General features: G+C 58.7%; 32 protein-coding genes (1 of these 32 cut by a window edge). 23 read left to right on the top strand and 9 right to left on the bottom strand.

The window, feature by feature from the left end; translation table 11 throughout:
• Positions 1-137: 137 nt before the first annotated feature.
• The 9 genes from MU551_RS16385 to MU551_RS16345 all read left to right on the top strand — a co-directional run bounded on the left by MU551_RS16385 (position 138) and on the right by MU551_RS16345 (position 11,021).
• A complete protein-coding gene (locus tag MU551_RS16385) occupies positions 138-2,600 on the top strand; it encodes a glycoside hydrolase family 2 TIM barrel-domain containing protein (protein ID WP_247046354.1) in 2,463 nt (820 codons plus the stop codon).
• 641 nt (positions 2,601-3,241) lie between these two features.
• Positions 3,242-4,555 (top strand): ABC transporter substrate-binding protein, encoded by a 1,314-nt coding sequence (locus MU551_RS16380; protein WP_247046353.1) that lies wholly within the window; start codon positions 3,242-3,244, stop codon positions 4,553-4,555.
• A gap of 77 nt (positions 4,556-4,632) precedes the next feature.
• The gene (locus tag MU551_RS16375) at positions 4,633-5,592 is read left to right on the top strand and encodes a carbohydrate ABC transporter permease (RefSeq protein ID WP_247046352.1); all 960 of its coding nucleotides are present in this window, start codon (positions 4,633-4,635) and stop codon (positions 5,590-5,592) included.
• Positions 5,589-6,503 carry a carbohydrate ABC transporter permease gene (locus tag MU551_RS16370; protein ID WP_247046351.1) on the top strand — a complete coding sequence of 305 codons (915 nt, stop codon included), beginning with the start codon at positions 5,589-5,591 and terminating at the stop codon, positions 6,501-6,503. Before MU551_RS16375 ends, MU551_RS16370 begins: the two co-directional genes overlap by 4 nt.
• Before the next feature lie 90 nt (positions 6,504-6,593).
• Complete coding sequence (locus tag MU551_RS16365) at positions 6,594-8,075, top strand: arylsulfatase (protein ID WP_247046350.1); 1,482 nt, start codon at positions 6,594-6,596, stop codon at positions 8,073-8,075.
• A gap of 211 nt (positions 8,076-8,286) precedes the next feature.
• Positions 8,287-9,270: a formylglycine-generating enzyme family protein gene (locus MU551_RS16360; RefSeq protein WP_247046349.1), complete on the top strand. Its 984-nt coding sequence runs from the start codon at positions 8,287-8,289 to the stop codon at positions 9,268-9,270.
• A 1-nt stretch (position 9,271) separates the two neighbouring features.
• Entirely contained in the window at positions 9,272-9,676 is a 405-nt protein-coding gene (locus MU551_RS16355; RefSeq protein ID WP_247046347.1) for a YidH family protein, read from the top strand.
• Between the two features lie 4 nt (positions 9,677-9,680).
• Positions 9,681-10,019 carry a DUF202 domain-containing protein gene (locus MU551_RS16350; protein WP_247046345.1) on the top strand — a complete coding sequence of 113 codons (339 nt, stop codon included), beginning with the start codon at positions 9,681-9,683 and terminating at the stop codon, positions 10,017-10,019.
• Between the two features lie 756 nt (positions 10,020-10,775).
• Positions 10,776-11,021 carry a hypothetical protein gene (locus MU551_RS16345; RefSeq protein WP_247046343.1) on the top strand — a complete coding sequence of 82 codons (246 nt, stop codon included), beginning with the start codon at positions 10,776-10,778 and terminating at the stop codon, positions 11,019-11,021.
• A 278-nt stretch (positions 11,022-11,299) separates the two neighbouring features.
• On the opposite strand, the gene MU551_RS16340 is transcribed toward MU551_RS16345, so the two are convergent.
• Complete coding sequence (locus MU551_RS16340; protein WP_247046342.1) at positions 11,300-11,446, bottom strand: hypothetical protein; 147 nt, start codon at positions 11,444-11,446, stop codon at positions 11,300-11,302.
• A gap of 115 nt (positions 11,447-11,561) precedes the next feature.
• On the opposite strand from MU551_RS16340, the gene MU551_RS16335 reads away from it, so the two are divergent.
• The 3 genes from MU551_RS16335 to MU551_RS16325 all read left to right on the top strand — a co-directional run bounded on the left by MU551_RS16335 (position 11,562) and on the right by MU551_RS16325 (position 14,398).
• Positions 11,562-12,581: an acetylxylan esterase gene (locus MU551_RS16335; RefSeq protein ID WP_247046341.1), complete on the top strand. Its 1,020-nt coding sequence runs from the start codon at positions 11,562-11,564 to the stop codon at positions 12,579-12,581.
• A 552-nt stretch (positions 12,582-13,133) separates the two neighbouring features.
• The gene (locus MU551_RS16330; protein ID WP_247046340.1) at positions 13,134-13,724 is read left to right on the top strand and encodes an antibiotic biosynthesis monooxygenase; all 591 of its coding nucleotides are present in this window, start codon (positions 13,134-13,136) and stop codon (positions 13,722-13,724) included.
• A gap of 83 nt (positions 13,725-13,807) precedes the next feature.
• Entirely contained in the window at positions 13,808-14,398 is a 591-nt protein-coding gene (locus MU551_RS16325) for a TetR/AcrR family transcriptional regulator (RefSeq protein WP_247046339.1), read from the top strand.
• Between the two features lie 459 nt (positions 14,399-14,857).
• Here the strand turns inward: MU551_RS16325 and MU551_RS23650 are convergent, their stop codons facing one another.
• Positions 14,858-15,007: an aminotransferase class I/II-fold pyridoxal phosphate-dependent enzyme gene (locus MU551_RS23650; RefSeq protein ID WP_372489877.1), complete on the bottom strand. Its 150-nt coding sequence runs from the start codon at positions 15,005-15,007 to the stop codon at positions 14,858-14,860.
• Between the two features lie 978 nt (positions 15,008-15,985).
• Here MU551_RS23650 and MU551_RS16320 point away from each other — a divergent pair.
• The 5 genes from MU551_RS16320 (at position 15,986) to MU551_RS16300 (ending at position 22,894) form a co-directional block, all read left to right on the top strand.
• A complete protein-coding gene (locus MU551_RS16320) occupies positions 15,986-17,293 on the top strand; it encodes an ABC transporter substrate-binding protein (protein WP_247046338.1) in 1,308 nt (435 codons plus the stop codon).
• Positions 17,294-17,360: 67 nt separating this feature from the next.
• Complete coding sequence (locus MU551_RS16315; protein WP_247046337.1) at positions 17,361-18,320, top strand: carbohydrate ABC transporter permease; 960 nt, start codon at positions 17,361-17,363, stop codon at positions 18,318-18,320.
• The gene (locus tag MU551_RS16310) at positions 18,317-19,237 is read left to right on the top strand and encodes a carbohydrate ABC transporter permease (RefSeq protein WP_247046336.1); all 921 of its coding nucleotides are present in this window, start codon (positions 18,317-18,319) and stop codon (positions 19,235-19,237) included. Before MU551_RS16315 ends, MU551_RS16310 begins: the two co-directional genes overlap by 4 nt.
• A gap of 178 nt (positions 19,238-19,415) precedes the next feature.
• The gene (locus MU551_RS16305; RefSeq protein ID WP_247046335.1) at positions 19,416-20,753 is read left to right on the top strand and encodes a DUF4982 domain-containing protein; all 1,338 of its coding nucleotides are present in this window, start codon (positions 19,416-19,418) and stop codon (positions 20,751-20,753) included.
• Between the two features lie 50 nt (positions 20,754-20,803).
• Positions 20,804-22,894, top strand: coding sequence for a beta-galactosidase (locus MU551_RS16300; protein ID WP_247046334.1), 2,091 nt, complete (start codon positions 20,804-20,806; stop codon positions 22,892-22,894).
• A gap of 938 nt (positions 22,895-23,832) precedes the next feature.
• On the opposite strand, the gene MU551_RS16295 is transcribed toward MU551_RS16300, so the two are convergent.
• Positions 23,833-24,852, bottom strand: a complete 1,020-nt coding sequence (locus tag MU551_RS16295; RefSeq protein WP_247046333.1) for an acetylxylan esterase — start codon at positions 24,850-24,852, stop codon at positions 23,833-23,835.
• Positions 24,853-25,132: 280 nt separating this feature from the next.
• Here MU551_RS16295 and MU551_RS16290 point away from each other — a divergent pair, with 280 nt between their 5' ends.
• The 6 genes from MU551_RS16290 to MU551_RS16265 all read left to right on the top strand — a co-directional run bounded on the left by MU551_RS16290 (position 25,133) and on the right by MU551_RS16265 (position 36,037).
• Positions 25,133-28,240, top strand: a complete 3,108-nt coding sequence (locus tag MU551_RS16290; protein ID WP_443629603.1) for a family 78 glycoside hydrolase catalytic domain — start codon at positions 25,133-25,135, stop codon at positions 28,238-28,240.
• On the top strand, positions 28,237-29,421 hold the full coding sequence (locus tag MU551_RS16285; RefSeq protein ID WP_247046329.1) for a glycoside hydrolase family 43 protein: 1,185 nt from the start codon (positions 28,237-28,239) through the stop codon (positions 29,419-29,421). Before MU551_RS16290 ends, MU551_RS16285 begins: the two co-directional genes overlap by 4 nt.
• Positions 29,422-30,533: 1,112 nt before the next feature.
• On the top strand, positions 30,534-31,496 hold the full coding sequence (locus MU551_RS16280; protein ID WP_247046327.1) for a carbohydrate ABC transporter permease: 963 nt from the start codon (positions 30,534-30,536) through the stop codon (positions 31,494-31,496).
• On the top strand, positions 31,493-32,320 hold the full coding sequence (locus tag MU551_RS16275) for a carbohydrate ABC transporter permease (RefSeq protein WP_247046326.1): 828 nt from the start codon (positions 31,493-31,495) through the stop codon (positions 32,318-32,320). Before MU551_RS16280 ends, MU551_RS16275 begins: the two co-directional genes overlap by 4 nt.
• A 103-nt stretch (positions 32,321-32,423) precedes the next feature.
• Positions 32,424-33,701 carry an ABC transporter substrate-binding protein gene (locus MU551_RS16270; RefSeq protein ID WP_247046325.1) on the top strand — a complete coding sequence of 426 codons (1,278 nt, stop codon included), beginning with the start codon at positions 32,424-32,426 and terminating at the stop codon, positions 33,699-33,701.
• A 479-nt stretch (positions 33,702-34,180) separates the two neighbouring features.
• A complete protein-coding gene (locus MU551_RS16265; protein WP_247046324.1) occupies positions 34,181-36,037 on the top strand; it encodes a hypothetical protein in 1,857 nt (618 codons plus the stop codon).
• A gap of 290 nt (positions 36,038-36,327) precedes the next feature.
• On the opposite strand, the gene MU551_RS16260 is transcribed toward MU551_RS16265, so the two are convergent.
• The 6 genes from MU551_RS16260 to MU551_RS16240 form a co-directional block, all read right to left on the bottom strand.
• Positions 36,328-37,584 (bottom strand): MFS transporter, encoded by a 1,257-nt coding sequence (locus tag MU551_RS16260; protein ID WP_247046323.1) that lies wholly within the window; start codon positions 37,582-37,584, stop codon positions 36,328-36,330.
• A 98-nt stretch (positions 37,585-37,682) separates the two neighbouring features.
• A complete protein-coding gene (locus MU551_RS16255; protein ID WP_247046322.1) occupies positions 37,683-39,704 on the bottom strand; it encodes a beta-galactosidase in 2,022 nt (673 codons plus the stop codon).
• Between the two features lie 132 nt (positions 39,705-39,836).
• Positions 39,837-40,415, bottom strand: a complete 579-nt coding sequence (locus MU551_RS23760; RefSeq protein ID WP_504871031.1) for a LacI family DNA-binding transcriptional regulator — start codon at positions 40,413-40,415, stop codon at positions 39,837-39,839.
• 31 nt (positions 40,416-40,446) lie between these two features.
• Positions 40,447-41,589: a serine hydrolase domain-containing protein gene (locus MU551_RS16250; protein WP_247046321.1), complete on the bottom strand. Its 1,143-nt coding sequence runs from the start codon at positions 41,587-41,589 to the stop codon at positions 40,447-40,449.
• Between the two features lie 118 nt (positions 41,590-41,707).
• Entirely contained in the window at positions 41,708-42,751 is a 1,044-nt protein-coding gene (locus MU551_RS16245; RefSeq protein WP_247046320.1) for a family 43 glycosylhydrolase, read from the bottom strand.
• Between the two features lie 415 nt (positions 42,752-43,166).
• A protein-coding gene (locus MU551_RS16240; RefSeq protein WP_247046319.1) for a family 78 glycoside hydrolase catalytic domain crosses the window boundary here: on the bottom strand, positions 43,167-43,536 show its final stretch. The gene runs 2,204 nt beyond the window's last position; the window shows 370 of its 2,574 coding nt (coding positions 2,205-2,574); its start codon lies beyond the right edge, outside the window — the gene reads right to left on this strand; the stop codon is at positions 43,167-43,169.

Raw genomic sequence — 43,536 nt, 5'->3', positions numbered from 1 at the left:
TCCCTCCTAGCGGTCATCCCCCTGCTCATCGCTTTCTCCATCCTTCAGCGCTACTGGCGCTCCGACCTGACCGCAGGTGGAGTGAAGTAAGCTGCCGTCACCGCGAAGATAGCGATCTATAAATGAAGGAACTGTAGATGAAACGCATCCCGTTCAACCGAGAGTGGCAGTTCGGCCCTCTGGTTTCCGTCCATGAAGCCATCAAAGTGGCGCCACCAAGTGACAACCTCGTCGACCTCCCCCACGATGCAATGCTCGCCAGCGGCCGCACACCAGGTGGGACAGGCGGCGCGCCTTCCGGCTATTTCGACGGCGGCACCTGGACATACGAAAAACAGTTTGACGTACCAGCTGACTGGGCCTCCAAACGCATCACCTTCGAATTCGAGGGCGTCTACCGGGACGCCATGGTCTACCTCAACGGAGCTTTCGCTGGCCAGTGGAGCAACGGCTACTCCTCGTTCCACATCGAAGCGGACCCCTTCCTGAACTACGGTGAGACCAACACCATTCGCGTCGATGCTCGCTCCCATGAAGACTCGCGGTGGTATCCAGGCGGCGGGATCTACCGCCCGGTGCATCTGCTCATTGGTGAGCTCATGCACCTGACGCCCACAGGATTGCGGGTGTCCACCCCGGACGTTGACGACGAGCTCGCCACTGTCGTGGTCAGATCAACCGTCGCGAATAAAGGGCTAACCACCCGCACAGCCGAACTCTCGCTGGAAATCCATAACGACGCAGGCGAGGAGGTGGTCTCAGAGAAATCCAAAGTCACCCTCCTACCCAACGAGACTTTGACCTCGCATCAGCGGACGTATGTGCCGGAACCGTCGCTGTGGAGCCCGGACAGCCCTGCCCTCTACCACGCGACTGTCAGCATCACGGACGAGAACGGGCGCATAGACCGTGCATCAACGACGTTCGGCATCCGAAGTGTCACCGTTGACCCCGTCCGCGGGCTCAGGCTGAACGGCAAACCCACCAAGCTTCGAGGGGCTGCACTCCACCATGACCACGGTGTGCTCGGCGCCGCAGAGTTCGCCGACGCCGCTATGCGGCGCGTTCAGCGGATGAAGGCTGCGGGCTTCAACGCGATACGCTCAGCACACAACCCGATGAGCGTGGCGATGCTCGACGCCTGTGATCGGCTGGGAATGCTGGTGTTCGACGAGGCGTTCGACATGTGGTCGGTGTCCAAATCCACGGATGACTACTCCCGGTCGTTCCCCCAGTGGTGGGAGCGCGATATTGACGCGATGGTAGCGAAGGATTTCAATCATCCGAGCGTCATCATGTACTCCATCGGAAACGAAATTATCGAAGCGGGGACCCGGCATGGCGCCCGGTGGGGGCGATTGCTTGCAGAACGAACCCGTGAGCAGGACCCAACCCGGATCGTGACCCACGCCCTGCAGGGAATGTACATGGCAAGGGACAAGGTCCCGGAACTCCGCGCCGAGGTCAATCAGGACAGCTCCACCATTCGGGGACTCAATGATTATCTGGGCCAAGTGACTCACCTCATGAACCGGGTCATGGCCTCGGAACTCCTCGGTGAGCGGCTGCTGGAGCCGGCATCCGTGCTCGACATCGTCGGTTTAAATTATGGAGACGCGCGCTACGAAGTAGACAAGGACGAATTCCCCAATCGCATCTACTTCAACTCGGAATCATTTCCGACACACATTGACCGTCTGTGGAAGATGATTCTTGAGAGAAACAACGTACTCGGTGATTTCACCTGGACCGGGTGGGACTTCCTGGGGGAGGTCGGTACGGGCCGGCACGTGTACCCCGAGGATTCCCAGGAACACCGCGCCCCGTTCCCGTGGATAGCTGCCGTGTGCGGGGACATAGACCTCATCGGCCAGCGCAAGCCCATCTCCTACTACCGGGAAATCGTCTTTGGACTGACCGATGTCCCCTACGTCGGCGTACGAACTCCCCGCGATGACGGTTACGTCATCGAACCCAAAGCGTGGACCTGGTCAGATGTAGCACCGTCCTGGACCTGGGATGTCGACCCAGGAACTCCCATGCACGTGGAAGCCTATGCCTCGGGTGATGAAGTGCAGTTCGTCCTCAATGACGCTGTCGTGGCCACCGAAAAGGTCGGAGTCAACCGCGATTACCTCGTACAAACCATCGTCCCATTCGAACCCGGTGTCCTGGAAGTCGTTTCGTACCGCAACGGCGCCGAACTGGGTCGCCGGAAGCTAATAACGGCTAACGCACCGGCCAAACTGAGGCTTTCAGCCGACCGGGCCTCGATCACCGCCAACACTATCGACCTGCTGCACCTGGAGATCACGCTGGTGGACGAGGAAAACCGCCCCAATCCCAATATGGACGTGGAAGTAGCCGTGGCTGTCCAAGGGCCGGCGACACTGCAGGGATTAGGATCGGCCAATCCTGCAGCGCCCTGCGACTACCTTGGAAATGTCTCATTCACCTACCACGGCCAAGCCCTCGCGGTCGTTCGTGCCGGAGCCAAGCCAGGCGCCGTGACCATCACGGTCACAGCTGAAGGGTATGCGGACGCGACGTTAACCATTGATTCCTCTCCAACAGAAATCGAACTTCGGCCTGCTCGCTGACGCACTTCGAAAATCACAGGGGATAAGCCGGCCTGTCCGCGTTCTGGACAGACGCATCCGCGGCATTGGACGCACAGAACAAATGATTCAATTCCATAGCGGAGACCGCTACAAATCGGCGCCCCATCGATGCAGCGCGCATTTTGACACCACCATAGGCGGCAAGAGCGGTGACCAGCAGGTGCACATTTTGGATTCGTGACCCTGGCCGGATCTGCCAGCCCGCGGAGGGGCAGCCAGGCTCAGCTCATGTGGCGACGCCAAGCATCGCGCGTCTAAAAGCCGGTGGCGTTTGCCGTGCCAGAACTCAGGCTATAGCCGGTCAATGGCCGAGCAACCAGAAACGCAAAGCGGGGTATTGACAGCGGAGCAGCGCAACTGAGATGATTTTCTCAATTACGAAATTCATATCAAAAGAGGTTCCAGAGATGCAAGGCCTCAATCGGTTTTCTGTCACATCCACCGACTCGCTCCGGCTTCATTCGCTCACGGGGAGTCCGTGAATGCTAGTTGTCGACGAGGAATCTGCCATGAAGTTGCGGGTCTGTCTACCAAGTGTGAGCTGCTTGTACACCCCTGGGCATGTAGTACCACTGCAACCAACCCAGTAATTACAGGGGACACAGAAAGTAGGAGTTCTCATGACACCACGTTGGTTCAAGAGCTTCGGAACAGCCGTCGCGATCTTGAGCGCATCTGTTCTCACCACCACGGCCTGTACAGGCACTTCCTCCACTGAATCTGGCTCCAATCGTGAGTCGGTGACCGTTGAGTATTGGGGTGCTGCGGTTGGCCAGGAGAAGTCAGTCGAGATCTTCAACGCCGCACATAAAGATGTTCAGATCAAGTACACCCAGATTTCCGCGGGTTCGGCCGGCGGCTACTCCAAGATGCTGAACGCTGTCCAGGCCGGCAACGCTCCGTGTCTTGGCCAGATCAGTTTCGACACGATTCCTAGCTTTGCGGCATCGGGTTCGCTTGAGGACATCACCGAGTATGCGGAAGGCAGCAAAGACCAGTACTCACCTGTGTCCTGGCAGCTTTCCAGCCTCGGCGGAAACGTCTACGGCATTCCCGTGGGCCTTGGCCCCATGGCCCTCTTCTACCGAGCCGACCTGTTTGAAAAGTTCGGTATCGAGGCTCCGAAAACATGGGAAGATTTTGAAACCGCCGCTCAGACAGTAAAGGCGAAGGATCCTGCCGCGTACTTGGCCACCTTCCCGCTGAACACTTATGACATCGGTGCGCTTTCTCATCAGGCCGGGGGCCAGTGGTTCCGTACTGACGATGATGCCTGGAAGGTGTCCATCAACGATGGACCGTCGAAGCAGGCGGCAGAGTACTGGCAGGGTCTGCTGAAGGAGAAGCTCGTTGTTCCCGAGCCGGCCTTTGACCAGGCCTGGTACACCAACCTCCAGAGTGGGCGGCTGCTTTCCTATGTCGGTGCTGCGTGGAGCGGCGAATTGCTTGAGAAGAACGCGCCGGGCCTCGCGGGCAAGATGGCAGTAGCTCCCGTGCCCCAGTGGAAGGAAGGCGACAAGGTTTCCGGTAACCGTGGCGGTGGGTCTATCTCTGTTTTGAAGGGGTGCAAGAACCCGAAAGAAGCCACTGAGGCTGCGGTATGGATGACGACCAACGCGGACAGCGTAACAAGCCTGATCACTGAAACAGGCATCTACCCGGCTGCCCTCAGTGGCCAGAAACTGCCTGCGCTCACGGCAGGCTCGGACTTCTTCATCAATGGTGACAAGACGGCCGAAATTTTCTCCACGGCCGCGAGCAACATACCGGAGCAGTGGGTGTGGGGTCCGAACATGACCAGCCTTCAGCCAAAGATGAATGACGGACTGAAGGTCATCGGCTCCGGACAGGGAACTATCTCTGAGTTGCTCAACTCCCTCCAGGCATCCACGATCGCTGACCTGAAAGGCCAGGGTCTGAGCGTCAAGGAGTAACTCCGCCACCGGCGGCGCCCAGTCAGGAACCATCTGGGCGCCGCCTACTCCATACATCATCACCCGAAGGATTAGCCATGAAGGCACCCACCCTCTCCGCACAGCGGCCCGTGCAACCAGAAGCGACGACAACTCAGCCCCGCAAATCACGGTTGAGCCGGAAGACGACCTTGTCTGCGCTGCTCTTCCTGATACCGTTCGCGATCATGTTTTTATCCATGAAGGTGGCTCCCATCTTCTACGCGATTTACCAGAGCTTCTTCAAAACGGAACGCAGCGGCCTTGGCGTGGGGAGTTCTGAGAGCATCTTCGCGGGCTTCGGAAACTATCTCCTGGCGCTGCAGAACAGCGACTTCATGGCCTCCTTCGGGCGCGTATTTTTGATCGGGATCGTACAGGTCCCTCTCATGCTGACCATTGCGTTATTCCTGGCGCTTCTTCTGGACTCTGCCTTCTCACCGTTCCGGCGCGGATTCCGACTGATTTACTTCCTGCCCTACGCTTTCCCCGGCGTCATCGCAGCGATCATGTGGTCGTTTCTGTATCAACCGGACATTGGACCTCTCAGCGGATGGCTGAGCGCCATTGGCATCGATGTCAACTTCCTCGCCAACAACATGGTCTTCTTTTCAATCGGAAACATGATGACCTGGGGCTATACAGGCTTCCAAATGCTAATCATCTACTCGGCCCTCCAGGCAGTACCTGAAGACCTGACCGAAGCGGCGAGCCTGGACGGGGCCGGATGGTGGGCCACCGCATGGCACATCAAAATCCCCGCAGTGCGGCCAGCGATCATTCTCACCGCTGTATTTTCGATCATCGGAAACATCCAGCTATACAACGACCCCGCGATCCTCTCGAAAGTGGCACCAGGAATCTCCTCAACGTTCACCCCGATCATGGCAGCGCAACAACAAGCCGCAGCCAACAACTACAACCTGGCCGCCGCTCAATCAGTCATCCTGGCCCTGGTTGCGTTGGTCCTTTCGTTCGGATTCCTCAAATTCACTCAGCGAAAGGAAGCTGACTCATGACCACCGCTCCCCCGCGCACAACAGTCCGGCGCCCAACGCAGTCCCCCAGACCCAGCCGGATGCCATGGCGCCAACAACGCGTCCCGTTCTCGGCGCGCACGTTCTCCTTCATCGTGATGGCCGCGTTCGCGCTCTACAGTCTGGTGCCCCTCTGGTGGCTTATAGTCAGCGCCACGAAAAGCAGGGAGGACATGTTCACCACGGATCCCATGCTGTTCTCCGACTTCAACCTCTGGGGAAACATCGCTGACGTTTTCGCTCAGCAAAACGGCATCTTCGCCATCTGGACCGGAAATACGGTGCTCTACTGCGTGGGCGGTGCCGCTATCGCCACCCTCCTCGCAGCCATGGCCGGCTACGCCCTGGGCAAGTATGAGTTCCCCGGCCGAAAGCTGGTCTTCAACATCATTCTCGCCGCCGTTCTCGTGCCCGCGATCCTCTTCGCACTCCCCCTGTATCTGATGTTCAGCGAGATCCAATTGGTCAACACCTACTGGTCAGTTCTCCTGCCCAGCCTCGTCAGCCCTTTCGGAGTATTCCTCGCTGCCACGTTCGCAAGACAAGCCATCCCCAACGAACTCCTCGAAGCAGCCCGAATCGACGGCGCCAATGAAGCCCGGATCTTCTGGCGGATCGGCCTCCCCATCATGTCTCCCGCGCTGGTAACTGTATTCCTCTATCAATTCGTCGCAATCTGGAGCAACTACCTCCTGCCCGTGCTCATGCTCAACAACGACACCCTCCAGCCGCTCTCAGTCGGCCTGGTCAACTGGCGCGAGCGACTGAACGAAGGAATTTCCTACCACATCACAATCACAGGATCCCTCCTAGCGGTCATCCCCCTGCTCATCGCTTTCTCCATCCTTCAGCGCTACTGGCGCTCCGACCTGACCGCAGGTGGAGTGAAGTAAGCTGCCGTCACCGCGAAGATAGCGATCTATAAATGAAGGAACGTATTACAGGGATTTCAGGTTGCGAAGCGGAATGCATAGGTGAAATTGATGACTCAAGATAGTTCGACGACGCCCGCTCCTAATGTAGTTCTCATCTGTACCGATCAATGGAGAGGAGATTGCCTCTCCATAAACGGTCATCCAATCGTTAGGACACCTTATCTCGATGCAATTGCCGCAGAAGGTGCAAATTTCTCGAATGCTTATTCATCCACGCCGACTTGTGTCCCTGCCCGTATGGCCCTGATGACCGGCCTTACTGCGCGTTCTCATAGGAGGGTTGGTTATGCCGACGGTGTTGATTTCGACGTTTCCGTAACACTCCCTGGAGAGTTCACAAAGGCTGGCTATCAAACACAGGCGATCGGGAAAATGCATTACTATCCTGAACGCGGACGCATCGGGTTTAACGACGTTATTCTTCACGACGGATACCTAAATTTTGCCAGGAAACGGGGTCGTGAAGTCGACTGGTACGACGACTATTTGGTTTGGCTGCGCGGTCAAGCAGGCGAAAGCGCAGTTTCGGACTATTTTGACGACGGCATAAATTGCAACTCCGTTGTCGCACGCCCCTGGTCCCGCGCGGAATCCCTTCACCCAACGAACTGGGTCGTGACAGAAGCCATTTCGTGGTTATACCGCCGAGACCCCACCGTACCCTTTTTCCTATACCTGTCTTTCCACCGCCCGCACCCGCCATACAATCCGCCAGCATGGGCTTTCGAACAGTACCTCAACCTTCCTGATCATGAACCACCTGTGGGCGACTGGGTTGCTGACCTTGATGACTACAGAACCGATCATCGGCCAGATGCCCACGTAGCTACATACGATCAGCAGACTTTGAACCGAGCCCGCGCCGGATACTACGGCAACATCACGCATATCGATCATCAGATTGCCCGCTTTATGGAGGTACTACGCGAGTTCGGGTTAAAGGACGACACGTACATTGTCTTCACGTCTGATCACGGCGAGATGCTGGGCGATCACGACCTGTGGCGTAAGGGGTATCCGTACGAGGGGTCGTCCCGGGTTCCGTTGCTGATATCCGGCCCGGGCATAAGCGGCGGCCAGCGGGTCGATGCCGTCGTCGAACTACGTGACTTGATGCCGACTCTGCTCGACGCGGCACGTCTTCCGGTGCCGGGAAGCATCGACGGAATCAGCCTCCTCGGCCTTACCCAAGCTGACCAGCGGGGCAGCAATGCTGAATTGCGGCCCTACCTGCATGGTGAACACGTACTCCTGGGCCAGTCGATCCAGTGGGTGCGAGCAGGCAGCTGGAAATACATCTGGTTCTCAAAGAATGGAAACGAGCAACTTTTCAACCTCCACAATGACCCCACGGAGACCCGGAATCTCAGTGGAGATCCCGGTTGTCAGAATCAGCTCGCTCAACTTCGAGCAAGCCTCATCGCCGAGCTCTCGGGTCGCCCAGAGGAGTTCGTGCAGTCGGGGCGGCTGCTAGCCGGACAGGCCGTCGTTACGCTGCTTCCAAAAGATCGCACGGAGGGTCAAGTGTGAGTGAGCACGCTTCAGGCCGCGACCCCGCCCTCGGACCGGTTCTGGTCCCAATAACCAATGCATCAACAAACATCGTCCTCGACGTCGCCCTCTCTTTCGGGCTCTGTTACCACCGGCCGAAAGCGCTCGTTTCTGCTATCGCAGCAGTTAGTGAACCAGCCGCCAACTGGTTCGACCGCTGCGGCTACGGGTTACTAATTGAGCAGGTCATATGACTGACAACACTTCCCTGGACAAGACGCCCCTGCTTCCTGTCGCAAGCTGCTGTTCACCGGCACGAACGGATCGCCAGAGCCGCGATGAACCCGGCCGGCACCAAACGGTACATGCAGAGGCAGGAACTTGGCATTTTGACGTGGAGATCCCGGCCGGTGTATTCCTCATGGGCGATGCGTTCAATGAGGGCTACATCGCTGATGGGGAACTACCGGTCCACGAGGTGGAGGTGGGAGTATTCCGGATGGATGCAACGGCGGTGACCAACTGGCAATTTGCAGCCTTTGTAGATGCGACAGGGTATAAAAGTGAAGCGGAGAAGTATGGCACCTCAGCCGTTTTCCACCTGCTCGTCCAAGCTGATATGAAAGACATTCTTGGGGCGGTATCCGGATCACCTTGGTGGCTCACAGTCCGAGGGGCCGATTGGGCACACCCTACCGGTCCTGGTCATCACTGGTCAGAGATCCCCGACCACCCCGTCGTTCAGGTTTCGTTTAATGATGCTCTGGCCTATTGCCGGTGGGCCGGGCGGCGGCTGCCGACCGAGGCTGAATGGGAATACGCCGCACGCGGGGGCCTGCAGCAAAAGCGCTACCCCTGGGGTGATGAACTCCATGGGATTGACGGGGCACACAACTGCAATATTTGGCAGGGCACCTTCCCGGAAGTGAACAGCCAAACAGACGGTTACGCCGGCACGGCCCCAGTCCGGAGCTTTCCTCCGAATGGGTACGGCCTCTACGAGGTCAGCGGAAACGTTTGGGAATGGTGCTCGGACTGGTTTCTGCCCAAGTACTACCGAAATTCACCAGCAGCAAATCCGCAAGGGCCCACTATCGGTAGAGGCCGTGTCATGCGTGGCGGTTCCTACCTGTGCCACTACTCCTACTGCAACCGATACCGGGTAGCAGCCAGGACTTCCAATACGCCGGACTCTTCCAGCAGCAACTGCGGCTTCCGAACGACGGCTGCCTAGAATGCTCGACGAAAAGACGGATAACCCAGCTGCGGTTCCACCTAAGCGGGGCAAACTCGCCGAATGGCTGCTTCCCGGCGGCATCGAACCCGACCCTCGCTTCACACTGGCCAATGAACGCACCTTCCTCGCTTGGATCAGGACCTCTCTTGCTCTGCTGGCGGGAGGCATCGCCATCGAAGCCTTCACGTCAGACCTTTTCCTCGAGACCGTCCGCAAAAGCCTGGCCGCTAGCCTTCTCCTGCTCGGAATGCTCCTGAGCGCCGGGTCCGCAATACGGTGGCTCCGGGTGGAACGCAGCATGCGCAACAAGACACCCCTTCCTCTGCCGCTTATTGTCCCCCTCCTTGCCGGAGCAGGAGCGCTGGCCACCGGAGCCGTTCTGATCCTTATCCTTCGGCACTGATCTGATGACGAATGCCGACAACCCCGCAGGCTCGCAGGGAGACCCGGGTCTGCAGCCGGAACGAACCACGCTGGCATGGGCCAGGACGATGCTGGCCCTGGTCACGGCCAGCGCCATCTTCCTTCGATGGCTCCCCCGCCATGGGTTCCCCGTACTCATGCTCTTCGTCGTTGCTATCGCGACGGCCGCTGCTATCTACCTCACACAACGCCGCCGCTACAGCACCAACTCCTACGGCATCACTCAGGAAAAGGTCGATGCCGAAATCCCCGCGGTCCTTTGGACAGCCTCCGCCGGAGTCGCGTTAGGAGCACTTGGAATCGTCGTTGTCATCCCCGGCTAGTCCATCGCCATCTTCCTCGATACGGGAGGCAGTCCGCTGGCTTACACATAGTGGAGCCTTACTGGAGGGTTGTGTTCTCGCCGTCGAACGAAGATCCCCTCCTCTGGACAGTCTGCACAAATGCGGAACCCCAGCCAATCTGAAGTACATCTAAAGCTGACGTCCGGCCGGCCGGAAGCCAAACGACCTCAGCGGCGGACTGGGCAAACGAATTGGCTTCGATTCGTGTAGGACAAGTCGGAAGGGACGAAAACGCCCGATTCCCTGCGCGCCCCAAGCAGTAGCGGCACCCCCGAGTGGGAACCCCGCATGACGTAGGTGTGTTGACCCCTGATCAGTTCACGCCATGGGTCAAGCGTGGGCAGACGTTTTATCCAGAAGGAAACTCGCCGACGGACCTTGCTTGTGCACCCATTTCAAGGCAAAATAGGAATGAATTACCAATTGGCACTCTTGTTTCAATGTTGCGGATCTCGGAGAGGACCCCTCGCCTGAAGCTTATGGACGCGGGAATTTCAACGCGATGGGGCCACCGGGCGTTGCGTGGGACCAGCGCTGACCGTGCTGACCCGTCAGAGCGACAACCTTGCTATGCACCGCGCCCTCGATGACGCTAACCCCGGCGAGTAATCAACCAGCTCAAGGACATCGACACTCTAGGACGGGAGCTGCGCGCGAGCATTCGAAGTGCTATCAGGAGACCCGCGTCCACAGCCCTGCAGGACTACGAGAGAGGTTATACGGGAAGGAACCGGATTGAAAGATCAATCACAACGCCAGGACAGCTTCACTGCTTCAGCCGCTACGGGCCATCATGCACCAATCAGTGGCTGGTGGCGCCCGGAGGACGACCCGCAGCCATTCCGCTACGTGCAGCGGGGAGAAATCATGCCGGCACTGGATGGTTCTCAAACCAGATGGACACTCGTCCAGCAACTGGAGCCGTTGGACCGTGTCCGGACTTTAGCCAGCCAGGGACAGGCGATCGCACGCGCCCTTTAGTCGCCAGCCGCACGATTACCGAGCGGCACAGCCCTCTCATAGAAAAATACCCGAATATGAAACGTAGATCTCTTGTTCAAAGCAGAAATGCTGAAAGACGCATGGGTGCACAAGGTCAGGGCACCTCGCGCCCGCCGGTGTTCCTACCTGTCAAGGCCAATGGAAATATCGCTCCGGGCCTCTGGAGCCCATCTTCTCCACAACGGCCCATTCCGGCCTCCCAGTCAGAAGGGCTGCCTATTTCATCGGAACGATCTGGCTGAGCTCATGCCGATCGTTTAGATGATCCCTGCGGGCAGGTCCTCCGCCAGTTTGGAGTGGGCCAGGGAATCACCTGTTGCTTGGGTGGCTGGGCGTGCTTGAATGGCAACCAATCCCACTTCAGTCGGATCCTGGACGTCGTGGTGGTCGCGACGGACCGCCATAGATGTACCTGCAACGCTCCACTAAAGTTCCGCCAGGGCTCCCTCGGACCGGAATAATCTGGCATTCCTTAGCTGACTAAGCCATTCCTTCAAAGAACGACAGAATCGGAAGTACATGCCCCTCTTTGACCTCCCGTTGCCCCAGCTACGCAGCTACACCTCCGATGTGACGATGCCGGACGACCTCCGCGAATTCTGGGATGCCACGATCGGGGACGCCAGGGCCTATCCCTTGAACGCCCGGTTTGAGCCCGTGGAGAACTATCTCACTGTGATTGACACTTTTGACGTGACCTTCGCAGGGTACGGCGGGGAACCCATCAAGGGCTGGCTGCACCTGCCCGCTAACAGGGACCCAGGTTCCAGGCTGCCTGTGGTCGTCCAATATGTCGGCTACTCCGGTGGGCGCGGTCTGGTGAACGAGGAGACAAGGTGGGCCCAGACGGGCTACGCACACTTCATCATGGACACCCGCGGTCAGGGCTACGGCTTTACTCTTGGTGAAACTGCCGATTCCCACCCGTCCGCCGGCGGGGTCGGTTATGCCGGCTTAATGACCCGGGGCGTCGGGAGCCGCGAAGACTACTACTATCGCCGGGTGTACACGGATGCTTTCCGGGCAGTGGAGGCAGCACAATCCCACCCAGTGGTGGATCCGGCACGAGTCGTCCTTGCCGGCATCAGCCAGGGCGGCGGAATTGCGGTGGCCGTCTCCGGGCTCGTGACCGGCCGGCTCAACGGCGTCGTCGCCGCATTGCCCGACGTCCCGTTCCTCCAGGACTTTCCGCGCGCCATCGACATCACGCCGCGTGGCCCGTACCCGGAAATCGCCGCCTTCCTAGCCAGGCACCGGGACCGGTACGAGCCAGTACTTAAGGTCCTTCGCTATTTCGACGGCGTCAACCTCGGACGCTGGGCAACGGCCCCGACGCTATACTCGGCAGCCCTAACTGACGACATCTGCCCGCCATCAACTGTCTTTGCCAGCTTCAACGCCTACGGCTCAGGCACTACTGATGCATCCGCTGCCGGCCCGACGAAGGAAATTGAGGTGTACAGGTTCAACAACCACGAAGGAGGCCAGGAACACCACTGGATAAAGCAACTGCAGTTCCTTCGCAAGCTCCTCCGATAAGACACACGCCCCTTTGTAGTCCACTGACAAACCTGCTGCTGGCGTTCGAGCGTGCTTTTGTGGCGGCCTCACTTCTACTGTAAAAATCGAAACACGCTCGAAGTAGGCGCTACAGCAGCGCAACTCGGATTATGGTCGGCCAGAAACTTAGCAGGGCGAGACTTCCGCCCGGACTGAAGGCGTGCCGGCATCCCGCAGCCAATGCACACAAGGCCGACGCGCAGCTCGATGGACCGCCAAGGCGGAAGCGCTTCGAGAGCAGACGCTTCCCATTCCCGCCCGTCAACTGAACAAAACGCTACATTCATGGGTCAAATTGCTTCCTAAGGAGAGTGCTACCCAGCGAGGATCCCAATCCTGTCTGATGGCAATTTTTCATAAGGTAACATATTCTTACTTGAGAAGCTCTTATCGATTATATAAAAGAGCTGAACCCAGCCCTAGGTCTGGGTACCGTGCACCTCACGGTCTGCGTGCGAACAGTCGTAATGGCTGATATGTGAGGCAACGTAAGAGGCACTACGCAAAAGAGTCATAGGTGGACGCAGAAACATGGCTTCAACTAAAGAGGTTCAGTCTTCTTCGGTGACAGTGTCTGTCACGAGAAAAGTAGACCCTTCGCGCAGCGAGGAGGTGACGGCCTGGATCCAATCCGGGGTAAATATTGCCGGTCGCTGGCCAGGCTTCCTTGGATCCGGATGGATCCGGTCTTCCACACGTAGCGATGAGTGGTACATGCTTTACCGGTTCGCGGACCCCTCATCCCTCAGCGCCTGGGAAAGTTCAGGCTCTCGCAAAGCGTGGCTTGAGCAAGGAGACGGGTTAATCGAGGAACGCCGAGTGGAGAAACTTACAGGGATCGAGGGCTGGTTTGATTCCACCCCTAGGCCCAATGATCTCTCCTCTCCCTCACCCCGGCCTGCCCGATGGAAGCAAGCAGTGAGTGTGTGGCTTGCCTTCTTCCCTGTCAGCCTAATTTTTGCGCTTCTGGTCGAAGCCCTATACCCGGCATGGAGCGGACTATGGACAACTGCAAGGGTCTTTGTAACTACAACCATCCTTACCCCGATCATGACAGTATGGGTGCTGCCCGTGGTGACCCGGCTTCTCCGATCATGGCTAAGATCCGACAAGGCTTCTTGAATTGAGCAAACGACCATGCACTCGATCGGTCGAGACCATGAAGGAAAGGCAGCAGTCAGTTGCGAAGTGACACACGTCGAAATATGAAAAGTCTCATGCGCGCCGTGGGGCAGGAGATCGCTCAGGATCCAGCCAACGTAACCATGCAAAGCGCTGCCGCTCGCGCGGGAATCGGGACCGCCACCGCTTACCGCTATTTCTCTTCCTTGGAGGAGCTCCTCGAGGCCTACACGATTAACATCACTGAGAAACTCCGCGATTTCGCCCACGGATGCCCGCTGACCGGAAGCGAACTTTACAACGCCATACTGTCCCGCTGGATCGCGCTGGTACTGGAACATGGCAAAGTCATGGTCCAGCTGCGCTCCCGCTCCGGATACCTCCAGCGCATGGATCAAGGCGACCCGGTCATCGCCACCTCCCGTGCTATCTGGGAGCAACCCCTGAGGGGACTCCTCCAAGAACTGGGCCTCCCGGAGACCCTGCTCAGGCAGGCACTATTCCTGAACAACACCCTCTCGGACCCCCGCGAAATCCTTGACCTTAATGAAACGGAGAAGTTGGAGCCGGAGCAAATTGCGAACCAACTGGTGGAAGCACTTACGGGAGCTCTACATGGGTGGGCCGACGCCTCCCGCCGAGAGACGCTCTCAACGGCCTTGGCCAGTGAATGAACAACGAGGCTTTCCGACAGCCAGAAGCGCCCTGCGAACGGGACTATTGCGTTTGCAGGATCAGGGACTCTCAGTAGATGAACTGTGGACGGCCTCCCAGCGCAGCCACCTCCTCAGCCCTTCTAGTGAATAAACAGCAAGCCGTTGAGCCAGGCCACCATCCTTCGTGCCCAGGGTTAGGTTACGGCTCCTCATCCCGCCACGGGCCAAGATTTCAGTAACGAGGCCAACCTCGCTGGGACACGCCTCATTTCCCGTGAGCACAAGAGTAGATCTTCGTGAAGTCGCCACCCACGTCTCCTCCCATTCCATCGGTAAGTCGGTTGGCCGTCAGCTGGCTTGACACGAGTAACTTCCAGCGTCCCAGCAAACGCAACGCTGGTACCGGGAGGTTTGGGGCCAGGCAATTCTTCAGCTGCGTGAAGTTTGGCGTAGCGTCAATGAACCGCTCCAAGCCGGCTAACCCAACCCCCATTCCGTGATCGAATAAGTTCTGGAAAACGAGCTGCAGCAGATGACCTGATCCGCCACGTTTGAGAGTTCCAAAGCGGACAGGAACTTCATCTCATCAAAGACGATGTCTGCATACGCCTGGTCGGAAAGAAGCAGGAGGTGGGGTGGGCCTACGTGATTACCGCCAGTTCCCGTAGTTCCATCTCGCTAGACACCGGCCTCTTGAGTTCCCCGGATTGCACAGAATAGTCATTCGGGAGTCACCGGCTTCGCGAGCCAACCGCTCAAGATCCAAGGTTCCGTCGGCACGGTTCGCAATCCCAATTGCCTCCGCACTGACCATGGGCAGATGGTCGGCATACAAGGAGTAAGTCGGCACCGGAAGGGCAAGATTGTCAGTCTTTCCGCCAGGGAGCAGCGGAGTTCGGGAGCTCCCCTGAGGTTTGCGTAGCGCGCCGGCCGTTATGCACAGCCTTCACCGCCCTCGATGACGGATCTGTGGTCCCGGCATCGGGCTTTCCCGTAGGACAGCGCAATGGGCCGGCTGGTGTCACCACACCCAAGGATGCCGCGCGCCATGAGGCCAAGATTATGCGTTGGCGGACTCCGAGCCGGCAGGGCCGTGGTCAACGAGGGCTCTGGTGGAGTTCATGTCGTCATCCTGATCCCTGCTACATATCAGATCGAAAGTTCGTACAAACTAAGAGTTTCTTACTAATTAATACAACTTTGTAAATGGGTCCGGCAGGGGGTTCGATTCCCTCGAAAAGTGTATTCCATGAAAGCCAAGCGGATTTGGGTTATTTGTTTCGCGGGCGGAAGCACCACCCCTCAGCATTTCGCTCCACGGATGAACGCGACATGAAGGCAAATTGACAAAGAGTTGTCTCATGAGATAGCTTTCCCAATTACGAGATTCATCTCACACGAGGACCATCAATGAGATCTAGCTCCTCATAGGGTTCCAGCGCCGGCCACTTCTGGTCGTTGGTATTCCGATGACTTGAACGCCTGGATGAAACGCGCGATCACGACGAATGCCCGATCAGGAGGACTCCGGATACGAGTCCTGGGCAGGCCACACCAATGCACGAACTCACAATCCCATAGCGGGAATAGACAGTAGGAGTTTTCATGGCAACACGTTGGTTTAAGAGCGCGGCAACGGCCGTTGCTATTCTGAGTGCGACTGCCCTCACTGGATGTTCAGGTACCAGCTCAACTGATAGCCGCCCTGCCGGCGAACCAGTGACTATCGAGTTCTGGGGGGCTGCGGTTGGTCTCGAGAAGTCAGCCGATATCTTCAATGCTGCACATAAAGATGTCCAGATAAAGTACACCCAAATTTCCGAAGGCTCGGCCGGAGGCTACGCGAAGATGCTGAACGCTGTAAAGGCGGGCAACGCTCCGTGTCTTGCCTCAATCAGCTACAACACGGTTCCGAGTTTCGCGGCATCAGGTTCGCTTGAGGACATAACCGAGTACGCAAAGGACAGCAAGGACCGGTACTCGCCGGCAGGATGGCAGCTTTCCAGCCTTGGCGGAAGCGTCTACGGCATTCCCGTGGATCTTGGCCCCATGGCCCTCTTTTACCGTGCGGACCTCTTCCAACAGTTCGGTATCACTCCGCCCACAACCTGGGACGAATTCCAAACTGCCGCCGAAACGGTGAAAGCGAAGAGCCCCGACGCGTACATGGCCCCCTACCCCCTACGCACCGACGACATCGGTGCGCTTGCCTGGCAGGCCGGAGGAAATTGGTTCGGTACCGAAGGTGATGCCTGGAAGGTGTCGATCAACGATGAACCCACGAAAAAGGTTGCAAACTACTGGCAGGGCCTGGCGGATAAGAAGCTTGTCGTTCCCGAGCCGGCATTTGATACTGCCTGGTACACCAGCCTCCAGAGTGGGCGGATAGTTTCCTACGTCGGCGCTGTATGGAGCGGCGCGCTAATCGCGAAGAACGCACCAGGACTCAAAGGAAAAATGGCGGTTGCTGAACTGCCCCAGTGGAAGAAAGGCGAACACGCCTCCGGTAACCGCGGCGGCTCGGCCTACACAGTCTTGAAGGGGTGCAAGAACCCGAAAGAGGCAGCTGAAGCTGCGGTGTGGCTAACCACCAACACGGACAGTCTGACGAGCATGATCAAGGAGACCGGCATCTACCCGGCCGCTGTTAGCGGCCAGAAACTGCCCGCACTCACAGCAGGGTCAGACTTCTTCGCAAACGCCGACAAGACCGCAGATATCTTCACCACAGCCGCGAAAAACACGCCAGATAAGTGGGTGTTCGGTCCGAATATGACGAGCCTTTCGCCGAAGATGAATGACGGGCTGAAGGTTGCCGCATCGGGACAGGGAACCATCCCACAGCTGCTCGACACCATCCAGGAATCCACGATCGCTGACTTGAAAAGCCAAGGTCTGAGCGTCAAGGAGTAACTCCGCAGGCAGGCGGCGCCCAGCCAGGAACCATTTGGGCGCCGCCTACTCAATAGAAGGATTAGCTATGACGGCACCCACTCTGTCTGCACAGCAATCAGTGCAACCAGGAAATACCACCATCAAACCCAGGAAATCGCGCCTTAGCCGGAAGACCCGGCGTGCTGCACTGCTCTTCCTGGCTCCGTTCATGATCATGTTTCTATCCATGAAGGTGGCGCCCATCTTCTACGCGATATATCAAAGTTTCTTCAAAACGGAACGCACTGGCCTTGGTTTTGGTGAATCTAAGAGCATCTTTTCAGGCTTCGAGAACTACCTCGTGGCAATGCAGAACAGCGACTTCATGGCCTCCTTCGGACGAGTATTCTTGATAGGGATCGTGCAGGTCCCGCTCATGCTAGGCATCGCCCTTGTCCTGGCTCTCCTTTTAGATTCTGCCTTCTCACCCTTCAAACGCAGCTTCCGTCTGATCTTCTTCCTGCCCTACGCCTTCCCCGGCGTCATCGCAGCGATCATGTGGTCCTTCCTTTACCAGCCTCAAATCGGGCCTTTCAGTGCATGGCTAAGCGCCATCGGCATACACGTCAACTTCCTTACTGACAGCACCGTCTTCTTCTCAATCGGGAACATGATGACATGGGGCTTCACAGGCTTCAATATGCTGGTCATCTACTCGGCCCTCCAGGCGGTACCTGGGGAACTGACCGAAGCGGCTAGCCTCGATGGCGCCGGATGGTGGGCCACTTCCTGGCACATCAAAATCCCCGCGGTCCGGCCATCAATCATTCTCACCGCCGTGTTTTCGATTATCGGAACCGTTCAGCTGTATAACGACCCAGCAATCCTTGCCAAAGTGGCGCCGGGAATCTCCTCGACGTTCACCCCGATCATGGCTGCCCGGGAACAATCCGCCGCCAACAACTACAACCTGGCTGCCGCGGAATCCGTAATCCTGGCCCTCGTCGCCTTGGTTCTGTCGTTCGGGTTCCTCAAGTTCACCCAGCGAAAGGGTGCTGACTCATGACTACCGCTCCCCCGCGCACCCCAAATTCAGTCCCGCTCGCGGCGCAATCCCGAAAGCCCAGCCGCATGCCGTGGCGGCAACAGCGCGTCCCGTTCTCGGCCCGCGCGCTCTCCTTCATCGTGATGGGAGTGTTCGCACTCTACAGCCTGGTACCTATCTGGTGGCTCGTCGTCACTGCAACAAAAAGCAGCGAGGATCTCTTCACCACCAATCCCATGTGGTTCTCCGATTTCAGTCTGTGGGGGAACATCACAGATGTCTTCCAACAGCAAGACGGCATCTTCGCCGTGTGGGCCGGAAACACCGTCATTTATTGCGTCGGCGGCGCCGCCATCAGCACCATGTTGGCCGCCATGGCTGGCTACGCCTTGGGCAAATACGAGTTTCCCGGCCGGAAGCTGGTCTCCAACGCCATCCTGGCGGCGGTGCTCGTACCAGGGGTCCTCTTCGCACTCCCCCTCTACCTGATGTTTAGCGAGATAAGTCTGGTCAACACTTACTGGTCGGTGCTCCTTCCAAGTCTCGTGAGCCCCTTCGGGGTGTTCCTGGCGTCCACTTACGCAACGCAAGCCATCCCCAACGAGCTTCTGGAAGCAGCCCGCATCGATGGTGCGAGTGAACCACGCATTTTCTGGCGTATCGGGTTTCCTATCATGGCCCCCGCTCTTGTCACGGTGTTCCTGTTCCAGTTCGTCGCTATCTGGGGCAACTACCTCCTGCCCGTGCTGATGCTGAACAATGACACTCTTCAGCCACTTTCAGTGGGTCTGGTCAACTGGCGCGAGCGTTTGAGCCAGGGCATTCCCTACAACATGACGATCACGGGATCCCTTCTGACGGTCGTCCCGTTGCTCATCGCATTCTCCGTCCTTCAACGCTACTGGCGCTCTGACCTGACTGCAGGTGGAGTGAAGTAGGGGCGTCACCGCGAAGGTAGCAATCCAAGAATGAAGGAACTTAAGATGCAACGGATCCCGTTCAACCGAGGCTGGCACTTCGGCCCGCTTGTTTCAGTCCACGAGGCGATCCGGGTCGCACCGCCAAGGGAGAACCTCGTCGACCTCCCCCAAGACGCAATGCTTGCTAAGGGACGCAATGGTAGCGAAGGACTTCAATCATCCCAGCGTCATCATGTACTCCATCGGGAACGAAATAATCGAAGCCGGAACGCCCCACGGCGCCCGGTGGGGGCGGTTGCTGGCCGAGCGTACCCGTGAACAAGACCCAACCCGGATCGTGACCCACGCCCTCCAAGGCATGTACATGGCCCGAGACAAGATCCCCGAACTCCGAGCGGAAGCGAACCAGGACAGCGCAACAATTCACGGACTGAATGACTACCTGGGGCAAGTAACCCACCTCATGAATCGAGTCATGGCCTCGGAACTTCTAGGAGAGCGCCTCCTTGAGCCGGCATCCCTCCTCGATGTCGTCGGCCTGAACTACGGAGACGCGCGGTACGAAGTCGACCAAGACCAATACCCGAACCGCATCTACTTCAACTCGGAATCATTCCCCACCCACATCGACCGCTTGTGGAAAATGATCCTCGAGAGAAACAACGTGCTCGGTGACTTTACCTGGACCGGATGGGACTTCCTCGGCGAGGTAGGCACCGGAAGACACGTCTACCCCGAAGATGCGCAGGAACACCACGCCCCCTATCCGTGGATCGCCGCAGTATGCGGCGACATTGACCTTATCGGGTGGCGCAAACCCATCTCGTACTACCGCGAAATCGTCTTTGGGCTCACCGACGTCCCATACATTGCTGTGCCCAACCCTCGCGAAGACGGATACGTGATCGAGCCCAAAGCTTGGACCTGGTCAGATGTTGCCCCATCCTGGACATGGAACCTCGACGCCGGCACGCCTATGCATGTGGAGGCCTACGCCTCGGGCGATGAAGTGCAATTTCTCCTCAACGGTGCAGTTGTCGCCACCGAAAAGGTCGGCGGGAGCCGCGACTACCTTGCTCAAGTGACAATTCCCTACGAGCCTGGCGTTCTGGAAGTCGTTTCGTATCGCAACGGTGCCGAAGTCGGCCGACGGCAGCTTCGATCGGCCAACACGCCAACCAGATTGAGGCTTTCAGTTGATCGTGAGTCGATAACCGCAAATTGCGAAGATCTCCTGCATCTTGAGATTGGGCTCGTGGACGAAGAAAATCACCTCAATCCGATCACCGAGGCAGAAGTCACCGTGTCAGTTCAAGGACCGGCTGTACTTCAAGGAATTGGTTCGGCCAACCCTGCCGCCCCAGATGACTACCTCGGGAATACGTCCCGCACTTATCGGGGCCGCGCCCTCGCCATCGTCCGTGCAGGTGACAAGCCCGGGCCCGTGACCATTACGGCTACAGCAAATGGTTATGCGGATGCGACGGTAACGCTCGATTCCAGATCTGCCACTAATCCCCTGCCTGCCAGCTGAAGCCAGCAAGGGACGTGGTGCGATCTATCAGCACCTGCGAAAGGCAATAAATGTCTCACCTGTCCGATCGAATCCTCTTCGGCGCCGCCTACTATCACGAGTACCAGCCCACACCCCGGCTGGAAGCCGACATGGACCTCATGCAGCAGGCAAAATTCACCGTGATTCGCGTAGGCGAATCTGTCTGGTCCACCTGGGAACCTGAAAATGGCGTCTTCGACCTCGACTGGCTGCAGCCCGTCCTGGACGCAGCCCATGCCAGGGGCATCGCCGTCGTCATAGGAACACCCACCTATGCTGCCCCGCCTTGGCTGCAACGTGCCTACCCGGAGATCAATGGGCGGCGGGCCACCGGCCAGCCAATGGGTTGGGGTGCTCGGCAGGAAATCGACTACACGCATCCGGCGTTCCTGTTTCACTCCGAGCGGATTATCCGCAAAATCATGGAACGCTACGCCAGCCACCCTGCAGTTATCGGCTTCCAGGTCGATAACGAACCCGGCAACGAGATCTTCCACAACCACGGAGTGTTCCAGAAATTCGTAGACCACCTCCGTCACAGCTACGGCACCGTAGAGAAACTCAACGCAGAATGGGGCCTAACCTATTGGTCCCACCGGCTCTCCACCTGGGCGGACCTCTGGGCCCCTTACGGCAACGCACAGCCACAGTACTCCTTGGCTTGGCGCCGCTTCCAGGCCCAGCTGACAACGGACTTCATTAGTTGGCAGGCAGACGTTGTCAGGGAATATGCTCGCGAAGACCAGTTCGTCACAACCTGCATCGCCTACGAACGCCGCACGGTCCAGGACGACGCCCTCACCAAGAATCTGGATGTGACGGCAGGCAACCCCTACTACCGGATGCAGGACTATCTGGCGCTACCCGCCGTCGTACCCTTGAAGCAGGCATGGACAACCGAAGGAACCTGGTCGCTCTATGCCAGTGCGGACCGGATGTTCTCCTCGAAACAGGCACCGTTTCTGGTTACCGAAACCAATGCACAGGCAATCGGCCCCGCACATCAGAACGAACCAGCATATGACGGTCAGTGGCGCCAGGCCGCCTGGGCACTGGTATCCCGCGGGGCCACGATGATCGAGTACTGGCACTGGCACACAATTCACTTCGGTACTGAAACCTTCTGGGGTGGAGTCCTGCCCCACAGCCTGGAACCAGGCCGAACCTACGAAGAAATCGCACAACTCGGCAAGGACTTCGAAACGGCCGGCGCGCTCGTGACCGAACTGACTCCCGACGCCGACATCGCCATGGTCTACTCCAACGAGACCAAGTGGGCGCTCGAGGACGAACCGCAACTCACACAGGGCGACCTCCCGGACACGCGAACCTTCCAGTCGATCTTCGATTCGTTCTACCGCGGAGCGTTCGACGCCGGACTGCAACTCCGTTTGGTCCATCAGTCCCAGATCAAGGAGATGGACCCAACGGAATTCGCCGATGCTCACCCGGTTCTCATCGCAGCAGGGCTCGCCATCACCACGGACACAGAACTGGAATGGTACGACGCCTACGCGGCGGCGGGCGGCCACCTCATCATCGGCATCCGCACTGGCTACCAAGACCACGAAGCGCGCGCCAGGACCGATCGCAAACCCGCCAATCTCCACACTTCTGCGGGCGTTTTCTACGACGAGTTTTCAACATTGCGAACCCCGTTGACTGTTACGGCACTGGATAGTTCGGAGTTCCCTCTTAGTCTGGGCGCAGCGGCCACTGGCTGGATTGACGGACTCCAGCCAACCGACGCCGGCGTTCTCGTGGGCTACGACCACCCTCACTTCTCGCGCTGGCCAGCGATCACAAGTCGCATCCACGCCGCTGGCCGAATCACTTATGTCGGCACGGTACCCAACGGGGCACTGGCGGCGGATATCGCACGGTGGGCGACGGGAAACCAGCCGGAGAGCCGGTGGCACAAGGCGAACAACTCTCAGACCGTCACTGGGGCGCGGTCGCAGGACGGAAGGCAGCTGCGCTTCCTACACAACTGGTCATGGACTCAGTCGGAGTTTGTACTTCCTGCAGCAGCCCAGGACGTGTTGGGAAGCAAAAAGTACGAGGCAGGAGACATCCTCACGCTCAACGCATGGGACGTGAAAGTTCTCGTGGAAAGTTAGCTCCAGAAGGGAGACCAGGGCTGGCATATATCGTCCCCTGCCAGGCTAGAGTCTCCAGGCACCGGCCGTCGTCGATTGACGAAAGGCGCTGTCGGTTCGGAGGGTATTCGAGTTCGTTAGGTCAACCCACGGCCCACGACAGTCTTTTCATGCCGTAACCCACTCACTATCAGCGGCTAGACGTTATGTCTGTTCACATAGAACTTCGCCAGCTCTCATCTTCGACGTACACGAGGCAGCGCGAGCTCATGAAGAACTTGCCGTGAGGGTTTTGGATTCCTCGTGGTCTATGAGGTCGGGAAGAACTGGGCCGATTTTCTGGACAGAACGGAACGCTATTAACCAGGGAACATACTGTTTCAGCACCGGCCTTCTCCGGTGTTCAGTAGGCTGGCGGGATGTTCGACAGCTACCCATTGCTGAACTCAACTGTTCAAGGAGCTCGGACCGGGTCGGGGCACGACAAGTCCATCCGTCCTCAGAGCGCGTAACTCGGCCTACTCTCTTTGTACCCAATCACTTCCATCTGGAATCGCAGCTGCTGATAAAGACGCATATGTTCTGCCTGCCCTTTGCCTATGGAACCTCGTTCACGAAGGAACGTCTTTCCTGGCGGCCCATAGATACCGAAGACAGCGGTGTTGTAGCCATCTGATCGTCCATCGTCGCTGGCCCGCTCCTCCGTGCAACCAGGGACGCTACGCGCCGACCACCCCCGAAAAATTTCTTTCGGCGCTCCTGCGTCGCTTATCTCCTCCCTAAATTTTTCGGCTTCGGCCGGTTCCCCCCAAGTTGCACTTCGAACGCTGACACAGCGGTGGCTCCGCTATCAGATGGCCGCACAAATAGATCGCCGAGGGGTTCCCCGAATTATTCCGGACATGATGAATGCAGGTCGATAGCAGGATTTGTCTTTGCGTGCACTTACAGCGGGTGACTTATCCCAAGAGCTTGCGAAGGAATAGCAACTGCCTGATCCAGTGGTGTTCCTGGCCGCCTTCGTGGTTGTTGAACCTGTAGACCTCAATCTCCTTTGCCGGGCCGGCACCGGACGCATCAGCAGTGCCCGAGCCGTAGGCGTTGAAGCTGGCAAAGACGGTGGACGGCGGGCAGATGTCGTCAGTTAGGGCTGCCGAGTACAGCGTCGGCGCCGTTGCCCAACGTCCGAGGTTGACGCCGTCGAAATAGCGCAGGACTTCAAGTACGGGCTCATATCGGTCCCGGTGCCGGGCCAGGAAGGCGGCGATTTCCGGGTACGGGCCCCGCGGCGTGATGTCGATGGCGCGCGGAAAGTCCTGAAGGAACGGGACGTCGGGCAAGGCGGCCACGACGCCGTCGAGCCGGCCGGTCACGAGCCCGGAGACGGCCACCGCAATTCCGCCGCCCTGGCTGATGCCGGCAAGGACGACTCGTGCCGGATCCACCTCAGGGTGGGATTGTGCTGCCTCCACTGCCCGGAAAGCATCCGTGTACACCCGCCGGTAGTAGTAGTCTTCGCGGCTCCCGACGCCCCGGGTCATTAAGCCGGCATAACCGACCCCGCCGGCGGACGGGTGGGAATCGGCAGTTTCACCAGTCGCGAAGCCGAAGCCCTGGCCGCGGGTGTCCATAATGAAATGTGCATACCCCGTCTGGGCCCACCTTGTCTCCTCGTTCACCAGACCGCGCCCACCGGAGTAGCCGACATATTGGACGACCACAGGCAGCCTGGAACCTGAGTCCCTGTTAGCGGGCAGGTGCAGCCAGCCCTTGATGGGTTCCCCGCCGTATCCGGCGAATGTCACGTCAAAGCTATCGATCACAGTGAGGTAGTTCTCCACGGGCTCAAAGCGGGCGTTCAAGGGATGAGCTCTGGCGTCCCCGATCGTGGCATCCCAGAATCCGCACAGGTCTTCTGGCATCGTCACATCGGAGGTGTAGCTGCGGAGCTGGGTCAACGGGAGGTCAAAGAGGGGCATCTGCGTCCGATTCTGTCGTTCTTTGAAGGGTTTGGCTTGGATAGGTCTTCGTTTACCAGTAGCTATTCCCGGAGGACGACGCTTCCGCCTCCCCGAGCTGAACGGCGGGGCGTACCACCGCGCCGCACGTGGAATGTTTTACCTGCACGCTGTTTGGGCGACGACGTGCCGTCGGCCGGCTGACAACCTTACGGATGCCTTGTTGACGAACCGGGTCCACTAATCCTAGGCTCGACGTAACAACTATTGCAATGACGTTTCGATAAATGGAACGATCTAGATGCTAGTAGTGATCGCGCGCCAGAGTAGTGGCGATGCGTCCCTTCTACATCGCCTCAAGATTCCGGAGATTTCGTTGATGCCACTTTCCCCTCCTCATGACCTCCGAACGGACGGGGACGTCTTTCCCTTGGGTGTTGGGGAAGTCCCACTGCTCTCATGGGCTCCAGCTTCAGGTCAAGAGCAACTCAGAATCGTCGTCATGGACAAAACAGGGGCCATCGTCGGGGATTCGGGAAACGTGGTTTCAAAAGCGCCGCAACTGCGTGTTGATGTGCTGCTGCGGAGTCGGGCGAGCTACAAGTGGAGGGTCCGTATTGCCGACGCGGATGGGCACTGGTCTCCGTGGAGCACGTGGGCATTTTGGGAAACGCCGCTGCTTGACGATTCGGACTGGCAGGCGAAGTGGGTTTCGCGCTGGACGCCCAGGGAAACGCGGGTCACTGCATCGATTCACTCGGACACGGTCGACTGGATGGAAGCCGGGAGCATCCTGGAACAGTCATTTCAAGCAACCGGTCCTGTCACAGCAGTCAGCGTCGACCTGGACGGCGATATTCCCTCCGACGTCATTGCCCGCATGCAACTAAGGAACAGTGCTGGTGACGTCGTCGCTCAGCGGGAGCTGGACGGAAGCTGGAACATCTGGGCGCGGTTCATGTGCTACCTGGAAGTAAGAACACCGGCACCTCCCGGCACGTACACATTGTCGATCACATGCGAGCAAGGACGGCTTGGCTGGCGTAGAGCAACAACAGCAGCGAGCCTTCCTGACGATGACGGAGTGATGCCTCTGCCGGTTCGGGGCGAAGCGACGGTGGATGGCGTATCAATACCCGGAGTCCGTACCTTGGCTGTGGAAACGCTCCCGGCGCCGAACCCCGTACTGAGAACGAGCTTCACCATCCCTGCCGGGGTGACTTCAGCCCGTCTCTATGCCGTGGGGGTCGGTTATGGCGCGTTCAGCATTAATGGCAGATCCCTTGGCAATGAACTTGAACCCGCAACAACAGACTTTACGAAAACCGTTTTGTACAGAACCTATGACGTCACCGCCGACCTGAACGCCGGTGAGAACACCCTCGTGGTGGAGTTGGGCCGCGGCTTCTTCTCCGCGAGGGGAGCAAGCATCTGGGGCTGGCACATAGCACCGTGGTCTAGAGAACCAATGGCAATCGCTCAGTTGGAGTACCTGGACCAGGACGGGCAGCGGCAGGTTGTTTCCTCTGGTCCTCACTGGGAGGCCTCAATAGGACAGGTTGTGAGCGAGCTCCTCTATTCCGGCGAAGTTTGGCAGATGCAGGCCAAAGAGAAATCTGTTTGGGAACCCGCTGTCCTGGTTAATCCTCCAGCCGGCACCCTGCGCCCAGCAGCCCTCCCTCCTGTCAGGCTGGGATCAGCAAAACCGCCCGCATCTATGCACTATGCAGGGACGGCCAGAGTTTACGATTTCGCCGAAATGGTAGCTGGCCGAGTCCGGTGCACGCTCAGTGTTCCGGGCGCCACCGAAGTCCGAGTGAAGTACGGCGAAACCCTGGATGATGATGGTGCAGTGTATTGCGAGAACCTATTCGCGGCCGGCCCAATCCAGACGGACCGCCTGCTTTTTGATTCCTCCGCCGACCGTATCTGCTGGGAACCGAAGTTCAGCTACAAAGGCTACCGATACGTGTCAATCGAAGCTGCTGAACCAGTGACAGTACACGACATCTTTTCGATCCCCATGCACACTGATGTCCAAACTCTGGGTGCCTTCGAATGCAGTGAGGAGACTCTCAACTGGCTTGATCGCGCATTAGCTAAAACCTTCCTGAATAACCTGCACGGTATCCCGACGGACACTCCTGTATACGAAAAAAATGGTTGGACAGCAGACGCCCACCTGACGGCCGAAGCCCTGATCCACCAGTTCGACTTGAAAACGACTTTCGGTAAATGGCTCGATGACCACGCCGATGCTCAGGACGACGCGGGCGTCGTGTCAAACATCGTTCCCACTCCGGGCTGGGGACGGGCCCCGGATCCGGCGTGGAGCGCATCGGCTGTTCTAATACCTTGGAACCTTTACTGGGAATACGGCGACCTCAAGCTGCTGGAACGACACCACGAGATGGTGATCAGGTACGCAGATGCCATGTACGCCCTGTCCGAGGAGGGCATTTGGTCGCATCCCAGTTACGGAGACTGGCTCGCCCCAGGCCATGAACGTGCCCCCGAGGGATCGGCGCCAACTGCCACAATGATGCTAATGAAGGTCCTATCGACAGCAGCGGACATTTCGACGGCGCTTGGCGAGCATCGGATTGCGGCGCGGTTCAGCGAACAATCCTCACTAGTCGGAGCCGCGTATCACCGGTCCTTCTTCAACGAAGACCTCGGATCTTACGGCAATAAGGCCTTTGGATACCGCCAGACCATGAACGTGCTGCCCCTGGCCTTCGGCGCCGTGCCGCAGCAACACCGGACTACCGTTTTTCGCTCACTCGCCGCCGATATCCTTGAACGGACAGCGGGGCATCTGGACTGCGGTGCGGTTGGGGCCAAGTACCTGCTTCCCGTGCTTTCGAAAGGTGGGCGGGATGACATTGCGGTCAGCGTTGCCACTCAAAACACAAGGCCAGGCTGGGGAGTCTGGCGCGAAGCCGGCGAGACTACGCTACTTGAATCGTGGGACACCTCAGCAAGGTCACACAACCACTACTTCCTGGGCAGTGCTGCAGCCTGGGTACAGCAAAAAGTTGGAGGCATTCGGTCCACCCGGCCAGGGTGGGAAGAGTTTACTGTCGCACCGTTAGCCGATCCCCGGATATCGAGGGGGGCACTTTCACACCTGACACCACGCGGGCAGGCAGCTATCAGCTGGACTCGGGAGGCCGGGACCTGGCACCTGGACGTCACGGTTCCGTGGGGCGCCTCCGCCACAATCGGCATCGGGACAGCCGCCGGGACCAAGCTCTCCGGGGGCTTCCACCGCCTGGAATTTGAGGACGCCCCACCGGCCATCCCCTCTCACCTATCAGAGCGTCCCACGGATCAATTCGCCAAGCGGAGTTTAGATCTTCGGGGTCCGAATTTCCCGACTTCCCCTACGAAGGACAAGCGACATTGAGACATCCGAACACCACATTGACCGGTCAAACCACGATGGGAGAATGGCTCGTTCATCCGGTCGGCGCCCCACTGTTCGTGGAACTGCTGGCACAGGATGGCCTCGAAGCCCTCCATCTAGGCCTGGCTCTGGGCCGTCCGCTGATTCAGCTTGTTCAGCTGACGAAGGGCAGAATCTCTGAGTCAGCTATCGATGACCTACTCCAGGTTGCCACTGAAAAGTTGGTAGCCGGAGGTTCCGGCACGGCAGGTCAAGAAGGCCTCCGCCTTTCCGTTCCGGTACGCAGGGGAATGACCTTGGACGAGATCCAAATAAGAGACCCATTCATCCTCAGCGACAGCATAGACTCCACCTACTACCTCTACGGAAGCACGGACAAGAACGTGTGGTCCGGCGCCGGCACGGGCTTTGACACCTATCAAAGCAAGGACCTGATCTACTGGGAAGGTCCCTTTGCAGCATTCCGGCCGCCTTCAACTTTTTGGAGCTGGGGCATGTACTGGGCACCTGAGGTCCATAAATACCAGGACCACTGGTACATGTTCGCCACCTTCACCGCCCTGAACGGCCATCGGGGAACACAAGTTCTCAAAGCGGACCATCCTATCGGCCCATTCAGGCCATGGAGTGATGGCGCGGTTACCCCACATAAATGGCAATGCCTTGATGGAACCTTGTTCCTTGACGATGGGCGGCCTTGGATCGTTTACTGTCACGAATGGACCCAAATTCACGACGGCGCAATGTACGCCCAGCGTCTCAGCGCTGACTTAAGGTGCACGGAGGGCACACCGGTGTTCCTGTTCAATGCATCGGACGCTAACTGGTCAAGGCCCATACAGGGCCTCTCACCCAGTTTCAACTTTCCCGCTCATGTCACCGACGGACCATCACTTTTCCGCTTGGACAACGGGCACCTGATGATGTTGTGGTCAAGCTTCGGGGAGCATGGTTACGCAATGGGCATCGCGCACTCCACATCGGGGAATATCGAGGGCCCTTGGACACAGGAACAAGACGCTCTGTGGTCCGCAGATGGTGGTCACGGCATGATTTTCAGGCCGAATGATGGAGGGCTGGCCCTAACGCTGCACCAACCCAACACCACGCCCGATGAGAGGGCAATCATTTGGATGCTCACTGAGCGTGAACGAACAGTGGCACTCGGAAAGCGTCGCTAACGCGCCCGCCACCAAGGGACTGACAGCTTCGCACGAAGGCTCAACCCCAGCGTTGGACAGTACACTGCCAGCCAGTTCTTTTGTTCGCAGCACTTCGACCTGTTGCGGCCGTCGCTGCGGTCGACGGCAGACGCCGGCTCCCGTGCGTAATCGGCGCGGGGCCAGCCCTCGTATAGACGCAGTTGGCAAAAATGCCACCGTCCCATTCCGACCCTCTGGTTTTTGGCACTTCGGATGCGATGGGAGCAAGAACTCTGCCAACCTGGCGCCGGTCAGCCGTCAAAGGGTTACTTCCCTCGGAAGGTGCCGCTGCTCCTTGCTAAAGCGTCGCAGTGATCCCTTCAGGGGGATGGCAGCGCTGCTCGTTCCCCGGGCGAAAGAAACAATAGGTGTACTAGTTGGTTCACCCAGCAGAAGACCCGGTGATGGCACGCCAATGTGACTGAACTTGTTCCAGTACCGAAGCGCCTTTGCGAGTGCTCCCGTAGCCGCCTAGCGAGAGTCCGGCGACGAAGGTATAAGTCGCGGCGGGACGGCAAAGGGAAAGGTTCTCCGCGTGGACTCGAGCAGTTCGTCTCCGAGGAACTGGTCATAGGGCTGACGAAGAATGAGCCTCCGAGGTCGTATAGCAGATCGGAGTTTCTACGCTCGGTGAGCTGCCTGTTAGTAATTCCCGGTGTTCCTCTCAACATCATTGGACAGCGGCCCCGAGAAACCCGTTCGAGCGGCGGTTCACCATGTAACTTCCGTAAAGCAGCGGATCGGAGGGGTTTCCAGGCCGAACATATCGCCAAAGGGGTCGCTATTTTCATCCGTTGGAACTATAATCCAATTAGCGGAACTCATCTAGCCTTAGCTGTCAGCAGGGAATCATCGCAAGACGGGCCCCCAGTTCACATGAAAACTGACGATCGGCAAATATGGCACGAAGTGCTGCACGCTCCGTCAGGCCAATGGGATTCATAGGCTCGGCGAAGCTTGCGGCACCTGATTGATACGTTCCACTTGTTTTTGAAACCTGCCGAGTATAACGTTCTACGCGAAACGCATATCGACGCCGAAATCTCCTCTCGGCGCTTAAGCGATATCGCATTTGAGCACGAAGGAGTGTCATGTCATCCAGTGGTGTTGAACTTCCCACGCGTAGCGGGGTGCCCCCGGCGGTTAAGGAAACATCAATTTCTCCCCGCAAGCGCCGTCGTGTCCGTTCTGTCGGACGCGAACTTTGGTGGTTGATACTGCCCGGCGCGGCCGTGTATCTCTACGTTGTTGTCGTGCCCACCTTTCAGGGTCTTCAAGGCGCTTTCACTGATTGGTCATTCGGGACAGTGGGCGCACCGAATTTCACAGGGCTTGAAAACTTCACGCGCATTTTCAGCACAGACGCGGGCCCGGCGGTATTCCGTACGCTCCAGTTGGCCTTCGTCGTCGTGGTTGCACAGAACATCATCGGTTTAGCCCTCGCGCTTCTGCTCAACGGACGGGTGTTCGGACGCAACATGCTGCGCACCATCGTCTTCGCACCGATGGTCGTCTCCTCGCTCGTTGTTGGCTACCTGTTCAAGTACATCTTCGGCCCACCCGGTGTAGGTGGAGTCAACCAGGTCCTGGCTGCTCTCGGTCAGCAGCCGGTCGACTTTCTCGGCAATCCAACGACGGCAATGGTCATTATCATCGTCACCGTTCTCTGGCAATCCATCGGTGGCAACATGATCATCTACCTAGCCGGACTCCAAGGCGTACCAGCCGAGCTAGAAGAGGCGGCGGCCATCGACGGCGCAGGCTACTGGACGCGCTTCTGGTTCGTAGTCCGTCCGCTGCTCGCCCCCGCGATCACCATCAACCTCATGCTCGGACTCATCGGCGGACTGAAGATTTTCGACCAGATCTTTGCGCTTACCAACGGCGGACCCGGCAATCAGACGCAGACCATCGCGACGCTCATTTACACCTATTTCTCCCAGTACGCCGACTACGGACGTTCGGCCGCTCTCGCCCTTCTCCTCGCGATCGGCATCGCGATCCTCTCTATCATTCAGTTCTCGGTCCTACGCCGCCAGGAGCGCAACTCATGAAAACAACAGGCCTTTGGAGCCGTTTCGGTGCCAACATCACCGCCTACGGGTCAACGCTCATTTTCCTTCTCCCGGTCTACGTTCTTATCAACCTGACGCTCCGGCCCGCTGACGATCTAACACCACCAATCTTTCCGAGTTCCCGCCCGACATTCGACAACTTCATCACTGCCTGGACCACTTCGTCCCTGCCGGGGTCAATCATCACCAGCCTGATCGTCACGTCGATCTCGTGCCTCGTGGTGCTCGTGATCGGTACAATGGCGTCGTACCCGCTGGCCCGGTCGACCTCGCGCCTCTCCACCGGAACTTTCTACTTCTTTATGATGGGCTTACTGCTGCCGTTCCAGCTGGCACTCATACCTCTCTACATCCAGATGCGCGACCTGGGTCTTCTCGGCACGGTGTGGGCACTCATCATCGTCTACAGCGGCGTGCAGTTGCCATTCACGGTCTTCCTCATTACGACCTTCCTGAGAGCCAGCGTCCCACTCGATTATGAGGAGGCTGCGCAGATCGACGGATGCAGCCCCCTGATGGCCTTTTGGCACGTCGTCATCCCTCTGTTGCGCCCCGCCCTTGGGACCTGTGTCATCCTCAACAGCGTCGGGGTGTGGAACGACTTCTTCACGCCCCTGATCTACCTCTCGGGAAGCGGCCAGGTGACCATTCCCATGGCCATCTACCAGTTCGTCGGGCAGTACACCACGAACTGGCCGCTCATCTTCGCGTCGCTACTGATCTCGATGGTCCCAGTCCTGGCGCTCTACCTGATGTTCCAACGTTACGTAATCCAGGGATTCGCAGGTGGACTGAAGGGATGATCCCCAACCAGTCCGAGCACAATGTCCGGTGCCCATCACCGGGTAGTTCCACTCAACAATGCACCATTAATCACAGCACCACTCCACAGGAGGAGAACGATCGATGAAGATCCTCAACCGCGTCGTAACCGCCGCCGTCGCTACCCTCACGGCAATCAGCCTTGCAGGATGCGCCGGCAGCACCGGCAGCACCAGCGCAACTAACCAGACAGACGGCGGCGAGCCAAGCGGCACCCTGACCGGACTGTTCTCGTCATACTTCAAGGACACCTACGAACAGATCGCTGCAGACTTCAAAAAGAAGTACCCCAAGGTCGACGTAAAATTCGACTACCAAGGCGGTGACGTCGGCCAACTCGTCATGACCCAACTGCAGGGCGGCACCGCCCCTGACATCCTCACATCATTTCCCGGCGGCACGATAAAGGACCCCGCCGACACTGTCGCCCACCTCTCCTCCACTGGCCGCATCGCTCCAATCGAAGCGCCCTGGACGAAGGATGTCCCGGACGCCTGGAAGCCATCAGTGAACTACCAAGACAAAACGTACGCCTACCCCGGAGCCCTCCAGCCACTCGCCGGAATCTACAACAAAACTAAACTCGACGAGCTCGGCCTGAAGATCCCCACGACCGTGGACGAGACCTATCAGCTCTGCACCGCCGCTAAGGACAAGGGCATCTACGCCTACGCCCTCGGCCTCGGCGATCCTGCCGGCCCACAGATGCTGACTTACGCTCAGCTCGCGACACTTGAACCCGACCCGGTAAAGTTTGACGCCGACATGGCCGCCGGGAAAGCAAAGTACACCGACTCCGTGTGGGTCAAGCAGTTCGAGATCTACAAGAAGATGGGCGACCTAGGCTGCTTCGGTGAAGGCGCTCTCGGCCGTTCGAGTGACCAGGCCGTGCAGGAGGTAGCAAAGGGCACCGCGCTTGCCACTGTTAGCGTCGGCGCAGTGCTCGGTCAGGTCCAAAAGGCCGCGCCGGGCAACAGCTTCAAAGTAGCGCCCATGCCGGCGACGAACAATGCTGCGGACACGAAAGTCGTAGCGCTGCCCGGCTTTGTCAATACCATCAACGCGAAGGCGAAGAACCCGACTGCCGCACAGGCGTTCCTCGAGTTCATGGGCGAGGCTGAGCCATCAGCGATTTATGCCAAGGGCTTCGCGTCCGTGCCTGTGCTCCCGAATGACGCCTACAAGGCACCCGAAGAGCTGGCCACGTTCGCTGAACTTATCAAGAGCGGCTCTTACGCACCGCTCGGCACCGTGCAGGCCGAAGTCCAGACGCAACTCAATCAGACGATTCAATCGCTGATCCTCGGTGACGCGACGCCGCGCCAAGTTGCTGAAAAGTTGGACGCTGTCTACAAGAAATAATTAACCCTGGCGATCGGGCTCGGCATTTAGCGGGGCCCGATCGTGCTTTCCCAAATTCCTCGTAGCCCATACCCTGCTCCCCTGCGGAGTGGAGTCCCATCGTCTGAAACGGCTCGAAATTACGACGCCGCGGCCGTGACAGACGTGAAGCTCCGAGGCAATCGTGCGCATGGAATGGCTGGTCATATCGATGGGCGGAAGCCACCACCGCCTGGGAACAGACTGTTGCACGCCCCACGCTCTCAGACAGGCCTAAAACGCCTTTCTTACCTTTGTCCCCCCCACTCTCCGGCCGGAACGCCTCCGGCCAAGGTTTATACACACTCCTCAGCGTGACGCTACGAAATGTAGGGGTTGAGCGGTATGCATCCGCATACAAGGTGCGTTGAAACGTTCCATTGAGGACGTTCTCCATCGCGCCTGATTGACTCCGATGTCTCGCCTCCGACAACGCTGGAGACCCCAATGAAGGAAGACAAATGACGATTCACTCCACCCTCGCCCGCCGCGGAGGGACCGGCGCCATCGCAGCGATGTTGCTGCTCGCTAGCGGGCTAAGTACACCGGGGTCGGCGCTGGCCGCCACGCCCACCTGCGCCACTATCGCAGGCGCCATGCAAGTAACTGCCGACTGCCTCGACCAGACTTACGCCACGCCCGTCATTGACAGTGAAACTGACGAATCGGCGCCGGTGCCACACCACCGAGTACGCGGGCATTTCGAGGGGACGAACATCCAATTCACCATCTACCTCCATGCACAGGAGAACAAGGCACAGTGGGAGGGGCGCTTCTTCCAGTTCACCTACCCCATCGTGTTCCCTACCTTGCCTGATACTTCCCAGGCGGACGAACGCGCAATAGGGTTCGCCCTCTCCAGCGGCGGTTACGCCGTTCAGGCTGGAAACAACTTCGTATCTCTGGGATACCGACCCGCGGCTGCAGCCGCGAAGTTCGCCGAATCCGTAGCCGCGAAATATTACGGCACTGCCAAACCCATCTCCGGCTACCTCTACGGACCCAGCGGAGGCTCCTTCCAGACAATTGGCGCGGCCGAGAACACCACCGACGTGTGGCAGGGGTTCGTCCCGATGGTGCAGGCAGTGCCCACCCCGACGTCCTACAACTTCCTCGGCCGGTCCGCCGCCGAACTCATCCTCGGCGACAAGGCTGACCAGATCCGGACCGCGTTGCTGCCTGGCGGGAGCGGTGACCCATACGCTGGCCTCGACGCCGCCGAACAGGCAATGCTGAAGGAGGTGCACGCGCTCGGCATCCCTTGGAAGGGTTGGGAGAACCCTGACTACCTGCTTGGCCGCTCTGACCAGTTCCCCAACGGTCTCGACTCCAGCGTCCCGCTTTCTTATGATCCAACCTACGCCGACGACTTCTGGAGCGCGGACGGTTACCTCGGCAGGGAGAACTCCCCACTGGGTGAGCGCGTCCGGGCGGAACTCGCCAAAGCGGGCGATACGGTCGCAAACCGCTGGAACATCGCCAATCGCTTCTACTACCGCTACCAGATCCCTGCCGCCAGTGAAGGCTGGATCGGGCTCGACCAGTTCCGCGGGCAGGACGGCACTCCACTCTATCCCCAACGGCCCGTGAAGGCCCCGGGCTTCGGCGGCGCCGTTTCCGGCAACACCGCTTTCAACGGCTCCATCAAGGGCAAGGTGATCGCTGTGTCCAACCTCTACGATAACGATGCCCTGCCGTGGCACACCGACTGGTACCGCCAGCGGGTCGAGACCAGCCTGGGCAAATCCGCGGCCGACACCTACCGCGTCTACTTCAATGACCACGCGGACCATCAGGGCCCTCCCGTCCCAGGGGAGGAACGGGCCAAATACCTCGTTGATTGGTACGGCATGGCAGAGCAGGCGCTCCGGGACGTCTCCGAGTGGGCCGAGAAGGGTGTGACCCCGCCCGCATCCACGAACTACCAGGTCAAAGACGCTCAGATCATCGTGCCCGACAACGCTGCCGGCCGTCGGGGGATCCAACCAACCGTCGATATAACCATCCAAGGCAAGGAGACCGCCACAATAGCGGCCGGCCAGGGTGTCACGCTCATGGCCAAGGCGCAGGTTCCCCCGGGCGCCGGTGAAATCATCAAGGCGGAATGGGACCTCGACGGCGACGGCGTATACACGGACGCCCCGCTGACCCGGACCGGGAACGTCATCACGCTTCAGACCACTGCCGCCTTTGAGAAGGCGGGCACGTACCTTGTCGCGCTTCGCATCTCCTCAGAGCGCCATGGCGACCCCACGGCCAAGTTCGCGCTGGCCCAAAACCTGGACCGAATCAAGGTTGTCGTTACTGCCGCAGGATAAGAGCGACACTCCGCACCATCGAGGCAGGGCCCCGCAGCCATGAACTGCTCCCCGGAAGTTGGACTGAGAAGTCAGTTCCGACTCCCGGGGAGCAGTTTTTGCGCGCACATAGGTAGCTATCCCAGGAACAGCGCGAGGCTGCAGTAGCGTGGTTGAGAAAGGCATAGCGCCTGGTGTACTCGTTCAAGTTATTGGCAGGTGCGACGGTGAAGGCCGCACCCTCATCGCCGTCCAATGTGTGACAGCCACTTGGCGCATATTCGAGAACTATCTGCGGGTTCCCGCCTTGCCTAACTCACCAACTTCCCTCTCCGGCTGTTTCGCTGGCGTTTAACCTCCCAGCCCATCGCCGTCAGGAATGCCATGAACATGAGTATGGCTGCAAAAAATGGCAATGCCTCCGCAGTGCTCCGCTCCAGGACTACGCCGCCCATAAAGGCGCCGCTCCCAATGCCGACGTTGAACGCGGTGGTCTGAAGCGCGGCAGCAATACTCCGAGCACGGGGGGAAGCCGTCCACATCATCCTCGTTTGGAGCATGATGGGGATTCCGCCAAACACGGCCCCCATGAGGATGAGGAGAATCCAAACTACAGCTTGGTACCCCGACTCGGCAGCCGCAGGAAGAGAGAACAGGATGCCAACCATGAGGGCCAACGCGCCGACGAAAAGTCGAATCGGCGCACGACCATAATAGGCACCGGTCAGCGCGACTCCACCTGCACTTGCGATTCCCCCCGCCAAAAGAACTATGGGAACGGCCTCCGGTGCGACCTTGACGACGTCCAGCAACCACACGACACCATAGGTGCCAAAGGCGTTCTGCGCGGCCACAACGAAAAGAATCAGGAAGCAGATCATCAGGACAGCAGGCAAGGTGGCGTCCGGGGTTGGCTTGCCCGCGTCATCTGCCTCCTGCCTCGGAACGAAGCTTGTGATGGGCGGAAGGAATCTAACCATCAGAAGGAAGACCAATAACGTAAGGCCGACCAACGCGGCGAATGACACGCGCCACCCAAACATCTGCCCAAGCGCGTTCCCCAGGGGGATGCCCAGAACGCCTGCGACAGAACCACCTGCCGCCGTCACAGCGGTCGCCTTCCCTAACTGTGACGAACGGACAAGAGAGGCCGGGTATGCTGCAACGACCGACCAGAAGGCCCCATGGGCCACTGCGCCGAGTATTCGCGCCGCAAGCAACATCTCGAATGTCGTCGAGAGGGCTGTCGCTGCGTTCGCAGCCCCAATGGCGGCAAACGAAACCAGGACCAATGCTTTACGGGGGATCCGACGGGTTACCGCGGCTAAGGGCGCAGCGGTCAGTATGACCGTCAACGCGAAAACCGTGATGAGGTTGCCTGCATCGCTTGGAGGGCGCTGGAAGGTTTCAGCAATTTGCGGGATGAGCCCTCCCGGCAAAAACTCTGTTGACATCGAGATGAAGATCGCCGTGGAAAGCAGAAGCAAACCCCCCAATGGAAAATGCTCCCCGGTGCTGTCTTCCTTTAACTGTCCATTTCCCGGGTCCGCTTTCTCAAAAAACGTCATTCTCATTCCTCACAACAGTCAGATCGATATTCCTGCCGCGATGAGATGCGGATCAGAGGTCACACTGTGTGACCAGGTGGTGAACGGTGGACTCGCGCTTATTCAGTGACCCGGACCATGCGCCAGTCAAATGGCCCAAGCTCGACACCGTTTACGGGCTCACCGGAAAGAACATCGTGTCCTTTTACAGGGACACCCTCGGGTTCGCTTCCGTGGTTTATCACGGTGAGTACGTCACCTCTCCTTGCCACTTCGACCCAGGGAGATATTCCGCTCAGCTCGGGCTGCACCCCCGCTTCCGCCAAGGACCAAGCGGTTACGTGCTGCATTCCGGCATCATCAGGAATGGTTGCCAGATAGGTTCCCCGACCGGTCCCGTATGCCTGTTGGGTCAGTGCTGGGGCTCCCTTCAGACGGCCATCTGTGAATGTACCGAGGATGTCTGCGCCAAGGACACGCACTTCCTCACAGAAGTGCTCCCCGCGGATACTACCGAATGGCCCAGCAACCGAGGCATGCGATTGTCCAGGGCCGGTGCCCGAGCCGCCTGCGACGGAGTCTCCAACTGACCACAGCCCGCCCCCGCTGGAAGGGGCGATAAGGGCACCAAAGTCCTCAACGGTTACTCCCAGCACTTCCCGCAGGCCGACTTGGTAACCTCCTTCCCGTAAAGCGTCGTCCTGGTCCACAACATCCGTGAATGCCGAGACGAGCAAGTGCCCGCCACCCCGGACGAAAGACGAAAGATTCTCGGCGCCGGCGTCACTAAGTAGGTAGAGCTGCGGGGCAACGACAAGAGAATAGGCTGATAAGTCACCCGTCGGCTTCACTATGTCGATCGATACGTGCTGCGCCTGCAGCGCTGCATACCATCGCTGCACCAAGCGGCAATAATCCAATTGGATGGGATGGTCGGAATGCGTCAGAGCCCACCAGTTCTCCCAATCGAAGACGACGGCTACCTTGGCGTGGCTTTCGGGGGCCATCTGAGGGAAGTCCTTGAGCGTCCCACCCAGCTTTGTCACCTCGCGCCAGGTCCGCGTCTGGGTCCCTGCCTGAGGCAGCATCGCGGAATGAAACTTTTCGCTGCCGCGCCGCGACTGCCGCCATTGGAAGAATAGGATCCCGTCTGCGCCGTGGCCGATGGCTTGGGCGGAGAGTGCTTCCATCTGACCGGGAGCTTTAGGCGCATTGGAGGGGCGCCAGTTGAGCGCACCCGTCGACTGCTCCATTATCAGCCACGGCACGCCGGGTTTTAGTGAGCGCATGAGGTCCAGGGTGAAGGCAGATGATCGGAATGATTGAGGATCGTTGGGATCCGGGTAATTGTCGTTGGTGATGATGTCGATTTCCTCTGCCCATCGCCAATAGTCCAGGGCATAAAAGGCTCCCATGAAGTTGGTGGAGATGGGCTGGGTTGCCCCTGCCGCGCGGATGATATCCCTTTCCATGACGTACAGCTCAAGCACGGCGTCGGACGTAAATCTTTTGAAATCGAGGGCTCCACCTGGGTTGAGGCTGTAGGGGGCTTTCCGCGGTGGAAGAACCTGATCGAACGAGGTGTAGATCTGTGACCAGAACGCCGTCCCCCACGCCTCATTCAAGGCATGGATTGTGCCGTATTTGCGCTTCAACCACATCCGGAAGGCATCTCGTGCGTTATCGGAGTAGTCGTAGTTCAGGTGGCAGGCGTATTCGTTGTTGACGTGCCACATCACTACGGCTGGGTGGTGGGCATAGCGGGCCGCCAATTCGCGGACCAGGTCCGCTGCCAGTCGCCGGTACACCGGTGAAGTAGGAGCATAATGCTGACGGCTCCCGGGGCCGTATTTCGCCCCGTCCGCGTCCTGTGGCAGCATCTCAGGGTACTTGGTGGTCGCCCATGGCGGCGGCGACGCCGTCGCGGTTCCCATGTTGACCTGGATGCCGTTCTCGTGCAGCAAATTAATGACGCGATCAAGCCATTCCCAATCAAACACCCCTTCGTCCTCTTGGATCCGTGACCATGCGAAAATACCCAGACTGACAATCGTCACTCCAGCCTCGCCCATGAGCCGAACGTCTTCCTTCCAGACTTCCTCTGGCCACTGCTCAGGGTTGTAATCTCCGCCGTAATACATAGAAGGTGTCCTTTTCTCGGGTTTGGCCAGCTCGGAGAACCTGGTGACTTTTCCAAAAGTCTTTATGAGTCGGGTCGTCCTGGTGCCCTTCAGGGCTGTAGTCGAAATCGCGTACCCAGGGCCGTAGCACCATCACACGTCCGGGGGCAGCAGTTCGATATCGTCTGTTGGAAGGACCATCGTCCTGCCCATGCCGTTGTACATCAAGATCCACATAACCGAGCGGTCCGGCATGACAGCGTCAATCATTGCGGTTCCTTCTTGCATACCCATCCTGACGACCTGCACCTTGTCGCCCGGGCTCAAGTGCTCCCAACCGGCTCGGGTATTCTCCCGGGGGCTTTGTGCTTGCGTCTGAACAGGAGCTCGGTCCTCCCATTGCGCCGGTTCTGGAGGCCCGTGGCCCGCCTTACTAGCGGAGCTTGGCTTAGCCTGGGAACCCTTTCGCAGGGCAACTGCGTGTCTATTTGGAACATAGTTGAGCTTCGCGATGGTTCCGTACACAAGCTCACGCGTCGATCTCTCGACCCGCTCAGGATTGTTGAGAACATTGGAAACCGTGGTGACCGAAACGGCGCAGGCAGCAGCAACATCTCCGATGCGGGCGGGGCGTTTACTGTTGTCCACTCCGGGAGCAACAGACGGTAACAGGTCGTTTGCAGTCCCTGACTGTTCAATCCCCCGGACTGGCAATTCTGCTTGAGGCGGCATCGGCTGATGATCTTGGCGGTCTGACAAGGGGTCACCTCAAGGCTTTAGTTAGAGCGCGAACTACCGACTGACCTCTTTCATAATCCCCCAACAGGTTGGTGACGTAAGCGAAACCAATCTTTGCCTCAGCGTCGGCGAAGGCGACTTGGCCTCCCGCACCGTCGTGCCCAAAGGACGTTGATGACATGTAGGGCTGCCACGGCGAGGGGACCATCACGCCGGCACCCCAGGACTGGTAAGGGGGGTCACCTATGAAGAACGAAGGCCCTTCACTACGCAAGGCGCGCAAATTCTCCACGCTGTGTGGTTGAAGAAGCCGGATTCCGTCCGTGGTCGTGACAGCCGATGACCAGATCTTCGCGAGGGCCCACGCTGATGCAATTCCGCCGACTCCAGGGAGTTCGGCCTGATGGAATGACCGTTGATTGAAGCCCTCCGGACCAATCTGGCCCAGTACATTGGCGGCCCGCTCTATCCAGTACACCGACTCACGTTCGGCTTCGCTCATGGGGGCTGGGGATGGGGCAGGGAGAGGGGCTTCGACAAGTTGGCTGACCCGAGATTCTTCCTCTTCTGGAAGGCCGATCCAGGCATCAGCACGGAGGGGTTGAGCGATGACATCGTTGAAGACCAACCCAGCTGTACGCCCTGTGGCAAGCTTTATCAACTTGGCAGTAAGGGCACCGTGGGTAACGGTGTGGTATTGATGGCTTTCCCCTGGGTTCCACAACGGCTCCTGGCTTGCCAGCTCATCCGCCAGAGCGAGGCTGTCCAGTGCGGTTTCCAGTGTCAGGTCCTTCCGTGGCGCAGAAAGGCCACCCCGATGAGCCAGGACATCACCAACGGTCAGTCGGTCCTTCCCATGCACCGCGAACTCTGGCCACAGATCAGCAACGGTCGATTCAAACGGTGGCATCTCACCTCGCTCGACAAGCACCGCAATCAGGAGGGAAGCAAGTCCCTTGGTGCAGGAAAAGACGACCGAGAGGGTATCGGATTCAAATGGACGGCCGGTGCGGCCGTTCGCAATTCCAGCCCAGAGGTCTACTACCGGTTCGCCTTCGTGCCAGATCGACAGCGCCGCACCGGCACGCCCATCCGCGTCAATCGTTTCGAAAAAGGCGTCAGCAACAGGCCCAAAGCCCGGGGCCACAAGCTGTTGTCGATTATTCATGTGACGGTTTCCTATCACCAGCGCGGAGCTGGGCGTCGGTCGAAGGTGAGCAACGGTACGCCGGCCAGGGGAAGCCGGTCAGCATCTGTAAGCCAACAGTTCATATCAGCCCGCTGGTTCAATCGAAGTCTTCTACACGCCACTCGTCCCGCCACTGCAGCACTGGGTAGTCTCCATCAAGAGTGAAGGGGAGCCACACATAGTCGGCCTGTGACGTGTCAATGATGCTCAGATCTTCAGGGATATCATCGGGAAGTGGAGTCCCGGCAAACTGCCGCTCGAACAGTCCCCGTGCGTCAGAATCTTCGGGACTAAGATCCGGGCGCCACCTGTCTGCCATGGCTACGTAAAGGTCCGCTTTATCAGGGTGCTTGAAGACACAGCTGATCTGGCTCCGGAAGGACGTATCGCTCTTGTCGTCAGGGTGCGGGTTCCCGAGTACCGTCCAAGGCCCGTGATAGGACGGCGCGCTGGCCAGCTCCGAGGGGTTCGGAAAATACCCAGTGGTACCTGAGGTGACGAGAAAATGCGTGGTCCCGCGCTTGAAGTGAGCCGGTGCTTCCCTGACGAAAGGCGGCGACGCTAGGTGGAAATGCGTCGAATAGTAGCCTGTGACTTGAGCGTAGTCCTCAGTGAGGTCGGCACAAATCATCTCGCTGTGCACGCGCTCAAAGTAGTAGTAGGCCTTTCCATCGCTTGGCTCTACGACCAGGTCGAAGTCGCCTGCGTTCATTCCGAGGGGCCGGAAGCCGCTTTCGACCATTTCGTATGGTCCGAGGAAGGAATCCGCGGTCAGGATAGTGGACCGCTGGGAGCCGTCATTTTCCATGACTTTCAGCCAGCAGACATACCGTTTGGTGGACGCGTTGTAGATGATGTGTGGGCGGTCCATGAACCGTGAGGGATGAAGCGGTGAACCTGGATCGTCCTCGACAGGCAGGATGATCAGGCCTCTGTCCTCCCAGTTGTAGAGATCGGTGGACGAGTAGGCACGCACCCCCCAATGCCATATACCGCTGCCAGGCAGAGTCCGCGCCTTGTTCTCGCCGTACCAGTAGAAGACGCCGTCCTCCACATGCATCGATCCGCCGTGCGCTTGGATACGTTGTCCATTTGTGTCAAGCCAGGGCTGGCCTGGCCGAATGCTGTCGTACGTCGTCATCGATTTCCTATGTGTGGGGCGTTTGCAGATATCTCCCCGTTTCTGACGTTGGCGCCTTAGCGGCGGCTTTGGGGCTGGGAAACTCTCACTGCATCAAAGTGCTCAAATATAACGTTCTACAAAGATGGGGCCACCTCACGAGTCCCGGATCCACAGCGAACCGGCAATCGACCTGTTCTGCGGCCAGGCGCAGCGGCTCGGTTCATGAAGACTGTAAGGGTAGCTACATCGCATAGTCAAGTAGTCGGAGTTCTGTTCTATCTATTGGAATCCCATCCGCGAGCGTCACGTATTCTGAGAAACTCGCTGCAATGGTGGCGTCATGTCCCCGCGTTGCCACGCATGGGCATTTCCTTCATGCTGGTTTCCTCCTTCCGGATCGTCGGAGTCGCTAAACTCCACGGCGCCAAGACGGTCACGGATGGCCGGATGGGCTAGCGACGTTCCATTGGTGTGTCCCGTGCCTAACGTGGAAGAAGTCCGCGGAGCCCGGAAGGTAGACCCGGGCCTCTGCGCCAACCGGCACCGTTACATGTAGGTGGAACCGACCTAGTCTCCGCTGCCATGACACGCTTGCTACCCCGTAGGGGGTGAGGTGACGGGCGGCTGCGCTGTGGAGGGCCTCCGGAGGCTGCGGGCGGATGACCATGGTGCGATACCCGGGCGACGCCGGGGCCAGACCGGCGACGCTCCTGTGCATCCAATCCGCCACCGCGCCGAGTGCATAGTGATTGAAGGAAGTCATCTCACCTGGGTTTACCCTTCCGTTAGGGAGCATGCTGTCC

Source organism: Arthrobacter rhizosphaerae, from assembly GCF_023062595.1.
Lineage (GTDB): Bacteria > Actinomycetota > Actinomycetes > Actinomycetales > Micrococcaceae > Arthrobacter > Arthrobacter rhizosphaerae.
Note: the sequence above shows the minus strand (reverse complement) of the source record. Positions and strands in the feature narration are given on the sequence as shown.

What these genes read in the sequence shown, in the direction of transcription:
- MU551_RS16365 (WP_247046350.1), top strand. Translation starts at nt 6,594, where the DNA reads ATGACTCAAGATAGTTCGACGACGCCCGCTCCTAATGTAGTTCTCATC.
- MU551_RS16305 (WP_247046335.1), top strand. Translation starts at nt 19,416, where the DNA reads ATGGTAGCGAAGGACTTCAATCATCCCAGCGTCATCATGTACTCCATC.
- MU551_RS16270 (WP_247046325.1), top strand. Translation starts at nt 32,424, where the DNA reads ATGAAGATCCTCAACCGCGTCGTAACCGCCGCCGTCGCTACCCTCACG.
- MU551_RS16335 (WP_247046341.1), top strand. Translation starts at nt 11,562, where the DNA reads ATGCCCCTCTTTGACCTCCCGTTGCCCCAGCTACGCAGCTACACCTCC.
- MU551_RS16330 (WP_247046340.1), top strand. Translation starts at nt 13,134, where the DNA reads ATGGCTTCAACTAAAGAGGTTCAGTCTTCTTCGGTGACAGTGTCTGTC.
- MU551_RS23760 (WP_504871031.1), bottom strand. Translation starts at nt 40,415, where the DNA reads ATGCCGCCTCAAGCAGAATTGCCAGTCCGGGGGATTGAACAGTCAGGG.
- MU551_RS16375 (WP_247046352.1), top strand. Translation starts at nt 4,633, where the DNA reads ATGAAGGCACCCACCCTCTCCGCACAGCGGCCCGTGCAACCAGAAGCG.
- MU551_RS16310 (WP_247046336.1), top strand. Translation starts at nt 18,317, where the DNA reads ATGACTACCGCTCCCCCGCGCACCCCAAATTCAGTCCCGCTCGCGGCG.
- MU551_RS16260 (WP_247046323.1), bottom strand. Translation starts at nt 37,584, where the DNA reads ATGACGTTTTTTGAGAAAGCGGACCCGGGAAATGGACAGTTAAAGGAA.
- MU551_RS16265 (WP_247046324.1), top strand. Translation starts at nt 34,181, where the DNA reads ATGACGATTCACTCCACCCTCGCCCGCCGCGGAGGGACCGGCGCCATC.
- MU551_RS16250 (WP_247046321.1), bottom strand. Translation starts at nt 41,589, where the DNA reads ATGAATAATCGACAACAGCTTGTGGCCCCGGGCTTTGGGCCTGTTGCT.
- MU551_RS16370 (WP_247046351.1), top strand. Translation starts at nt 5,589, where the DNA reads ATGACCACCGCTCCCCCGCGCACAACAGTCCGGCGCCCAACGCAGTCC.
- MU551_RS16300 (WP_247046334.1), top strand. Translation starts at nt 20,804, where the DNA reads ATGTCTCACCTGTCCGATCGAATCCTCTTCGGCGCCGCCTACTATCAC.
- MU551_RS16320 (WP_247046338.1), top strand. Translation starts at nt 15,986, where the DNA reads ATGGCAACACGTTGGTTTAAGAGCGCGGCAACGGCCGTTGCTATTCTG.
- MU551_RS16315 (WP_247046337.1), top strand. Translation starts at nt 17,361, where the DNA reads ATGACGGCACCCACTCTGTCTGCACAGCAATCAGTGCAACCAGGAAAT.
- MU551_RS16245 (WP_247046320.1), bottom strand. Translation starts at nt 42,751, where the DNA reads ATGACGACGTACGACAGCATTCGGCCAGGCCAGCCCTGGCTTGACACA.
- MU551_RS16380 (WP_247046353.1), top strand. Translation starts at nt 3,242, where the DNA reads ATGACACCACGTTGGTTCAAGAGCTTCGGAACAGCCGTCGCGATCTTG.
- MU551_RS16290 (WP_443629603.1), top strand. Translation starts at nt 25,133, where the DNA reads ATGCTAGTAGTGATCGCGCGCCAGAGTAGTGGCGATGCGTCCCTTCTA.
- MU551_RS16385 (WP_247046354.1), top strand. Translation starts at nt 138, where the DNA reads ATGAAACGCATCCCGTTCAACCGAGAGTGGCAGTTCGGCCCTCTGGTT.
- MU551_RS16255 (WP_247046322.1), bottom strand. Translation starts at nt 39,704, where the DNA reads ATGTATTACGGCGGAGATTACAACCCTGAGCAGTGGCCAGAGGAAGTC.
- MU551_RS16350 (WP_247046345.1), top strand. Translation starts at nt 9,681, where the DNA reads ATGACGAATGCCGACAACCCCGCAGGCTCGCAGGGAGACCCGGGTCTG.
- MU551_RS16360 (WP_247046349.1), top strand. Translation starts at nt 8,287, where the DNA reads ATGACTGACAACACTTCCCTGGACAAGACGCCCCTGCTTCCTGTCGCA.
- MU551_RS16325 (WP_247046339.1), top strand. Translation starts at nt 13,808, where the DNA reads ATGAAAAGTCTCATGCGCGCCGTGGGGCAGGAGATCGCTCAGGATCCA.
- MU551_RS16355 (WP_247046347.1), top strand. Translation starts at nt 9,272, where the DNA reads ATGCTCGACGAAAAGACGGATAACCCAGCTGCGGTTCCACCTAAGCGG.
- MU551_RS16280 (WP_247046327.1), top strand. Translation starts at nt 30,534, where the DNA reads ATGTCATCCAGTGGTGTTGAACTTCCCACGCGTAGCGGGGTGCCCCCG.
- MU551_RS16275 (WP_247046326.1), top strand. Translation starts at nt 31,493, where the DNA reads ATGAAAACAACAGGCCTTTGGAGCCGTTTCGGTGCCAACATCACCGCC.
- MU551_RS16340 (WP_247046342.1), bottom strand. Translation starts at nt 11,446, where the DNA reads ATGGCGGTCCGTCGCGACCACCACGACGTCCAGGATCCGACTGAAGTG.
- MU551_RS16295 (WP_247046333.1), bottom strand. Translation starts at nt 24,852, where the DNA reads ATGCCCCTCTTTGACCTCCCGTTGACCCAGCTCCGCAGCTACACCTCC.